This window comes from Mesorhizobium sp. M1066, assembly GCF_040318635.1.
In the GTDB taxonomy this organism is placed as follows: domain Bacteria; phylum Pseudomonadota; class Alphaproteobacteria; order Rhizobiales; family Rhizobiaceae; genus Mesorhizobium.
Genome location: NZ_JAMYMR010000032.1, coordinates 1 through 57671, shown reverse-complemented (window position 1 = coordinate 57671; position 57671 = coordinate 1). Strand labels below are relative to the sequence as shown.

Below are 57671 nucleotides of genomic sequence, written 5' to 3'. Positions count from 1 at the left end.
GCGGCTTGCGCTTGGCGAACTGCTCGAGCTTGACCAACTTCAGCATCTCGGCAACGCGCGACGCGATCTCGGGCTTCGGCATGCCGTCCTGCTTGAGGCCGAAGGCGATGTTGTTCTCGACCGTCATGTGCGGGAACAGCGCGTAGGACTGGAACATCATGTTGACCGGCCGCCGGTAGGGCGGGATGCCGCGCAGATCCTGGCCATCGAGCAGGATGCGGCCGGCTGTCGGCTCCTCGAAGCCGGCGAGCATCCTGAGCAGCGTCGATTTTCCACAACCAGAGGCGCCGAGCAGGGCGAAGAACTCGCGCTCGAAGATGGTCAGCGACAGATTGTTGACGGCGGTGAAGTCACCGAACTTCTTGGTGACGTTGTCGAACTGGATGTACGGCTTGGCATTCGGGTCGTTCCACGGTGCAAAATCCCTGCGGATGCTGCCAAGCGATTTCATGTCCCACTCCGTCCTGATTCTTGCTTCTTACCCCAGGTAGAAACGGTCCCGGCAGGTGGCTGCCGGGACCGTGTCGGATTGCTTACTGGCCAGTGACGATCTTGGTCCAGGTGCGCGTGATGACGCGCTGGGTCTTGGGATCGTATGGCGAGACGGTGTAGAGCTTCTTTATGGTCTCGGCATCGGGATAAACCGAAGGATCCTCCAACAGTGCCTTGTCGACGAATTGCTGCGAGGCCTTGTTGCCGTTTGCGTAGAGCACGTAGTTCGACGACTTGGCGATAACTTCCGGCTTCATCATGTAGTTGATGAACTCGAGCGCCTCCGCGACATGCGGCGCGTCGGCAGGGATCGCCATCTGGTCGAACCACATCTGCGCGCCCTCCTTCGGCACGGAATAGCCGATTTCGACGCCCTGCTTGGCCTCGACCGCGCGGTTGCGGGCCTGGAACACGTCACCCGACCAGCCGACCGCCAGGCAGATATCGCCGTTGGCAAGCGCGTTGATGTATTCGGAGGAGTGGAACTTCCTGATGTAAGGCCGGACCTTGAGCAAGGTCTCCTCGGCCTTGGCGATATCATCGGGTGACGTGCTGTTCGGGTCGAGGTCGAGATATTTCAACGCCGCCGGGATGATGTCTGCCGGCGAGTCCAGCACGTAGACGCCGCAGTCCTTCAATTTCGCCAGGCTGTCGGGATTGAAGAAGACATCCCAGCTGTCGATCTTGTCGGTGCCGAGTGCCGCCTGCACCTTCTTGATGTTGTAGCCGATGCCAACCGTGCCCCACATGTAGTTGACCGAGTATTCGTTGCCGGGGTCGTACTTGGCGGTGCGCTCGGTAACCGTATCCCACATGTTGGAAATGTTGGGCAGTTTCGACTTGTCGAGCTTCTGGAACACGCCGGCCTGGATCTGGCGCGCGAGGAAGTTGCCGCTGGGCACGACGACGTCGTAGCCGCTGCCGCCGGCAAGCAGCTTGGTTTCCAGGATTTCGTTGGAATCGAAGGTGTCATAGACGACCTTGATGCCGGTTTCCTTGGTGAAATCGTCGATGATCGAACTGTCGATGTAGTCCGACCAGTTGAAGACGTTGACGACACGATCCGCGGCGTGACCGCCGACGGTGACAAGTGTCAGGAATGCCGAGGTAGCCGAAAGCCAGAGCGCTTTGCGGATCATGCTATTCTCCTTTGATGAGTGTTCCTTCACCGGCTCGTCGCGATATCAGCGCGACCGGCATTTTCTTCAGACTATTGAGCTTTCCAAGGGGCGACAAGCGCGAACTGCCGAGACCATGCAGGCGGTTCGATGAGATGGCTCGATGCCCCTGAGGCGGGCTGGGAGGCATACCGTCATAGGCTTTCGCCGTGGCGCGGGCAGAGATACGACGATATGGTCCGGTCTCGATCGGACCGGCTGGGAGACTTGGCAAGATACGCCTGTCTTGTTGTTGCCGTATTCCCAGCCTGCCCGTGCTGCAGCGACGTTGTCAATGGCAAAGCTGCAGGCCGCTTCAATTAGGCGACGGCACCCCGGTGACCCCGGCGCGTTCGGGCCGTGCCTGGCGCTTGAATTCGAGCCCGATATGGACGAGCAGCGCCGTGACAACCACCGCACCGCCAATGATGGTGCGCCCCGACGGCACCTCGGAATGGATGAGCCAGACCCATATCGGACCGAGGATCGGTTCGAACGTGCCGAGCAGCGCCGCGATGGCCGCCGGTATCAGCCGCGCTCCGGTGGCGAAGAAGGCGAGGCCGAGGCCGAGATTGACCACGCCGAAGGCAAACAGAAAGCCCATGTCGCTGACCGACACGGCGAAGGTCGATGCCTGCGAGACGGCAAAGCCGGCCGCGAGCATGGTGCCGAGGCACGTCGCTGGCGTCATGCGCACGCCGGAAAACCGCCGGGTGATGACGGTGGCGACCGAGAACATGACCGCGATCAACAGCGCCAGCCCATCGCCTATGGGCGAGACGGCGCCATCCAGCGATTCCGACACCATGATGGCGACGCCGGCAATGACGGCGGCAATCGCCACCCAGGTCGCGGCACCAACCCTTTCGCGGAACAATGCCCAGGCAAACAGCGCCGCCAGAAGCGGCACGCCTGCCTGCATCAACAGGATGTTGGCGACGGTGGTGTAGGCCAGCGCCACGACGAAGGCGGTCGATGCGGTGGCAAAGCAGATCCCGACGGCAAGGCCGGGCAGACCCATGTCGCGGAACAGCTTCAGCGTGCCACGCCAGCCGTCGCGCCAGACCATGAAGCCGACCAGGAAGGCGGCTGCCCAGACGGAGCGCCAGAAAATGACCGTCCAGCTGTCACCGACAGTGATGAAGCGGGCGATGGTGCCGCCGAAACTCCACATCAGCGCCGACAGGAAGACCAAAAGCATGCCGACGCGTTCCTCGCGCGGCGAGACGGCTGGCGATGGGACGATCGGCGATGCGGTATCGATCATGAGCGCGACTGTCGGGCTTTTGTGGACGGAACGATGCGCAAGGGGCGACAAAAAGATGCTCTGTTCGCGTAACGCAAAGGCGCAGGCCGGAACTGAGCCAGCGGCCGGCGACAATTGTGGCACCTTGCCCATTTCAGAGGAACACGGCGTTACTGGAAATCGAAAGCACTCAGGCCCGTCACCATCTCGTCAAGGCCGAGCGGGCGCGTCACCGGCGGCTCGGCGCGCGCGAGGCAGCCGACGCGCTCGCAAAGCCGGCAGGCAGGCCCGACCGGCGTCGCCGCGACGGTGCCGGCCTTTGCGGTGATTGCCGCACCGGGCAATGCCGCTCCATAGACGATTTCGTCACGAAAGCCGATGTCGCAACCGAGCAGCAGCGCGGTGCGGCGCGGGCGTTCCGAGAATGCGCCTTGCGGCCCTTCCAGCGTGCGGGCGATGCACAGGAACTCGGCGCCGTCGGGCATTTCCACCGCCTCGACGAAGACCTGGCCGGGTTGGGTGAAGGCAACATGCACGGGCAGCTTGGGACAGCCGCCGCCAAAGCGGCTTTGTGGAAACCCCTGGCTGCCGGCCTTGCGGAAGCGGTTGCCTGCATTGTCGACCTCCAGCATGAAGAACGGCACGCCGGAGACACCCTGCCGCTGCAGCATGGTCAGCCGGTTGGCTGCCTGTTCGAAGGAGACCCCGAAGCGCGAACGCAGGACATCGATGTCGTAGCGGGCGCGCACGGCAGCCGCATGAAAGGCCTGATAGGGCATCATCAGCGCATGCGCCGCATAACGGCCAAGTTCGAAGCGGGCCAGGCGGCGCGCCTCGTCGGTGCTCAGCTTGAGCGCCTGGATCTCGCCGGCGACCGCGACCGTCATGCGGATCAGGCAGGCCTCCATCGCGACTTCGCGCAGCTGGTCGAAAGGCGACAGGCGTTCGGACAGGAACAGGCGCTGCGAGTGGCGGTCATAACGGCGGCGCCAGTTCGGCATGGTGGCGACCGGCAGCACCTTGACGACGATGCCATATTCGCGCTTCAGCCAGGCCTTCAGCGCGCCGAACAGATCGTCGCCGGGATCGAGCACCGAGGTGAACGCCGCGGCCTCCTCCTCGAGGGCAGCGAAATGGTTCGGCCGGCGCTCGAAAATCTCGTGCACCTCGTCGATCGGCAGGCGGGCGCCGGAAAGCGCCGTCGCCCGACCCTCGCGCGCCAAAAGCTCGTTGAGATCGGACAGGCGTTCGGCCTGCTCACGATAGGCGCGGAACAGTTTTATCACCGCCGCCGACGCGTTGGGCGCGGCCTCGGCAAGCTCGATCAGTTCCTGATCACCCGGCAACTCGCCGACCAGCAGAGGATCGGTGAACACTTCCTTCAAGGCAGCGACAGACCCCCTCGCCTCGCCCTGCAGCTCGTGTGGATCGACCTTGTAGACGGAGGCCAGTCTGAGGATCAGCTGCACCGTCAGCGGCCGCTGGTTGCGCTCGATCAGATTGAGATAGGACGGCGAAATGCCAAGACCCTCGGCCATCGCCGTCTGGGTCAGGTCCTTGGCGTTGCGGATGCGGCGGATGCGCGGCCCGGCGAAGATCTTCTGGTCAGCCACGGACTGTCCTTTACAGCATTTACACGAATTTTCTGGGCTCTGGCCCTTTTACAACAATGACAAATTTACAACGTGCCTCTGTCAAACACAACACAGGTTTTCCCTTATATCTCCTCAGTTTTCTAGATTTTTGTGGCTGATCTCGCACAGAAATGTAAATCCAGTCATACCCCACGACCCCCAAATGCTTGACGCCTTGACACAGTTCAGCAATTCCTCGGAGTGACCAATGACTGATTTTTACAACCTCGTCCCATCGGCCCCGGAAGGTCGTTTCGACGGTATCGAACGGCCCTATTCCGCGGCGGATGTGAAGCGTCTGCGCGGGTCGGTGCAGATCCGTCAGAGCCTCGCCGAAATGGGTGCCAACCGGCTGTGGAAGCTCATCCATGAGGAGGACTTCGTCAACGCGCTCGGCGCCATGTCCGGCAATCAGGCGATGCAGCAGGTGCGCGCCGGGCTGAAAGCGATCTACCTGTCGGGCTGGCAGGTTGCCGCCGACGCCAACACGGCTGGCGCGATGTATCCGGACCAGTCGCTCTATCCGGCCAATGCAGCGCCCGAACTCGTCAAGCGCATCAACCGGACGCTGCAGCGAGCGGACCAGATCGAAACGTCCGAAGGCAACGGGCTTTCGGTCGAGACATGGTTCGCGCCAATCGTCGCCGACGCGGAGGCGGGTTTCGGCGGACCGCTCAACGCTTTCGAGATCATGAAAGCCTTCGTCGAGGCGGGTGCCGCCGGCGTCCACTATGAAGATCAGCTGGCATCGGAAAAGAAATGCGGCCATCTCGGCGGCAAGGTGCTGATCCCGACCGCGGCGCACATCCGCAACCTCAACGCCGCACGTCTGGCGGCGGACGTGATGGGCACGCCGACCCTGGTCGTCGCGCGCACCGACGCGGAAGCCGCCAAGCTGCTCACTTCCGACATCGACGAGCGCGACCAGCCCTTCGTCGACTACGGCGCCGGGCGCACGGTGGAAGGTTTCTACCATGTCAGGAACGGCATCGAGCCCTGCATCGCCCGCGCCATCGCCTATGCGCCTTACGCGGATCTGATCTGGTGCGAGACCTCGAAACCCGACCTGGCACAGGCCAGGAGATTCGCCGAGGGCGTGCGCAAGCATCATCCCGACAAGCTGCTCGCATACAATTGCTCGCCCTCGTTCAACTGGAAGAAGAACCTCGACGACGCGACGATCGCCAGGTTCCAGAAGGAGCTCGGCGCCATGGGCTACAAGTTCCAGTTCATCACGCTCGCCGGCTTCCACCAGCTCAATTACGGCATGTTCGAACTGGCGCGCGGCTACAAGGCACGGCAGATGGCGGCCTATTCCGAGTTGCAGGAAGCGGAGTTCGCGGCCGAAGCCAATGGCTACACCGCGACCAAGCACCAGCGCGAGGTCGGCACCGGCTATTTCGACGCCGTGTCTATGGCGATCACCGGCGGCAAGTCGTCGACCACCGCCATGCATGAATCGACCGAGCACGCGCAGTTCAAACCAGCCGCGGAATAGCGGACCACAGAAATACAGAGGAAACGCCAACAGGGCTTGGAACACAAGGAGAAGACCAATGGCATCGATAAGCCGCGTCAAGGAACGCGCCGAGGAACAGTCGACGACGATGAGCGTCGACCAGCAAGCGACGATCCGCATGCTGGCCAACGACCTGCACCGCCTCAACCAGTCGGTGATGAAGGCGGTCGAGGCGGGCGTCTCGGTGGAGCTCGTGCGCTCGGCACGACATCACGGCGGCGACGGCAACTGGGGCGATCTGCTGATCCCGGTGATCGTCACGCAGCAGAGCCACGGCTGACCGAAATCCATGCAACCGACCCTTCACCTGCGCAGCCTCTGCGCAGGTGAATTTTCTTTTCATCAAGCTCACGTGTGGACAGTTGAGTACAGTAGCGTTGCTTGAAATTCACTGCTCCCGGCGATGATTTAGGGTACTTTTATTTCAACTTGACATAGGCTCCGATCTCACGCCAATTGCGCTCCGGATTCAACTCTGCATTGAAATAGGGGCGAGCTTCTTGGCCGACTTGTGTGCCCGGTGAACCGCGAAGGCGAGACTCCAAGACATCCGAATCTGGCGACCCGTGACTCGAGCGCCGAGGCGATCCGTGATCCGTCGCAGGTGCTTGTCGTCGGGAAATCGCCAATCAATCGCGTGGTGATTTCAAAGATCGTCGAGCGATCCGGGCTCAAGCCAATCTCGGAATCTCCCGACACGGCGGCAAGGATCTTGCGGTCCCTCATTCCCGGTGCGGTTGTCCTTGACGGCGGCGCCGACAACACGGACTGCGACAATCTGATGTCCAGCATCGCCGCGTTGCGCCGCGCCTCGGGCAAATCGCTGCCACCGGTAATCCTGCTGTCAACCAAGAATGGCACGACGGAAAGCCTGGGCCTGTCTGGTATCATCGACGTGGTGGTCGCCAAGCCGATCACGCCCGAACGGTTGCAACCGGTGATCGATCGCCTCATCGGCCGCTAGAGCAACCAGAAAAGTACTCGGAGTTTCCGTGCGGGAACCAGAAACCAAATAGCTGGATGCTGTGATCAACCTGCATTCACGATGCTTTCGATTAATCCGGGCAGTTGTCCGAGATCGGATATCTGGCGGAACCTCGATTCGGTTACCGGCGCCTCGACATGCTCCAGCACCCACGTCAGTTCGTGCGGCACATGGACACCCCAGCCGCCGGCCTCGATGGCCGGCACCACATCCGACTTCAGCGAGTTGCCGACCATCATGCTTTTCGCCGGACCATCGCCGTGGCGGTTGAAAAGCCTGCTATAGGTGGCTGCATTCTTGTCGCTGACGATCTCGACCGCGTCGAACAGGTCGCCAAGGCCTGAGCCAGCCAGCTTGCGCTCCTGGTCGAAGAGGTCGCCCTTGGTGATCAGCACTAGGCGGAATGCGCCGGCAAGCTGTTCGACCGTCTCGCGGGCGTGCGGCAAGGCCTCGATCGGATGGCTCAGCATCTCGCGGCCGGCATCGAGAATCTCCGCTATGACCGAGGCCGGCACACGGCCTTGCGTCACCTCGATCGCCGTCTCGATCATCGACAGGGTAAATCCCTTGATGCCGAAGCCATAGACGGCGAGGTTGCGCCTTTCGGCGTCCAGCAATCGTGCCGAGATATGCTCGGCTTCGCCATGCTCGACGAGCATGGCGGCAAAGCGCTTTTCCGTCAGCCGGAAGAACTGCTCGTTCTGCCACAGCGTGTCGTCGGCGTCGAAGCCGATCGTCGTCAGTCTGCCGTTGCGCCGCATTGAACGTCTCGATTGGTTTGGGGAATGGGAAACTAAGCCGATTGGCGTGATTTTCAACGCACCGGCCAATGCCCGACGCGGCTCCCCTTCCCTTCCATAGGAGGGCACGGCTATACTCCACAATCCGCAACCCAATCTGGTGAATGATGCCGCCTGCAAAAAAGGAAGTCCGTCCGTCGAGCCGCGGAGGACGCGCCCGCACGCCTGCCTTCGTGAAAAATCAACGGGGCGTCAAGAACTGGAAGGAAGTCAGCGCCTGGCTGGAGTGGCGCGGCATCGAGGATATCGAGTGCATCACGCCCGATCAGGCAGGCGTTGCGCGTGGCAAGATGATGCCATCGAAGAAATTCACCTCCAACACCTCGCTGGCACTACCTTCGGCTGTCTTCATGACGACGATCTCCGGCGGCTACCCCGAGGATGGCAATGGCTTCCATTACCCGGAAGACGACGGCGACCTCAAACTGATGCCGGACCTGTCGACGCTGACGGTGGTCCCCTGGGAAGAAGACCCGACGGCCGCGGTCATCTGCGATCTCGTCCACCAGGACGGACGCTCGGTCGAGTTCACGCCGCGCAACGTGTTGAAGCGTGTGGTGGCTGCCTATGACAAGCTCGGCCTGAAGCCAGTGGTGGCGCCCGAGATCGAGTTCTACCTGGTGCGCAAGAATCCCGATCCGGACTATCCGCTGACCCCGCCTGTCGGCCGGTCGGGACGCGCGATCGGCGGCGGCGCCGGCTATTCGATCGCGGGCGTCAACGAATTCGACGAACTGATCGACGACATCTACCATTTCTCCGAAAGCCAGGGCCTGGAGATCGATACGCTGATCCACGAGGAAGGTGCCGGGCAGTTGGAGATCAATCTGCGCCACGGCGACCCGATCGAACTGGCCGACCAGGTGTTCATGTTCAAGCGCACCATTCGCGAGGCGGCGCTGAAGCACGAGATCTACGCCACCTTCATGGCCAAGCCGATCCAGGGGCAACCCGGCTCCGCCATGCACATCCATCAGTCGATCATCGACAAGAAGACCGGACAGAACATCTTTTCGGCCGCTGACGGCTCGGAAACCTACGATTTTTTCCACTTTATCGGCGGCATGCAGAAGCATGTGCCGAACGCGCTGGTGATGTTCGCGCCCTACGTCAATTCCTACCGCCGGCTGACACAGGCGGCGTCGGCGCCGGTCAACAACAAATGGGGCTATGACAACCGCACCACGGCATTTCGCGTGCCACGTTCGGATCCGGCGGCTCGGCGCGTCGAAAACCGCATCCCGTCCTCCGATGCCAACCCCTATCTAGCGCTTGCGGCATCGCTTGCCTGTGGGCTGATCGGCATCACCAACAAGATCAAGGCCGAGCCTCCCGTGCTGACCACCGCCAATGCCGACGAGATCGACCTGCCGCGCGGCCTGCTCGAAGCCGTCGACCTGTTCGAGGGCGACGAGGAACTCTGCGCGCATCTGGGCAAGTCCTTCGCCGCCACCTATGCGGCGATCAAGCGGGCGGAGTTCGAGACCTTCATGGAAGTGATCAGCCCGTGGGAGCGGGAGTATTTGTTGCTGAATGTTTAGGGGAGTAGGGGAGTAGGGGAGTAGGGGAGTAGGGGAGTAGGGGAGTAGGAACGAATGGCCGAAAAAACAGGTTCCTACAAGGACTTGCTGGTTTGGCAGCAGGCGATGGACCTTGCAGTGGCTATTTACGGCGCAACGAAATCTTGGCCAAAGGAAGAACTTTATGGACTGACCAGCCAAGTGCGACGCGCTGCAAGCTCGGTGCCGCCAAACATAGCGGAGGGGTATGGCAGAGAAATTCGAGGCTCCTACCTGCAGTTTCTCCGTATAGCTCAAGGGTCATTGAAGGAACTGGAAACTCAGCTTCTGATTGCTGAACGCACCGGCATCGCGCCGAAAGCGACGACGGCCTCGTTGTTGGCGAACACCGAAAGTGTGGGAAAGCTTCTTCGACTTCTCATCCGTAGACTTGCAACCGAATAGCTCCCCTACTCCCCTACTCCCCTACTCCCCTACTCCCCTACTCCCCTACTCCCCTGCGAGCATCATGCCCTACCAATCCCCGATCTCCCCCGGCCGGTCCTGGTATGAGGACACGGCCGGCCCGCGGCCTGAATATCCAGCGCTTGATGGCGACCGGGCATGCGATGTCGTCATCGTCGGCGGCGGCTTTACCGGTCTGTCGGCGGCGGCGCATCTGGCCAAGGCAGGCACCAATGTCGTGCTGATCGACGCTTACCGCTTCGGCGATGGCGCCTCCGGTCGCAATGGCGGGCAGCTCGGCACCGGCCAGCGCGCCTGGGCCGAGGACCTGGAAGCCGAGTATGGCTTGGCCCGCGCCAAGGCGCTGTTTGATCTTGCCGAAGAGGCCAAGGCGCATCTCCTCGAATTCACTGCCGCCAACCAGATCGATATCGACTATATGCCGGGCCAGCTCTCGGTGGCGCACAAGCCGCGCTATGTCGACGACTACAAGGCGCATGCCGAGATCATGGCGAGCCGTTTTTCCTACCCGCATATCTCGTTCATGGATGCCAGGGAGACGGCGGAGCGGTTGGGCTCGACCGCCTATTTCGGCGGCACGCGCGACACCGGCACCGGCCACATCCATCCGATGAAGCTGGTGATCGGCACGGCGCGGGTGGCAGCGCTTGCAGGCGCGCAGCTGTTCGAGGGGACGCCGTCGACCGGCATCATGTCCAGTGGCGGCAAGGTCAAGGTTTCGACACCGAGGGGGACGGTGACGGCGCAGAAATGCCTGATAGCGGTCAACGCCTATGGCGGCGCGCTCGAGCCGGTTAGTGCGGCGCACATCATGCCGATCGGTTCCTTCATCGGTGCGACCGTGCCTTTGGGAGCGGATTCGAACGTTTTGCCGGGCGGCGAGGCGGTCGACGATTCCCGCTTCGTCGTGCGCTATTTCCGCAGATCGAAGGACGGACGGCTGCTGTTTGGCGGACGCGAGGTCTATGGCGTCAACGATCCGAAGGATATCCACATTCACATCCGCCGCCAGATCGCGGAACTCTATCCGGCGCTCGGGGATGTCGAGATCACGCATGGCTGGGGCGGCTATGTCGGCATCACGGTGCCGAGAAAGCCTTTCGTGCGCGAAGTGATGCCCAATGTGATCTCGGCCGGCGGCTATTCCGGCCACGGCGTCATGCTGTCGAACTACTTCGGTAAACTCTATGCTGAAACCGTTGCCGGCAACCGCGACCGGCTGAAGCTGATCGAGAATCTGAAAATCCCGCCGTTCCCCGGCGGTCGGCGCTTCCGCACGCCGCTGCTGTTCCTGGCGCTCAACTGGTTTGCGTTGCGGGACAGGATCTAGCCGACCGACCTGATGTAATATTGTAATATTCATTGTAACATTTGTTGCCCGTGCGACGCATTGCGCAATTTCCCGCAAAGGCGCAGAATCCCCTATAATGGCGTACTGATGCCACAATCGCAGGCGAAAGCTGCCGGTTCTGGGCGATTGTTCGGGGATTGTTGCGGGACTGCCCGCGTTGTTTTTTTGACCTATGCGGATCAGACGCCGGACTTCCGGCACCGACCGATAGAACGTCGGCCCCGCTTATGGAGGTGGCAAGAGTGAGAGAGCCCTTCAGTTTCGGTACGCCGGAACGTCGGCGCTTTGCCATGCAGTTCGGATACGACATGCGGCCGTCCTTCTGGCAGGAAGTCCGTTCGAACTCGCATCTGGTGATCGCCGCGATCGGCACTGCCGCGCTGCTTGGCGTCGCCGCCGTGGCGCTGTGGCTGGCATTGCCGGCCAGCGACAGACAAGCGGCAGCGAGCCCCGAGCAGACCATTCCAACGGTTCCGGTGAAGACGACGAAAATAACCCCGGTTGGGGCCGCGGTCGCCGCGGCAGCCGTGCCGCAGGCGCGCAAGTCCGACGCTATTCCGACAACCGTGGCGGCCGCGCAAGCCAACATCTCCGCACTCGCCGCCAACGATCCGCGCTGGACCGGTTCGCAGCCGAAGGACGCCGCCACTTCCGATTCGACTGCTCCCAGCCAGGCAGCGGACAAGCAAGCTGCGGCATTCGCACAGCCGGCAGCCGATACCGATGCCGCCACCGAACTTGCCAAGGTAGCCGCGCCCAGCGCAGCCGCGGGCAACCACCCCGACGGCGCACAAACCGCCGCCATCCCCGCGGTGCAGCCGCAAGAGCCAGCGGCAGAAGGCGATGACAGCCAAGCCAAGGCGAAGCCCAGGAAAGCCGCAGCCGCCGGAACAGGGCGCATCCTGAGGGCCGTGACCATGCGAAGCGGCCCGAAGAAAAATGCCGCCGCCATCGGTACGGTGCCAGCCAAAACCTCGGTGCAGGTGATGAGCTGCAAGAAATGGTGCCAGATCACCTACAACGGCAAGACCGGCTGGATCTACAAGAGTTACATCAAGACCGGCGCCTGACGCCCACCGCTCTGCGTGAGGCAGGCCTGTTGTTCTGATGCATGTCGTTCTCCCAAACCGGGGCCGCTTTCGAGCGACATACATCAGGCTTTCAGATGCAGCGGCCGCCATCGACCTCCAGCGCCACGCCGGTGATGAAGGCGGCCTCGTCCGAGGCCAGCCAGAGTGCGGCGTTGGCGATGTCGAGCGGCGTCGAAAGCCGGCCGAGTGGGATCGATGCGCGGAACTTCTCGCGGATCTCGGGCGTGTCGGCGCCCATGAATTTCTCCAGCATGCCGGTCTCGCCGGCAACCGGGCAGAGGCAGTTGACGCGGATGTTCTTCGGCGCCAGTTCCACCGCCATCGATTTGGTGGCGGTGATCGCCCAGCCTTTCGACGCATTGTACCAGGTGAGGCCGGGGCGCGGCCGCAGACCCGCGGTGGAGGCCGTGGTCAGGATGACGCCGCCGCCCTGCCGCTCCATGATCGGCACCACGGCAAGTGCCGCGTGATAGATCGCCTTCATGTTGACGGCGGTTATCAGGTCGAAGGTGTCCTCGTCGACATTGAGCATGTCGCCGTTGCGATGGGTGTAACCGGCATTGTTGACCATGATGTCGATGCGGCCGAAGGCGCTTTTCGCGGCATAGATCATCTCGTCGAATTCGGAGCGCAGCGAGACATCCGTCTGGGTCCAGATCGCAGCTTCACCGATTTCGCCGGCGACGCGCTCCGCACCCCTGGCGTTGAGATCGGCGACAACGACCCTGGCACCCTCCTGCGCAAAGCGCCTGGCGATGCCCTCGCCAAAACCCGACGCAGCACCGGTGATGATCGCAACCTTGTTTTCCAGACGCATGTTTTTTCCGCTCATTATTGGTGACGATCAACGGGCACGTCATTGGCGCTCATCCGCGCAAAGCCACGGCTTCTGACCGGATTGGCCGAAAGATGTGGGTCCATCGCCGATTTCTCCTTTGGCTTTCGCGTCGATCCCGCTCTATGCTGCAACTGCGAAGGCTTCCGGAGCCGCGCCTTCGACAAGCCTCCGGGTCATCGGACTGTCAAGGGGCAGGCGCATACACCCAGATGTGACACCATGGCACTGGAAAATTTAAATCGATTAGATTATATCAGCCGCGTCACAGCGACCGGCGTCAAAGCGGACAGACCATGACCAGCCAGATCATCCCCGTCGAGCCTTTCGACTTCATCATTTTCGGCGGCACCGGCGATCTGTCGGAACGCAAGCTTCTGCCGTCGCTCTATTATCGCCAGCGCGACCATCAGTTTTCGGAGCCGACACGCATCATCGGCACGTCGCGCTCGAAAATGAGCGATGAGGAATTCCAGGCCTTCGCCAAACAGGCGATCTCCGAGCACGTCAAACCGGCCGACATCGACGCCAAGGAACTGAAGACTTTTCTGGCGCGGCTGTCCTACGTCTCCGCCGATGCGACGAGCGGCGCCGGCTTCGACAAGCTTAAGAAGGCGATCGGCGACAGCGACCGCATCCGAGCCTTCTACCTGGCGGTGGCGCCGGCGCTGTTCGGCGACATCTCGCACAAGCTGAAAGAGCACAATCTGATCACGCCGAACTCGCGCATCGTGCTGGAAAAGCCGATCGGCCGCGATCTCGATTCGGCACGCAAGCTCAACGATCTGGTCGGCGACGACTTTCACGAAAGCCAGATCTTCCGCATCGACCATTATCTCGGCAAGGAGACGGTGCAGAACCTGATGGCGCTGCGCTTCGCCAACGCGCTCTACGAGCCGTTGTGGAATTCGGCCCATATCGACCATGTCCAGATCACCGTGGCCGAGACCGTCGGTCTGGAGGACCGCGTCACCTATTACGACAAGGCCGGCGCGCTGCGCGACATGGTGCAGAACCATATGCTGCAGCTGCTGTGTCTCGTCGCAATGGAAGCGCCGTCGTCGATGGATGCCGACGCCGTGCGCGACGAGAAGCTGAAGGTGCTGCGGGCGCTGAAGCGCATCAATGGCAACGAGGCGCCAAAGCACACCGTGCGCGGGCAGTATCGCGCCGGGGCTTCGGCCGGCGGACCGGTGAAAGGCTATGTCGAGGAGCTCGGCAAGGACAGCAACACCGAGACCTTCGTCGCCATCAAGGCCGAGATCGGCACCTGGCGCTGGGCGGGCGTTCCGTTCTACCTCAGGACCGGCAAGCGGCTGGCGACACGGGTTTCGGAAATCGTCATCGAATTCAAGCCGATCCCGCATTCGATCTTCGGCGACAGCGCCGGACCGATCTTCGCCAACCAGCTGGTCATCCGGCTGCAGCCCGACGAAGGCGTCAAGCAGTTCATCATGATCAAGGATCCGGGTCCGGGCGGCATGCGGCTGCGCCAGATCTCGCTCGACATGAGTTTCGCACAGTCCTTCGACGGCCGCGCGCCCGACGCCTACGAACGGCTGATCATGGACGTCATCCGTGGCAACCAGACCCTGTTCATGCGCCGTGACGAAGTCGAGGCGGCGTGGAAATGGATCGACCCGATCCAGAATGCCTGGGAAAGTGCCAGGCAGGAGGCGCAGGGCTACACGGCGGGCACCTGGGGCCCATCGGCCTCGATAGCACTGATCGAACGTGACGGGCGGACATGGCACGAGAGCAATTGAACAGCGCCGCCTATAGCTGGAACGGCTTCGCCGGGCGCCAGGAACTGGCGGCAGCCCTTGCCGGCCATGTTGCAGGCAGGCTGACCAAGGCGATCGCCGAGCGCGGCACGGGGTTGCTCGCCGTCTCCGGCGGCACCACGCCGGCAAAATTCTTCGCCGCCCTTTCGGCGATACCTATCGCCTGGGACAAGGTGATCGTGACGCTGGTCGACGAGCGTTTCGTGCCGGCCTCCTCGCCACGCTCCAATGCCGGGCTGGTAGCCGCCAATCTGTTGCAGAACGCGGCAAAGGCGGCTCGTTTCGTGCCGCTCTATCACGAAGCCACCAGCATCGAGGATGCGGCCTCGTCCGACGATGCAGCGCTCCGGTCCTTGCCCTGGCCGCTCGATGTCGTCGTTCTCGGCATGGGGCCGGACGGCCACACCGCCTCTTTCTTTCCCGATGCCGACGATCTGGCAACGCTGCTCGAGCCGTCTTCCGACAGGATCGTGCTGCCCGTTCATGCGGCAAGTGCGGGCGAGCCGCGGCTGACCCTGTCGCTGGCGCGCATCGTCGAAGCCGGCTTCATCGCGCTGCACATGGAGGGTGAGGACAAGCGTGTCGCCTTCGACGGCGCGGTTGCGCCCGGGCCGCGAAAGCCAATCCGTGCCGTGCTCGACGCAGCACATAAGCCCGTAGAGGTTTTCTGGGCCCCCTGAATCTCGATTTACTCTGGTCCCGGCAAACGGCGGGAGGATGTTTCCGGGACCTCGCCTGAAAGGACCGACCGCCATGACCGCCAGACGCGACATCGAAGCCATCACCGAACGCATCCGCCAGCGCTCAAAACCAGGCCGCGAGCGTTATCTCGGCCGCATCGCCGAGGCATCGAACCGCACCGCCAACCGGGCCGTTTTGTCGTGCGGCAATCTCGCCCATGGCTTTGCGGTGTGCAGCCCCTCGGAAAAGCTCGCGCTGGGCGCCGACAAGGTGCCGAACCTCGGCATCATCACCTCCTACAACGACATGCTGTCGGCGCATCAGCCGTTCGAGACCTTCCCGGCGCTGATCAAGGACGCAGCCCGCGAAGCCGGCGGCATTGCCCAGGTGGCCGGCGGCGTGCCGGCCATGTGCGACGGCGTCACCCAGGGCCAGCCCGGCATGGAGTTGTCGCTGTTTTCGCGCGATGTCATCGCCATGGCCGCCGCGATCGGCCTGTCGCACAACATGTTCGACGCCGCCGTCTATCTCGGCGTCTGCGACAAGATCGTGCCGGGGCTGGTCATCGCGGCACTCACCTTCGGCCATCTGCCGGCGGTGTTCATTCCGGCCGGACCGATGACGACCGGCCTGCCCAATGACGAAAAGGCCAAGGTCCGCCAGCTCTACGCCGAGGGCAAGGCCGGACGCGCCGAACTGCTGGAGGCCGAGTCCAAATCCTATCATGGGCCGGGGACCTGCACCTTCTACGGCACGGCGAATTCCAACCAGATGCTGATGGAGATCATGGGCCTGCACACGCCGGGCGCTTCCTTCGTCAACCCCGGCACGCCGCTGCGCGAGGCGTTGACCCGCGAGGCGACGAAGCGGGCGCTGGCGATCACCGCGCTCGGCAACGCCTATACGCCCGTCGGCCGGATGATCGACGAGCGCTCGATCGTCAACGGCGTCGTCGGCCTGCACGCCACCGGCGGCTCGACCAATCACACCATCCACCTGATCGCCATGGCGGCGGCGGCCGGCATAGCCATCACCTGGCAGGATATTTCCGACCTGTCGGAAGCGGTGCCGCTGCTGGCGCGGGTCTATCCGAACGGCCTCGCCGACGTGAACCATTTCCACGCCGCCGGCGGGCTCGGCTTCCTGATCCGCGAACTGCTCGACGAAGGCATCCTGCATGAGGATGTGCAGACGGTGTGGGGCGAAGGCCTGCGGCCCTATGCGGTCGAGGCAAAGCTCGGCGCCGACGGAGGCGTGGTGCGCGAGGCCTCGCCGAAGGCAAGCGGCGACGAAAAGGTGCTGGCGCCGTTCAACAAGGCATTCCAGGCGACCGGCGGCCTGAAAGTGCTGTCAGGCAATCTCGGCCACGCCGTCATCAAGACTTCCGCGGTGAAGCCGGAGCGGCGTATCATCGAGGCGCCGGCCAAGGTCTTCGACAGCCAGCAAGGGCTGAACGAGGCGTTCAAGGCCGGCACGCTGACCGGCGATTTCATCGCCGTCATCCGCTTCCAGGGGCCGAAGGCCAACGGCATGCCGGAGCTGCACAAGCTGACCACCGTGCTCGGCATCCTGCAGGATCGCGGCCAGCGCGTGGCGCTGGTCACCGACGGGCGCATGTCTGGCGCCTCCGGCAAGGTGCCGGCGGCTATCCATGTCACACCGGAAGCGGTCGAGGAGGGTCCTATCGCCAGGATCCATGAAGGCGACACCATCCGGCTCGACGCCGAAGCCGGCACACTCGAAGTGCTGGTGCCGGCCGGGGAGTTCGCTTTGCGCCGGACGGCGGATGCCAATCTCATCGGCAACGAGTTCGGCTTCGGCCGCGAGCTGTTTGCCGGCTTTCGACAACTGGTCGGCCGCGCCGATCATGGCGCCAGCGCCTTCGGCACCACATGACGGCAATTCTGCGTAGTTCATGAAAGAGAGCGGCACATGGCCGCCCTCTTGCGGTTGTGCATACGATTCTATTGCACGGTTAGCTCCGCTCGCTCGCCGGCCTTGACCGTCACGTTGCCTTCTTTGGAACTGTTGTCGGATTTCTCCGAGACGACGGCATAGTCGCCCGCCGGGATCGCTGCCTGATACTTCTGGTCGAATGCATAGCCAAGCGACTTGCGGTTGCCGTTGATGTCCTTCTTGGCCTCGAAAATCTCGATCTTCGAGGCTCCGGGCGCGGTGATCGCCAGCACGCCGGCATTCATTGCGACCTTCAGATTCTGAGATTCGCCCACCTTGACAGTGAACGGCTGCTCGACGACGGCGAGATCAACCGTCGCAATCAACACATAGTCTCCGGGTGGCAGATCGAATTTGCTGTCGGGCCCAAAGGCGTAGGTCACCTCGTCCCTGGTTCCGTCGATCTTCGTTTTCGCCTTCGTGACCTTGAAGCCGATGCCCGAACCGTCCGCCTTGTCGCCGCCGGCAGCATAGTAAGCATTGGCAACGACATGGCCGACACCGGCAATCATGTCCTTTTCCACGGTCTTGCCGGCAGCCAGCGGGATCGTCTCGGTAGCCACGCCCTGCCCGATCGTGACAGTCACTTTCTCGTCGCCGGCCGGCAACACGGCTTTCGTGGTTCCATAGAAGGTGGCGGGCAACTCAGCACCAGGATAGTCGATGACGACAGCCGCGCCATCGACGACATCCGCCCCCTCGCTCGGTCGCGGATGGATGATGAGCGTGCCGGCATTCAAGTTGAAGAGAGGCTTGTAGACCTGGCCTGCCTCGATCTTGACCTTCTGCTCGGTCTTCGCCTGGCCGTCACTGGCCACGACGATATAGTCGCCCGGTTCCAGATTGGCCTTGTAGGCACCGTATTCGGTGCTGACGTAGTCGCCGCGCGTACCGTCGGGTTTGGCCTTGTAGATTTCCCAGACGTTGCCGTCGGTGACGGGATCGCCGCCCTCGGCAAGCACTGCTATCGGCTGGAAATTGAAGTCCGGTTTGGCCGGCTCCGGCGCGGGCGCTGGCGCAGGTGCCGGAGCCGGTTCAGGAGCAGGCGCCGCCACTGTCTCGGCAAGCGCCTGCTGCAACGCCTTCTCGTCGGAGGCCTGGATGTATTTGCCGCCGGTGTTGTCGGCGAGGCAGGCGATCTGCTTGCCCTCGTCGGCGGTGAGGCCGAAACCGACGACATCGGCGGTGAAGTCGACGCCGGATGCCTCGAGCTCCTTGCCAAGCGCGCAGGGGTCGCCGCCGCATGTTTCGAGCCCGTCGGTGATGAGCACGACGGTCGCCTTGTCCTCGGTGTATTTCAGCGCCTCGGCCGCCTGTTTGACCGCCGCCGTCAGCGGTGTCTTGCCGAGGAATTTCAGGCTGTCGGCGGCGGCCGAAATGGCGCTGCCCGAACCTGCCTGCGGCGGCACGATCAGCTGGATGTCGTCGCAGCTGCCCTTTTCACGGTGGCCATAGGCCATGAAGCCGATCTCGTCGTCGGTGGGGACCGATTGAAGCACGGCTCGAAGCGATTCACGGGCGATTTCGAGCTTGGGCTTGCCGTCGATCTGCGCCCACATCGAGCCGGAGGCATCGAGAATGACGATGACCTTGTTTGCGGCGAAGCCGAACGTCGTCATCGACAAAAGGAGGATCGCCGCAGCGACGCCCCGTGCAAGTCCCGCCATTGAAATCTCCTCAAATCCGCCCCTGATCCGGGCGGCAAGCTATTTGACGCCGCGCCGGGACACAAGTCCGGGCGCCCGGTGCGTAGGGCTCCGAACCCAGCTTGACAAAGACCTGACGACAACCAGTTCGGCGGTGCCGGCAGTGCCGGCAGTTTTTGCGATAGGAATTTTTTCTTGACTCTATGCCCTCAGCTATGGTACATTTTCGCCCATGGTGCTGATTTGCGCCGGTGACCCGCCGCACAGGCGGGTTTTTCGTTTGATGCACCGTCAGCCTACGCGGCGAAGGCTCCGAAAGAACCGTTACCCGAATTCGCTGCCCTGGTCCGATGCGCCGGGCCGAGTGCCTAACTTTTCAACGGAAGCGAAGTTCAGTAGGTCGTGCGGCGCTCTTCCGAGGGCGGCCTGCCGAATTGCAGCCGGTAGCTTTGGGCGAAGTAGGAATGCGAGGTGAAGCCTGTCGCGATCGCCACGTCGAGGATCGGCATGTTGGTCTGGCGCAGCAATTCGCGCGCCCGCTCCAGCCGCAGCCGCATATAGTAACGGCCGGGCGTGACGCTGAGATGGCGCAGGAACAGGCGCTCGACCTGGCGTACCGAAAGGCCGGCGGATTTGGCCAGCTGCACCGCCGACAGCGGCTCGTCGAGGTGGTCGGCCATCAGTTCGACGATGCGCCTGAGCTTCTCCGACTTGCCGGTCAGGTCGCGTTCCGGCCCGACGCGCTGGCGGTCGCCGGCCGAGCGGATGCGTTCGTGCTGGAACTGGTTGGCGACGCCATTGGCGAGGTTCGAGCCGAAATCGCCGCGCACGATCTCCAGCATCAGGTCGATCGAAGTGGTGCCGCCGGCACAGGTGTAGCGCTTGCGATCGATCTCGAAGACGTTGCCGGTGCAGTTGATGTCGGGGAAGCGTTCGACGAAGCCGGCACGGTTTTCCCAATGGATGGTGCAGCGATAGCCTTCGAGCTGGCCGGCCTCGGCCAGCAGGTAGGAGCCGACCGACAGGGCACCCAGCGCATTGCCGCGCCGGCCCCAGCTGCGCAGTGCCGCCAGCACCTTGCTCTTGCCGGGGAATTCCGTCGTCAGCCCAACCGAGACGAACAGGATATCGACCGGCGGCAGGTCTGCGACGGCGTAGTCGATCTTGAGCGGCAGGCCATTGGAAGCCATCACCGGATCGCCATCGGCCGACACCGTCGTCCAACCGTAGAAGTCGCGGCCAAGCAACCGGTTCGCCGACCGGAACGTATCGATCGCGGCAGCCAGCGAGAACATGGAGAACTTGTCGACCAGCAGGAATGCGAACTGCCGGCCGCCTTGAACGGGGTCCGTGATGACCGGCCGTTGTGAGGGAACACTGGGGTTCGGCAAAGCTGCGGCTTTCTGGCGGGTCAGAAGGACGGCCGTTTCAATCCGGCCGCAAGGTAGGCCGAGGCTAACGTATTGGCCATCAGCATGGCAATGGTCATCGGCCCGACACCGCCAGGCACCGGCGTGATGGCGCCAGCGGCCTTGGCCGCTTCGGCATAGGCGACATCGCCGACGAGACGGGACTTGCCCTCGCCCTTCTCGGGTGCGGGAATGCGGTTGATGCCGACATCGATGACGGTGGCGCCTGGCTTCACCCAATCCCCCCTGATCATCTCCGGCCTGCCTACGGCCGCGACAAGGATATCGGCGGTGCGGGCCAAGGCCGGCAGATCCCTGGTGCGGCTGTGGGCGATGGTGACGGTGCAGTTGGCGGCAAGCAGGAGGTTGGCCATCGGCTTGCCGACGATGTTGGAGCGGCCGACGACGACCGCGTTGAGGCCGGACAAATCCTTGCCGCGCACCCGCTCGATCAGAAGCATCGAACCGGCCGGCGTGCAAGGCACGAAGGCTGTCTCGAGTTCACCGGTGCCGAGCTTGCCGACATTGATGAAATGGAAGCCGTCAACATCCTTTTCCGGCGCTATGGTCTGGATGATCTTGCCGGCATCGATATGGGCCGGCAGCGGAAGCTGCACGAGGATGCCATTGATGGCCGGATCGGCGTTCAGGTCGCCGATGATCTTCAGCAGTGCCGGTTCCGAGGTTTCGGCCGGCAGCGTGTGCTGAACGGAATGAAAGCCGCATTCCTTGGCGGTGCGCGACTTGGACGCGACATAGACCTGGCTGGCGGGATCCTCGCCGACGATGACCACGGCGAGACCGGGCTTGGCCTTGCCCTTGGCGACAAGCTCGGCCGTCAGGGACTTGACCGTCCCCACAACGTCCCCGGCAACGCTCTTGCCATCAATCACTACAGCCATGGACTACCCTCAACACCAGAATGCCCAAGCGCGTCGCGTGCGGAAGCGACGCGCTTTTCGATCTTTCACCGCGTGGCATTTTCACGAAAATTCCAACATGCAATCCCGCCAAAGCGCCGTCCCATGCCGTTTACGCGAAACCGGCATGTTTTTGTACGGCACCTGGAAGAATTTTGTGGCTCAGAAGTAGCGGCGGCGCGCGCGGCTCTCGGTCAGTTCGCGAACCGCTTCACGGAATTCGCGCAGGCTGGCACGGATTTCCTCGATTGGCGCTTGCTGCTCGGCATCCTCCACGACCCGCGGCGGCTCCGCCGATCGCTGATGAGGCTGAGGCGCCTGCTGCTGCGGGAGGGGCGGCTGTGGATAAGATTCGGAAGCAGGCTGAGCCGGATCGGGCTGCTGCCCGGCATTGGTGGCCGGCATGGATTGCGGATAGGGATAGGCCGGCGGCTGCGCGTAGCCCAATGGCTGCGCGTAGGGATAGAGCTGCGGCCCGGAATATGGCCGCTGCGGCACCATGGGAGGCGGCAGTGGCGGCTGCGCCGCCTGCTGCGGATGGCCGCCGGGCTGGAAAGGCGGCGACGGGTATGCTGTCGCGGCCGCCTGCCGAGGCTCGAAGGCCGGCGGCGACTGGGGATAAGCGCGGTATTGCGGATCGTGCATTGGTTTCGCGTTTTCGGCAGAGGCCCATTCAACGGTATCGAACGGCTCCTCCCGGGATGGCCTGCGGGAGACGGACTTGTGCAGCCTCGACAGCAAGGCACCGATCCGGCCGGGACCTTCGGCCGGCGAGACCTCGGCTTGCTGGACAGGCGGTGGCGCGGCCGGCGGTGGTGATGCAGGCGGGGGTGTCGATGGCTGCGGCGCTGGTGTTTGTGGCGGCGCCGGCGGCGGCGCTGCCCGATATGCCTTGTCTTCGTAAGGCGTCCGGCGTTCGTCCGTGCCATGGTCGCGGCGCGAGCGCGAATTGGCGGTGTCACGCAGGCTCTCATAGGCGCCACGCATGGCTCCGAGGCCAATGCCGGAGGCAAAACCCAGCAACAGGCCGCCGAGCGCGACCACGACTCGCGACGGCCCGTTTGCCTCGAGCGGCGCGAAGGCCTTCGAGATCACGTTGATGTTGGCTGTGTTGATGTCCTTCTGCTCGCCGGTTTCCTTGGCGCGCAGCAGATACTGTTCGTAGACGGAACGCTTGGCGGTCGCCTCGCGCTCCAGTTCGCGCATCGACACGAGGTCGCTGTTGACGTCGCCGCTGCGGACCTTCAGCTGCGCCAGGCGAGAGGCAAGGTCCTGTTCGAGCTGGACGGCGCGCTTGAGGTCGACCTGCAGCGACGAGCCGATGCGACGCAGCTCCGCGGCGATGCGGTCGCGTGCGCCGGCAATCTGGGCATTGAGCGCCTGGAGTTCGGGGTGACGCGGGCCGAACCGGATGGCAGCGCGGTCAGCCTCCTGCTTGAGCGATGCATATTGCGACCGCAGATCGCTCATCGTGTTGGAGTTGATCTCCTCCGGCAAGGTGCCGGTGAGAACCGAATTGACGTCGACCGACCGCGCCGAAGCGGCCCGGGCGTTGAGTTCCAGCGTGCGGGCGCGCGCGACCGACAGCTGCTCGTTGAGTTTCAGCATCTCGTCGTCGCTGATGAGATGGCCCTGCGCGTCGACGAGATCATGGGTAGCCCTGAAATCCTCGACCTTGCGCTCGGCCGCCTCGACCCCCTTGCGCAGCTCGTCAAGCCGGGCCGTCAGTTCGTCGGTGGCGCGGCCTGCGGTGTCCGACTGGATCTGGCCGAAAGTCTGCAGGAAGACATCCGTCATCGTGTTGGCGATGAGGGCCGATTTCTCGCCATTCTGCGTGGTGGCGCTGACGGTGATGACGAAGGTCTTGCCGCCGCGTTCGACCGAAAGGCTCTCGGCCAGATTGCCGACAGCAAGCGCGCGGCGGCGGGCGTCGTCGACACCGCCCGGCCCGTCATTGCGGGACAGGACGGAGCGGATGAGCGACATGACGCTGAGGCCGCCGCCGCCTTGCCCATTGAATTCGGGGTCGTTGACCAGATTGAGCTTGTCGACGACCTTGTTGAGAACGGTGCCTGATGTCAGCACCCGGACCTGGTTCTCGACGATGGCCAGCGTGGCATCGGAAGCGACGACCGACTGGGTAAGGTCGCGGTCGGTGAGCTTCAGGTCGCGCGGGTCGACGATCAGTTCGGTGGTGGCCTCATATTTCTTCGGCGTCGACAGCGCTATGGTGATGCCGAGCGCAGCGCCCAGTAGTGTCGTCGTCACGATCAGCAGCTTCGACTTGCCGACACCACGTACGACCTGCATCGGATCGATCAGCGGCTTCCACTGCTGACTGTCCGTGCCGTCGTTTCGGGATAACGACGCGTCGCCTGCAGCGTAAGGTTCCGATGCATGATCGGCGCGACGGGCGCCAGCGGTTTCGGCGGCACCAGGCTGTGTCCGTGGCGTGGTTTGCGCGCGATACGATGACGAAGCTTGCTCATGATCCCCGTCGATAGCGGCCGGATCCGACAGTTTCGTGTTCCGGGCCTCGCGCTGCGAACGGGCGAGACGATGACGGGTGGCGGCATCCTCGCGCCATGACAGGTCTGCCCGGTCGCCTATCGAGACCAGGGACGCGTCGGGTTCGTCGCCGCGCACAGCCTGGCCAAGCGCCAGCAATGAGCGCTCGCGCTTCCAGTCTTCGCGGTTTTCCCTGTCGACCATCGTCTGGAACTTTACCTTTGGCGACCTGCAAACGGCGATTGGCCATTCGTTAAGCCACGCTAAACAGGCATGGAAAACAAAAGGTTAATTTTCCCGCGCCGAAGCGTCGGTTTCTCGCTTCGGTTGCATCTATTTTCGACACAGGCTCAGGCTCCAGAACGGCACGTTAAGTTTTCCAGCCTAGGCTCTCCTTGAGACATGACGCAGGCCAGTGACATACCGCAAAGGCGGCCCCTCGCCCGGATCGGCAGCTTTTTGGCCGAACGACGGGGGCTGCTTCGCGACTATTTCTCGGCGATCAGCGGCGCCGGCGGGCGACTGGTGTTTTCGCTGGCCTATTTCATCGCACTGGCCAACACGCTCTCCATTTCCGAATTCGGCATGTTCGCCACCGCATCGGCGGCCGGTGTCATGCTGTCGCGCATCCTCGCCTTCGGGTTCATCTCGGCGCTCTACCGCACCGCCACCATCCGACCCAATCTAATCGGCACCTTCTCCGCCGGCTTCCTGCTGCTCGGCGTGCTGTCGCTGCCGCTGCTGGCCGCGGCCTCGTTCGGCGTCTATCTGCTTTTCTTCGCCGACACCGTGCCGCTGTCGGTGTTTGCGGCAATCGTCTTTGCCGAGGCGCTGTTGTGGCGGCCGGTGGAGGTGGCGCTGATCGTCAACAACGGTCTGGGCAAGTTCGGCCGCGCCGCGCTGCTGGCCATCCTGGCGACGGCGCTGCGGGCGCTTGGCGCGGTGCTGTTCATGTTCTCAGCACAACACAGCGTCTGGATATGGTCTTGGTTCTATATCGGCGCCAATGCCGCCTCGCTGCTGATTGCCTTCGGCTTCTTCTACCCGCGCCAGAGGCTGCGGCTGCGCGTCGCGCTGTATCTTCGGCGATTGGCCGATTCCATCTATGTGGCCGGGGCCGAAGTGCTGTTCTACCTGCAGATGGAATTCGACAAGCTGCTGGTCCTGGCGATCGGCGGCCCGCATCTGGCTGGCATCTACGCCATCATCATGCGGCTGGTAGACCTGACCGCCATTCCGATCCGCACCTTCTCGATGATGCTGGTGCAGCGCATGATGCGCGCGCCGGAACTTTTGTCACGGCTGGCGGTCAAGAGCGGCATCGAAGGCGGTGTGTTCGCGGTGTCGACGCTGGCGCTGCTGGCGCTTGGCATCGTGCTGCACTTCTTCCCCAACGCACTCGGCAAGAATGTCGCCGAGGCTGCGCCGCTGGTGGTGCTGGCGATCTGCGTGCCGGGGCTGCGCAATCTGGTCGAATACCAGGCCGAGCTTCTGTTCGCCCGCGGCCAGACGCTGGTGCGTGCGCTCAATCTCGGCCTGCTTGCCGGATTGAAGGCGCTGTTGCTGACCTATGTGCTGACGACCATCCTCGACACGCCGAACCTCGTGCTGTCGCTGAATGTCGTCTTCCTGCTTTTGTATCTCGCCTCGACGCTGCTCACCTATTCGGCGATGCGCAAGCCGGCGAAGGCGATTTAGCACTAAGAGCGGACTAGCCCGATCAGACGGCGGATGCGGCCGATATCGGTGCCGATGAAGGATTGCATGCCGATCGCCACCTGCTCCGGCGCCATGGCGGCAACGAAGCGGCGGAACTCGTCATCCGAAAGCGCTTCGCCGGTCCAGTGGACGTGGCAGAACTCTTCGGAACCGTGGAAGTGGCCGGCTCCGTCCAGCAGATCGTCGACATAGCGGCCGTAGATCATGCATTCGGAGAATTTGCGCGCCGAGCCGACGACCTCGACCCAGTCGCGGCCATGGACCTTCTCGATCTCGGCGCACATGGCCAGCACGGTGTCGCGCCGCCAGGCGATCAGCGTCGAGATATAGTCATGGATCGACGTCCGGGACGGGTCGATGCCGAGTGCCGATCCCGCATTGCGCGACCAGATGCGATGCTCCTCATGACCTTCGTCCGCCAGCACACCGTCGCGGCGGAACAGGCGCACCTTGCCGTCGCGCCAGAAGGCGCCGCAGTCGAAAGGTTTGAGGAAAGCGACGTCTGAATCGCAGAAGATGAGCACGTCTTGAGATGCATGCGCCGATATGGCGATGCGGCGCAATTGCTGCACATGCCAGCCGCGCAGTGGCTGAGTCTTCAGGCTGAGCCAGACGCGCCGGCGAAACAGGCTGAGCGGATCGTCGAAGGCGTGCAGCCAGCGCGGCAGCAATTCACGCTCGTCGACGACCGTGCGGCGGCCGGTTTCCAATTGGCGAAACAGACTGACGTCGCGATGTTCGACCAGGATGTAATGGTGCGCCGCGCCCGAAACGTGGCGATCAAGTGTCTCGCACAGCAGGCGGCAGCGCTCGAAATCGGGCGCATAGCTTGCCGTCACGATGGCCGCCGTCGGTGTCTGCCGCAGCGGGCTCGGCTCGACGGCGGCACCTGGCACGAACCTGCTGTTCACTTGATATCCCTCGCAGCTTCGAGTGTACGCGAGAATTTCTGCCTGACGACGCGCAGCAGGAACAGAGGATTGCCGACCACATAACGGCGCCACAGGCGGCTCGGTTCGACAGCCAACCGGAACAGCCATTCGAGCCGCAGCCGGCGCATCCACAAGGGCGCGCGGGGAACCGCGCCGCTCAGGAAATCAAGCAACGCGCCGACGGCGATCGGCAGCGTGCAATGGCGCGCGTCGATATGGCGTTCGATCCACAATTCCTGGCGTGGCACGCCCATGGCGACGAGCAGCACGTCGGGCCGAAGCGCGGCAATCCGGTCGACAATTTCCTGCTCCTGCGAAGCGGGGAAATAACCGTCATGGATCACCACGAACCGGTGCTGCACCGCCAATGCGGCCAGCTTGACCGACGCCGCTTCGGCATTGACGCGCGTCGCGCCGAGCAGGCCGACGGTGAGCGGCGTCGTCGAGGCCTGCAGGAAGGCGGGGACGAAATCGGTACCGTTGAGATTGTCGGGAAATGGCGCTCCGTAGAGGAGTCTCGCCGCCAGATCGATACCGATGCCGTCGGGCAGGATGAGGAAATCATCGAGTGCCTTGGCGAACACCGGGTCGGTATAGGCGATGTTGGCGTTGTGGGCGTTGAGGAAACTGACCTTGGTGAAGCGCCGCTCGGCAATCAACCGGTTCAGCAGGGCGATGGCATCGTTCCAGCGGACCGCAACCACCGGGATGCCAAGGATCGTCTTCAGCGTGTCGAGCCCGAACGCAGCGCGGGCGGAATGCATGTTCACGCAAACGCCTCCTGCCTGACGGGTGCGAGCTTTTCGAGGCCGAGCCGGATGGCAGCGTCGAGCGCCTTGACCTGCGAGCCCCGGAACGCGCTGCCGTCAACGTCGCGGATGTCGGCCGCCGCAGCCTCGAGTGCCCTGGCGAAGGCGACGGGATCGTCGGTGACGACGCAGTTGGCCGGACGGTGGTCGATGCCGCGCAGCGAATGGCTGGTGGCGACCGAAGGCAGGCCCAGTTCGAAGGTTTCGATTGTCTTCAACTGGACGCCGCTGCCTGCGGTGCTGATCAGCGGAATGACGGCAGCAACGCGCACGAACGCCTGCGCGTCGGGCACGCGGCCGACAAATTCAACACCCGGATGCTTCGACGTGACGCCCGAAGGCATGTGGCCGGCGATGCGGATGCGAAAGTCGGGCCGCAGATGCGGCACGACCTTGCCCAGGAACCAGTCGAGGCCGATGCGGTTCGGCTGCCAGGTCCAGGTGCCGATCAGGGCGGCGTCGCAGTCGATGCGGCGCGGGCCTTTCAGGGTTGTCGCGTGGGCACCGGTCACCAGTGGCAGCACCGCCGAGCGGTCGTGCGAGGCGACACCGAGGGCGGCGCGGTCTTCCTCGGCCAGGGTGAAGACGAAGCGCGCCCGGCGGCAGAGACGCTCTTCGACGGTCTTGAGCAGCCTCGCCTCGCGACGAAACAGCAGGCGCTGGAAGAGGCTGCCGGCGGCTGCGGCATTCTCCCGCGCCGAAAGATGCTCGACATTGTGGGCAATGAAGATCGAAGGCCGGTCGGTGAACAGTTTTTCGAAGGCGCCGGCGAACTGCACGGAATTCAAGACATAGCCATCAACTGGTCCAGCGCGCTCGATGGCAGCGAGAACATCGCTGTCGGATACGGCGCGCAGCTTGACCGACGCGAAGGTGAGACCCGAAAGCAGCGCCTTGCCGACCCAGGCCAGCTTTTGGCGCGCGGAGGCGTTGTCCGTGCGCACGTCGATCGCACCCAGCACCACGGTGTTTTCGGGGTCGGCCGCGGGCTTCCCCGGCCAGGTGAAGCCGATGACGGTTACGCGCGCGCCAGCGCGCCGCAAGGCAGCGATGATCGCAGCGTTGGCGATCTCGTAGCCCGAGGCGAGAGCGCCGTCAGGCACGATCGATGTGGCGAACAGCAGATGCATCTCACCTATCCTGTGGTGTAGCCGGTAGCAAAGTGCGGTGAACCCTTGATTAAGCCAGCACATTCGACGGCCGAAAGTCCCTGTCTGGCGGGCTTCTCCGTGCAAGGTGATTAACGAAACCTTATCACCGTGGTGCTACCAGAGCCCAACTCACCATGTGGCTGGACACGGATGATCCCTTTGCCATCGGACGGTTCGGTATCGATCGCTGGACGCACGCCGCGGCTTGACGTCGAGGCCGTCGAAGCCGTCATCACCTTGCCTACCTTCAAGCGTCCCCAGCAGGTGCTGGAAACGCTGGCGTCGCTGCGCGCGCAGCAAACCGGCAGACGCTTTGCCGTGATCGTCATGGAGAACGAAGCCGAGGCGCGGGCCGGCGCCAAGGCGGCGCTGCCGCTGTTCGAGCGCGGTGAGATGCCGGGCCTCGTCATCATCGCGCATGAGCGCGGCAATTGCAGCGCCTACAATGCCGGCTGGCAGACGGCGATCCTGCAATTCCCGAACTTCAGGCATCTGCTGGTCATCGACGATGACGAGATCGCCGATCCGCAGTGGCTGGAACGGATGTGCCACGCTGCCGAAACGCTCGGCGCCGATATCGTCGGCGGCCCGCAGGTGCCCGTGTTTGCCGACCCCGCCCATGCGAGATGGGCCGAGCATCCGGTGTTCGCGCCGCCTTACCAGGAAACCGGACGCGTGCCGGCGCTCTATTCGTCCGGCAATCTTCTGGTCGGGCGCAACGTGCTGATCGCCATGGGTCCGCCCTTTCTCGATCTCAGTTTCAACTTCATGGGCGGCGGCGATTCCGACTTTCTCAGCCGGTCGGCGCAAAATGGCTTTGTGCTGGGCTGGTGCGCCGAGGCCAAGGTGCAAGAAACCGTTCCGGCCCGGCGTGTCGAGGCCGACTGGATCCGTGCCCGCAGCTTGCGCAACGGCGTCATCTCGACATTGGTCGAAAAGAAGAAACGCGCCGGCACGCCAATGGCCGGCGCCAAGGTGTTGCTGAAGAGCCTGGCGCTGCTTGCCGCCTCGCCGTTTCGCGGCCTGATGCGGCTGGCGCGAACCGGATCGCCTGATATCGCCATCTACCCCGTCCATGTGGCGCTGGGCCGCGTGCTGGCCGAATTCGGATATGCCAATGAGCAATACCGCCAGCCTGAGAAAAACTGAGCGCGCGCCGCTCAGCGACGCGTTCACGCGCGAAGGCGTGGCCACCGCCATTGCCGCGCTGCTGTTCACCGTCATCATGGTGTCCTTCAGGCCGTTCCAGCCGGGCGGCGCCGAACTCACCGGTCAAGGCGGCGACATCGTCAACCAGCTTGGCTTCGGTTCGCTCGGCGCCATGTCGATCTTCTCGCTGATGGCCTTTGCCGATCCGCGCGTGGTGCGCTCGCTGCTCAGCCCGTCCTGGGTGCTGATGCTGGGCTTCTTTTTCCTCTCGGTGATCCTGTCGACCGATCCGCCTTCGGCGATGCGCGCCGCCTCGTTCACCCTGATCGGCATCCTGACGATGGCGACGATCCTGGTGCTGCCGCGCGACGCCGAGGCCTTCTCGAAGGTCATCATCTTCACCGCCGTCGTGGTCATGGGCCTTTCCTATCTCGGCCTCATCGTCTTTCCGCACGAGGCGATGCACACCGCCGACTCGCAGGAGCCCGAGCATGCCGGCCTGTGGCGCGGCGTGTTCACCCACAAGAACATCGCCGGGCCGATCATGGCCTGCCTCAGTTTCGCAGGCCTCTATCTCTACCGGCGCGGACAGCGCTACTGGGGCGCCGGGATCTTCCTCGCAGCAATGATCTTCATGCTGCACACCGGCTCCAAGACGACCGCCGGCCTGGTGCCGTTCTCGATCCTGATCGTGATGTTCCCTAGCCTGATAGGCATGCGGCTCGGCACGCCGATCCTGTTTGCGCTGGCGATCGTCGCCACGGCGGTCGGCACGCTGGGCATCGTCTTCCTGCCGCCTGTAAAACATCTGGCGGCGATCTATTTCCCCGGCATGACCTATACCGGCCGCACGACGCTGTGGGAGTTCGCCGGCAGCATGCTGGCGAAGAAGCCATGGACCGGCTACGGCTATGAGAGCTTCTGGGGCACGCCGCTGCTGCTCAACCAGGACCAGCCCTTCGACCGGCCGTGGGACATCAGGACCATCGTGCACGGCCATGACGGCTATCTCGACATCGCCGTGCTGATGGGCATTCCCGCACTGTGCGTGGCGGTCTACACTTTCCTCATCGCGCCGCTGCGCGACTACATGCGAATTCCGTTGCGCCGGGAAAACATCTTTCTCGGCGACTTCTTCATGATGGTGGTGCTGTTCACGGCGCTGAACGCCTTCCTCGAAAGCTTCTTCTTCCATCGCGGCGACCCGGTCTGGCTGTTCTTCGTTCTCGGCGTGCTTGGGTTGAGGCAAGTGTCGCTGCGGCCGATGGCGGTGCGTGATCCCGATCGCGGTGAGCGATCTTCCCGTTCCCCCTGACGGGGGCTTCCCCGAGGAAGCGTCAGCGGCTATGTGAAACCTTCCTTCGGAGGGCTTTCGATGACGATCAGGCTTGTTCTCGCCGGCTGCGGCAATATGGGCTACGCCATGCTCTCGGGCTGGCTGAAATCCGGCAAGCTTGCGCCATCAGCGGTCTTCGTGGTCGAGCCCAATGCCGATCTGCGCAATCGCGCCGCAGCGTTGGGCTGCGGCACATCAGCCGATGCCGGCGATATTCCAGCCGACGCCGTGCCCGATCTCGTCGTCATCGCGGTGAAGCCGCAGGTGATCCGCGAGGTCACCGCCGCCTATAAGCGCTTCGGCGATAGCCGCACCACCTTCGTCAGCATCGCCGCCGGCACGCCTGCCGCCACCTTTGAAGAAATCCTGGGCAGCCGCGCGCCGATCGTGCGCTGCATGCCCAACACGCCGGCGGCGATCGGCAAGGGCATGATGGTGGTGTTCTCCAACAAGCTCGTGTCCGACGATACCAAGCGTTTCGTCGCCGACCTTTTGTCGGCGAGCGGCGAAGTGGCCACCATCGACGACGAGGGCCTGATGGATGCGGTGACCGCCGTGTCGGGATCGGGGCCGGCCTATATCTTCCATTTCATCGAAGCGCTGACCGTCGCCGCCGAGAAGGCCGGTCTGCCGACGGCGACCGCCAAGTTGCTCGCCATGCAGACCGTCTACGGCGCCGCCTCGCTCGCCGCCGAAAGCGGCGAGGAACCGGGCGTGCTGCGCCGGCAGGTCACCAGCCCCAACGGCACGACGGCCGCGGCGCTGGCCGTGCTGATGGGCGAGGACCGGCTGACCAATCTGCTCACGCAAGCGGTGGAAGCGGCGCGGCTGCGGTCGGTCGAACTGGGGAAATAATCCTCAGCTTGCCCCGTACAGCATCTCGTCCTGAAGCTGGCGCAAGGCGAACAGCCTTGTCGTCTGGTCGGGCGCCGCATTGTCCGACGTCAGCAACTCACCTTTCCTGACCGGTTTCAGCACCTTGCCGCCCTCGAGCAGGCCGACCGGCACGGCGCGCCGGGCGCGGGCTTCGCCGACGGTCATGGTCCAGGAGCGGTAACAGGTCTCGCCGATCGCATCGAAGGTCTCGCCGGCGGCAAGGTCGCGCTTGGCGATGGCGCAGACTTCGGCGACCGGCCGCGGCAGCGGCACCATGTCGGGCTTGCCGAAAAGCACGATGCGGGCGGCGGTCAGGGGCACCTCCAGCGACGTCAGATGATAGGGTCGGAACAGGCTGTAATAGGGGCCGTGGCCGATATGCAGATCGTCCATGCGCTCGATGATGCGCGGATGCGTCGCCTCGACGATGACAAAGACGCCAGGCGCGACGCCCTTGCCGACCGTGTAGTCGACGACGCCTTTCTTCAACAGCAGACCGCCATCCTCGCGCGGGATCAGCACCTTGGCGAGATCGTCGCGGTCGGCCCTCGGGCCGTGCATGCCGGGCACATCGGGCACCAGCCCGGTGGCGTTGGCGATGGCGCACATCTCGACCATGGTCTTGGAACCGTCGATGAACTCGACCAGCATGCGCGGGTTCATGTTGCGGCGGATCGCTTCGGCGCGATAGTCGTCCGGCACGGCATCGTGGTTGAGCGGGTTGTTCTTGCCCTTGCCTGCCGAGACGATGGTCAGCCCGAGCGCCGACGCGAATTCGATCAGTTCCATGCAACTCGACGGCTCGTCGCCCGCACCCACCGAATAGACGACGCCAAGCCGGTCGGCCTGCTGCTTCAGATAGCAGCCGATGGTGACGTCGGCCTCGACGTTCATCATCACAAGATGCTTGCCGTGCTCCATCGCCATGAGGTCGAAGTCGGCGGCGACACCCGGCTTGCCGGTGGCGTCGATGACGACGTCGATCAGCGGGTTGGTGACCAGCATCTCGTTGGATGTGATGGCGATCTTGCCGCTCTCGATGGCGCCGGTGACTTTCGACGCGGTATCGGCTTCGACCGCCATGGCTTCATCGCCATAGGCGATGCGGATGGCATCGCGCGCGGTATGCGGGCGGCGGGTCGAGACCGCGCAGATCGAAATGCCTGGCATCAGCATGCCTTGCGTGACCAGATCGGTGCCCATTTCGCCCGAGCCGATGACACCAATGCGCACCGGGCGGCCTTCGGCGGCACGCCTGGCGAGATCACGGGCAAGGCCGGTCAGGGCGATGTTGGTCATGCAGGAATGTCCACAGCTTCGTGATTTGGGATCGGATAGCAGGGAACGGGTTCTATTTGCCAACGAAACCCGGTCGCGACCTGCAATTTCCACGAAATCGTCTCGGAAGGGACGTCCTTCGGGGCTCGATTGGCCGAAGCGCAACCAATTGACATCGAAGCGAACAACCCCAATAAAACATTCGTTTGTCAACAAAGGCAAATGTTCACCGACGCGACAGTCGGGAAGCATTCGCCTCTGGCGCAAATTGGGGAGTGTCTTTGCGCCACGGCGTCAAAGGCTGGATGGAGCATCATTGCGAGGCGTCGAGCGAAGGCTCGCGGCTCCAGGGGAGGAAAAATGGATACTGTTCTCGCGGGCCTCAAAGGGGCCATCGATACGCTTGGCCCGACGATCCTGCTGCCGATCGTCATTTTCATCATCGCCGTGGTTCTGGGCGCCAAGGTCAGCAAGGCTTTTCGCGCCGCCGTCACCATCGGCGTCGCCTTCATCGGCATCAATCTGGTGCTTGGCCTGATGTTCACGTCGATTGGCGATGTCGCCAAGGCCATCGTCACCAACACCGGCATCCATCGCGACATCATCGATGTCGGCTGGCCCTCCGCGGCCGCGATCGCCTTCGGCTCGTCGGTCGGCCTCTGGGTCATTCCGGTCGGCATCCTGGTCAATATCGTGCTGTTGCTGACACGCATGACGCGCACGCTCAATGTCGACGTCTGGAATTTCTGGCACTTTGCCTTTGTCGGCTCGCTGGTGGTCGCCGCAACCGACAATCTGGCCTATGGCATCGCGGTCGCAGCACTTGTCGCAGCACTCTCGCTGCTGTTCGCCGACTGGTCCGCGCGCGCGGTACAGCAGTTCTACGGCGTGCCCGGCATTTCGGTGCCGCATCTCGCCTCGGCACAGATCCTGCCGATCGCCATTGTGCTCAACTGGATCATGGACCGCATTCCCGGGATCAACCGCATCAACATCAACACGGACACGATCGAGCGCAGGTTCGGCGTGTTCGGCGAACCTGTCGTGATGGGCCTCATCATCGGCCTCGTGCTTGGTGCGATCGCCTTCTATAATGCGGGTGATCTCAGCGTGGTGCTGGCAAAGGTTCTGGGCACCGGCATGACGCTGGCCGCGGTGATGCTGCTGCTGCCGCGCATGGTCAAGATCCTGATGGAGGGGCTGATCCCCGTCTCCGACGCCGCACAGGCGTTCGTGCGCAAGCGCACCGGTGACCGAGAGCTTCTCGTTGGTCTCGATTCGGCGATCCTGATCGGCCATCCGGCCGCGATCTCGTCGTCGCTGATCCTGGTGCCGATCGCGATCATCCTGTCCATCATCCTGCCAGGCAACCGCGTCATCCTGTTCGCCGACCTCGCGGTCATCCCCTTCATCGTCGCCATGACCGCGCCGCTGGTCAAAGGCAACGTGTTCCGCATGGTGGTGATCGGCACGGTGACGCTGGCCATCGGCTTCTACGTCGCCAACGCGCTGGCGCCGCTGTTCACAAGCGCTGCTGTCGCATCGGGCTTCAAGCTGCCGGCGGACGCGCTGCAGATCACCTCGGTGGTCGACGGCTTCCTGTGGGTGCCTTACGTGGTCATCGAGGCGATCCAGGGGATGGGGCTTGTCGGCATCATCGTGATCGCGGTGGTCATCGCGGCATTGTTTGTCCTCTACCGCCGCAATCCGCTCGGTTGGGAGCGGGCCGCGGGCGCCGAGGACGAGCCGGTCGAAGAGACGGCCTGACCTGATAGCGTCCACCCTTTAAACCGATCGTGCGCCCTTCCCGGGGCGCACGATTTCATCGACGGAGCAAAGAATGTCCGACGGCCTCATGCAGCTTCTGGACCCCGACGCGATCGTGCTCGGATCCGATGCCTCGACCAATGAGGAGATCATCCGCATCCTGGCGGGCCGGCTGGAGACACTTGGCTATGTCAAAAGCTCCTATGCCGACGCGGTTGTGCGCCGCGAATTGACCATCCCGACCGGACTGCCGCTGGAACGCTCCGACAATGTCGCGGTGCCGCACACCGATCCGGAGCATGTGCTGAAGCCTGGCATCGCGATGGGCACATTGAAGCAACCAGTGACCTTCGCCAACATGGAGGATCCCGACGAGATGCTGCCGGTCGGCTTCGTCTTCCTGCTTGCCATCAACGACAAGGACAAGCAGATTGAGGCGCTGCAGGCCGTCATGGCCACCATCCAGAACCCGCAAGCCTTGGATGATTTGAGGTCGGCCAGAACCCTCGAAGACGTGCGAGCCGTACTCGGCTGAAACAAGGAGAAGCAGAGATGTCCAGACAGAAAACCATTCTCTTTGCCTGCGGCACGGGCATCGCCACCTCGACCGCGGTCAATGTCGCCGTCACCGAGGAAATGAAGAAACGCGGCCTCACCTTCAACGCCCAGCAGGCAAAGGCCACCGAAGTGCCCGGACTGGCCGACAATGTCGACTTCATCGTCGCAACCACCCCGATCTCCGCTTCGGTGACCAAGCCGGTCATCAAGGGCCTTGCCTTCCTCACCGGCATCGGCAAGGACAAGGTGCTGGACGAGATCGAGGCGCAATTGCGCAAATGACGGCACCGATGCTACGCGCAGGCTGACGCGGCTTCACACCACCCTGACATAGCTCGTCATTCCCGATTTCTGGTGCTCGATGATATGGCAGTGCAGCAGCCAATCGCCGGGATTGTCGGCGACGAAGCCGAGCTGAACCTTCTCGTTGGGCTGGATGAGATAGGTGTCGGAAATCACGGGCTGAACCTGGCGCGTCGAGGATGACAGCACCTTGAAGCTCATGCCGTGCAGATGCATCGGATGGGATTGCGGCGTCAGGTTCTCCATGTCGATGACGTAGCTTTGGCCAAGCTTCAGTTCGGCCAGAGGCGCGGTCGGATCCTTGGTGTCGCCGGGCCACGGCACTTTGTTGATGGCCCAGAAACTGTAGCCAAGCGAACCGCAGATGCCATCGCTCGGGACGTTTTCCGCCGTGGCGCTCAGTGCCAGGGAAATATGCCTGGCGCTGGCGAGGTCCACTTCCGCCACGGGATTGAGCTCCAGTGGAGCAACATCGCGAATGTCCCGTTTGAGGGATTTTCCTGTCGCGTGCAGGGTTGCCAGGATTTTTGGCTTGGTGCCCCTGACGTCCCTCAAGCTGACGATCGCACCTTCCTCGTCGGGCATGCGGATGGCCAGTTCCATGCGCTGTCCCGGTCCAAGCAGCAAGGCATCGGGCGAAAAACGTTCAGGCACCGGATTGCCGTCGAGCGCCATGACACTCGCCTCCGCACCGTCGATGCGAAAAGCGTAGATACGCGTCACGTCGGTGATGGCGACCCTGAGCCGCACCAGCCCTCCGGCCGGCGCGTCATATTGCGGCTGGTCGAGCCAGTTGGCGGTGCGCACCGTGCCGTAAGTGCCGGTTCTCGCGGCATCGCGCGGCCGGAACTGGTCGATGAACTGACCGTCGTCGCCGAGGCGCCAGTCGCGCAGGTTGAGGACGATTTCGGCATCGAATTTCGGATCGTTGGGATTCTCGACCACGATCACGCCGGTCAGGCCGTGGCCCATCTGCTCCAGCGTGTTGCAATGCGGGTGGTACCAGAAGGTGCCGGCGTCGGGCGGCGTGAAGGCGTAGTCGAAATGATCGCCGGTGTAGACGTAGGGCTGGACCAGGAACGGCACGCCGTCCATCTTGTTTGGAACGCGAATACCGTGCCAGTGGATCGTCGTCGGATCATCGATCGCGTTGACAAGGCGTGCAGCGAAGGGCTCGCCTTTTTTCATTCTGAGCACGGGCGGCATTCCGACGTTGCCATAGGTCAGCACATCCCTGGTCTGGCCGACATCCATCAGCTTCGCCTGGATCTTTGCCGTCAGCAAAACCACCGGCTCAGGCGTGGCAGCGGCCCAGCCGCCAAGCCGACCCATGGCTGAAAGCCCTACTCCGCCTGCGCCGGCAATCGCTGCCGTTTTCAAAAGCCCGCGGCGTGTGAGTAAGGTCATTCGGCGCTCCAACTGCAAAGGCGACTGCCCGCGAAGGTGTAACCGCCACGCCATGGATCACAAGCCGGCAACCAGCGCAAATTCTGTTGAACGCTTGCCGCCGCTATTCAGCCGCCTCGGCATAGTGTGCCGGCACGTAGTTGAGGATGGGGCCGAGCCAGCGCTCTACCTCGGCCAAGGGCATTGCCTTGCGGCGTGCATAATCCTCGACCTGGTCGCGTTCGACCTTGGCGACGCCGAAATAATAGCTTTCGGGATGCGCCAGATAGATGCCGGAGACCGACGAGCCCGGCCACATCGCATAGCTTTGGGTCAGGCTCACGCCTGCATTGCGCTCACCGTCGAGCAGCCGGAACAAAGTCGCCTTCTCGGTGTGATCCGGCTGCGCCGGATAGCCGGGCGCCGGACGGATGCCGCGATAAAGTTCGCCGATCAGCTCGTCCGGCGCCAGCGCCTCGTCTGACGCATAGCCCCAGAATTCCTTGCGCACCTTCTCATGCATGCGCTCGGCAAAGGCTTCGGCGAAGCGGTCCGCCAGCGCCTTGACCATGATCGAGGAATAATCGTCGTTGGCGCGTTCGAAGCGTTCGGCGATCGCCACCTCCTCGATGCCGGCGGTGACGATGAAGCCGCCGATGTAATCGGGCTTGCCGCACTCCGCTGGCGCGACGAAATCGGACAGGGCGACATTGGCCTTGCCGTCGCGCTTGGTCAGTTGCTGGCGCAAGGTGAAGAAGGTCGCCAGTTCCTGCGAGCGTGCCTCGTCCGTGAACAGCCTGATGTCGTCGCCGATGGCATTGGCCGGCCAGAAACCGATGACGCCGCGCGGCGCGAACCATTTCTCGGCGATGATCTTCTTCAGCATCGCCTGCGCATCCTCGAACAGCTGGCGGGCGGCGGCGCCTTGCGCCTCGTCTTCGAGGATTTTTGGATAACGACCCTTCAGCTCCCAGGTCTGGAAGAACGGCGTCCAATCGATGTAGCGCGCGAGCTCGGTAAGGTCCCAGTTCTCGAAGACCTTGACGCCGGTGAAGGACGGCTTCGGTGGTTGATAGGCGGACCAGTCGATCCGGTGCGCATTGGCCCTCGCCATGGCCAGCGGCAGCCGCTGCTTGTCGGCTTCGGAGCGGGCATGCGCGTCGGCGACCTTCTTATATTCGGCGCGCACCGTATCGACATAGCCGCCCTTGGTCTCGTTCGACAGCAAGGACGAGACCACGCCGACCGCCCGGCTGGCGTCGGTGACATAGACTGTCTGGCCCTTGCTGTATCGCGGGTGGATCTTCACCGCCGTGTGCACGCGGCTGGTCGTCGCGCCGCCGATCAGCAGCGGAATGTCGAAGCCTTCACGCTCCATTTCGGCGGCCATATGCACCATCTCGTCCAGCGACGGCGTGATCAGGCCGGACAGGCCGATGATGTCGACTTGTCTCTCGCGCGCCGTCTGCAGGATCTTTGCCGCCGGCACCATGACGCCGAGATCGATGATCTCGTAATTGTTGCAGGCGAGCACGACACCGACGATGTTCTTGCCGATGTCGTGGACATCGCCCTTCACCGTTGCCATCAGGATCTTGCCCGCTGTCTGGCGCTCGCCATTGTCGATGCCATTGGCGACGTTGGCCAGCTTCTCGGCCTCCATATGCGGCAATAATCCTGCGACAGCTTGTTTCATGACCCGCGCGGACTTCACCACTTGCGGCAGGAACATTTTTCCCGCGCCGAACAGGTCGCCGACGACGTTCATGCCGGCCATCAGTGGGCCTTCGATGACATGCAGCGGACGCTCGGCGGCCAGCCTGGCTTCCTCGGTGTCGGCATCGATGAATTCGGTGATGCCGTTGACGAGTGCGTGGCTGATCCGCTGCGCAACTGGCAATTCGCGCCACGCGAGGTCGCGCTCCTTGGCTTCCTGGCCCGCCGTGCCCTTGAAGCGTTCGGCGATCTCCAGCATGCGTTCGGTGGCGGTGCCGCCAGCCTTGGGCAGGCGATTGAGCACGACATCCTCGCAGGCCTCGCGCAGCGCCGGCTCGATCGTGTCGTAGACGGCAAGCTGGCCGGCATTGACGATGCCCATGTCCATGCCGCGCTGGATGGCATGGTAGAGGAACACCGCATGCATGGCCTCGCGCACCGGCTCGTTGCCGCGAAACGAGAACGACAGGTTCGAGACGCCGCCGGAAATGTGGCCATGCGGCAAGGTCGCGGTGATCTCGCCAGCGGCTTCGATGAAGTCGACGCCGTAATTGTCGTGCTCCTCGATGCCAGTAGCGACCGCGAAGACGTTGGGGTCGAAGACAATGTCCTCGGGCGGGAAGCCGGCCTGCTCGGTCAGCAGCTTGTAGGCGCGGCTGCAGATCTCGACCTTGCGCGCCTTGGTGTCGGCTTGGCCGTCCTCGTCGAAGGCCATGACGACCACCGCCGCGCCATAGGCACGCACCAGCCTGGCATGATGCAGGAATGCCGCCTCGCCTTCCTTCATCGAGATGGAGTTGACCAGCGGCTTGCCCTGCACGCATTTCAGCCCGGCCTCGATGATCTCCCATTTCGAACTGTCGATCATGATGGGAACGCGGGCTATATCCGGCTCGGCGGCGATCAGGTTGAGGTATTCGATCATGGCCTTCTTCGAATCGATCAGACCCTCGTCCATGTTGATGTCGATGATCTGCGCGCCATTGGCGACCTGGTCACGGGCGACGTCGAGCGCGGCGACATAGTCGCCCGCCGTGATCAGTTTTCGGAACTTGGCCGATCCGGTGACGTTGGTGCGCTCGCCGACATTGACGAAAGGGATCTCGTCGGTGAGTGTAAACGGCTCGAGCCCCGACAGGCGCATCTTGGGCTCGATGTCCGGAACGGCGCGCGGCGGATACTTCCGCACCGCCTCGGCAATGGCGCGGATGTGCTCCGGCGTCGAACCGCAGCAGCCGCCGACGACGTTGACCAGTCCCTCGCGGGCGAAATCCTCGATCTGCGCGGCCATGAATTCCGGGCTCTCATCATACCTGCCGAATTCATTGGGCAGGCCGGCATTCGGATAGGCGCAGGTGAAGGTGTTGGCGACGCCTGATATTTCGGCCAGATGGTCACGCATGGCATTGGCGCCGAGCGCGCAGTTGAGGCCGATGGTGAAGGGGCTGGCATGGCGCACCGAATGCCAGAAGGCGGTCGGTGTCTGGCCCGATAGCGTGCGGCCGGACAGATCGGTGATGGTGCCCGAAATCATCACCGGCAGGCGCACGCCCTTCTCGATGAAGATCTCTTCCGCTGCGAAGATCGCCGCCTTGGCATTCAGCGTGTCGAAGATGGTCTCTATCAGGATGATGTCGGCGCCGCCATCGATCAGGCCGCGCAGCTGCTCGCCATAGGCGAGGCGCAGATCGTCGAAGGTCACGGCGCGATAGCCGGGATTGTTGACGTCGGGCGACATCGAAGCGGTGCGGTTGGTCGGCCCGAGTGCACCGGCGACAAAGCGGCGCTTGCCGTCCTGCTGCTCGGCCCGAACAGCGGCGCGCCGCACCAGCCGCGCGCCATCGCGGTTCAGCGCGTAGACGGCATCCTCCAAGCCGTAATCGGCCTGGGCGATCGAGGTCGAGGAGAAGGTGTTGGTTTCGAGGATATCGGCGCCCGCGATGGCATATTGATAGTGGATCTCCTCGATCGCCTGCGGCTGCGTCAGGACCAGGAGGTCATTGTTGCCTTGCTGGTGGCAGGCGCAGCCGGCGAAGGCCTCGCCGCGAAACTGGTCCTCGTCGAAGCCGAGGCCCTGGATCTGTGTGCCCATGGCGCCGTCGAGGATGAGGATGCGCTCGCGTGCCGCCGCTGTCAGCGCCGCAAGCACCTCCGACCCGTCTGGCTTGGCCGCGACGGGGCCGAACAAATCGTCCAGCGATGCAGAATTCTGCGACATTTTTTATCCCTTTGGCGACAAGCCTTTTCATCTCACATAAGGATATCTTTATGTCAATATACGGGAGGTGCGCGTGATTGTCACCCACCTGTCTCGAAGGCGGGGTCTGCGGCGCCGGTTTTCCGACGGACCTACGCTCTGTCGAAGCTTGCCAGGAAGCGGGCGAAGACCGGATTGAAGCGATCCGGCGAATCCCAGAACGGCGCGTGGCCGGATTTGTCGAGCAGATGGGCCTTGCCTTCCCATAGATTGGAGAATTTCACAGCGGAGACGAAATCGGTGTTGACGAATGGCTCGTCGATGCCGTTCAGAACGGCGATCGGCGGCGTCTTGCCGGCCACGATCTCGCGCTGGTTCCGGCCGGTGCCGGCCGCGAACTTTTCGAACATCAGGCGCCGCGCCCGTCCATCGGTGCGCGCCACCGTGTCGATGAGAAACGGCTCGAACGGCTCGCCGCAAGTGCTGCGTGCATAGGCCTCGACATCGGCGCCAGTGAAGGTTTCCTGCCCGGCGAGGTGCATATGAGGGCTCGGCTTGAATCCGTTGCCGACCTCCTCGGGCGAGACGGGCGGCGTGCCGGTGATCATCAAGCCAAGCAGGCCGGGAAAGCGGTCGATCATCTCAAGCCCGATATGGCCGCCGAGCGACCAGCCGAAGACGATGGCCTTGTCGATGCCGAGCAGCCCGAGCACTTCGGTCATGGCATCGGCATAGCCTTCCATGCTGTAGGAACGCTCCGGCTCGATCGCATCGCCGGACGCTCCGTGGCCGGGCAGGTCGGGAGCGATGAGATGGTAGCGCTCGCCCAACGAGCTGTCCAACTGGTTGCGGAAAACGGCGCTGGAAGATGAATTGCCGTGGATCAGCATGACAGCGGTGCCTTCGCCACTGGTCTGGCGAACAGCGATCTTGCCGTGGCTGGTTTCAAGGGTCTTCTGCGAGATCGTCATTGTCCGCTCCGTCGGGAATTGCCCTGTTTTAATGCATTTGCGCAGCAAAGCGCCACGGCTTCCATACCTTTGCGGGAACTATCTTCCCGGCCAGGTTGCGTTGAAAAATCCTTTTCAAATAAGAACAATTATGCGTAGATTGTCAATTATCCAACTCCCGATGAACGGGAGGAAAACAGGGAACAGCACGATGAAGCCCAAATCCGCCGCAAGTCGAATCCGCCATATGCTGATGAGCACGACGCTGATCGGCATGTTTGCCGCATCAGCCGCCCCCGCCTTTGCCGAAATCGTCAAGATCGGCCTGCTTGCGCCGCTCACCGGCCCTGCCGCGGCGGACGGCCAGGAATTCCAGCGCGGCGTGCAGATGGCCATCGACGAAGCCAACGCAGCCGGCGGCGTTGCCGGGGATACGTTCGAACTGGTGGTCGGCGACGTCAAGGATCAGTCCGCCGGCAACGTCACCAGCGCGGTCGAGCGCCTGCTTGGTGATCCAGGCGTGCACTTCATGCTGACCGGCTATGCCAGCCTGACCAATTTCGAGATCGACAACATGGCCGAAGCGGAAATGCCCTACATGCTGGCGGCCACCTCGCAGCAGACCAGGGACATCATTGCGCCGAGCCCCGACAAATATATGTGCTGCTGGTCGCTGACGCCTTCCTTCGACGCCTACAACACCGACGTAACCCTGTTCGTCGAGAAGCTCGCGGCCGACGGCAAGATCACCTTGCCGACCAAGAAGGTCGCCATCATCTCGTCCGACAACGCCTATTCGAAGACCATCTCCGAAGGCATGAAGAAGACCTTCAAGGAGAAGGGCTGGACCATTACCGTCGACGAGATCGTGCCCTTCGGCGAAGTGACCGACTGGCGTTCGATCCTCGCCAAGGTGCGCGAGAACGTTCCCGACGTCGTCATCAACACCGACTATCTGCCGGGCAATTCGGCGTCCTTCCTCAACCAGTTCCTCGAGCAGCCGACCAAGAGCCTCGTCTTCCTGCAATATGCGCCGAGCGTTCCGGAATTCGTCGAGCTGACCGGCAAGAAATCGGATGGTGTCATCTACAACCTGCTCGGCGGCGCGCTGACGACGCCGAAGAACCCGCGCGCCGACGAGGTGGCAGCCAAGTTCAAGGCAAAATACGGCGTCGAGAGCGGCACCTACGGCGTCGGCCTCTACGAAATGACCAATGTCTATTTCGACGCGGTCAAGAAGGTCGGCGGCGCATCCGACCATGCGGCGATCATGAAGGCGCTGTCGGAGACCGACAAGCAGGTCGCGGAAGGGCGGCTGAAATTCGATCCCGCCACCCACCTTGCCACGCAGGGCGACGACTATATCCCGATCACCTTCTTCCAGATCTGGGATGGCCAGCGCACGCTGATCTCGCCGGAGAAATACGCCACCGGCGCCTTCAAGCTCCAGCCCTGGATGAAGTAGGGAATGGCCCTGCTTGAACTGGACGACGTGTCGAAGGCCTTCGGTTCGCTGAAGGCCGTCGACGGCGTGTCGTTCAAGGTCGAGGCCGGCGAGATCTTCGGTATCGCCGGCCCGAACGGCAGCGGCAAGAGCACGCTGTTCAACATCATCACCGGCATCCCGTTCGGCCCCGACCGGGGCAACATCCGCTTTGACGGAAATGCTATCAACGGCAAATCGGGACACGCCATCGCGCGCCTCGGCCTTGCCCGCACGTTCCAGCGCGAGACCAGCTTCGACGGGCTGACCGTGTTCGAGAACGCGCTGATCGGCGCCAGTTACGGCAAGCAGGAAAAGACAGCGGCCACGGCCCGCAATGCGGCCGCCGAGGCGCTGGAGTTCGTCGGCCTGGGATCCCAGTCGTTCGGCAGGCTTGCCGGCGAATTGTCCGTGTTCGAGCGCAAATGCCTGATGCTTGCCACCGCGATCGCCATGCAACCGCGCATGCTTTTGCTCGACGAGCCGGCATCGAGCCTGACCAAACCCGAGATCGAGACGTCTATCGGCCTGATCCGCCGCACCGCCGAACGCGGCATCACCATCCTTCTGATCGAGCACGTGCTGACCTTCCTGATGAGCCTTTCGCAGCATCTGCTGGTGCTCAACAATGGCCGCGTGCTGGCCGCCGGCGACCCGGCCGGCGTGATTGCAGATCCGCGCGTCATCGAGGCCTATCTCGGCACGAGGAGGTCGGCGGCGTGAACCCCATCCTCAGCGTCGAAGGCATCACCGCAGGCTATGGCCGCGTCACCGTGCTGCACGATATCTCGCTGGAGGCCGGCCGTTTCGGCAATGTCGGCCTGTTCGGCCCCAACGGCCATGGCAAGACGACGTTGCTGCGTGCGATCTCCGGGCTTCTGCAGCCGAAGAGCGGCCGCATCCTGTTCGATGGGCAGGACATTGTCGGCCACAGCGCGCGCGCCATCGTCGGCGCCGGCCTGATCCATGTGCCGCAAGGCAATCGACTGTTTCCCGACCTCTCCATCGCCGACTGCATGGCGCTTGGCGCCTATTCGCCGCGTGCCCGGCCACATGAGGCCGAGAACCGCGAGAAGGTGATCAAGCTGTTCCCGAAACTGGCGGAACGCTGGCGCCAGCGCGTGCGCACATTGTCGGGCGGCGAGCGCCAGATGGTGTCGATCGGCACCGCGCTGATGAGCCATCCGCGCCTGCTGATCCTCGACGAGCCGACGCTTGGACTGGCGCCCAAGATCAAGGACGAGCTCTGCGCCTCCGTCATGGACATTTCGCGCGGCGGCGTGCCGCTGATCGTCGTCGAGCAGGATATCGAATTCCTGCTGGAGCTGACGCAGCAACTCTACCTCGTCAACCATGGCGCCGTTGCGACCGAGATCAAGCCGGGCGAAAGCCTCGACCACGGCGAGATCATGTCGATGTATTTTGGCCATTAGGAAAATCCGAAGATGAGCGCATTGGCGGAAATCCTGTTCGGCGGCCTGTTCCAGGGCTCGCTCTACGCCATGATGGCGGTCGGGCTGGCGCTCGTCTGGACGACGATCGGCGTGTTCAATTTCAGCCATGGCGTGTTCATGATGCTGGGCGCCTACATCGCCTGGCAGCTGGTCGAACTCGGCCTGCCGGCGGCGGTCGCCTTTCCGATCGCCGTCGTCGTCATGGCCGGCGTCGGCTGGATCCTGCAGGCGAGCGTCGTGCGGCCGCTGATCGGCCGACCCAACATCGTGCTGGTCGTCGTCATCACCACGCTGGCGGCCGGGTCGCTGATCGAGAACGGCGCCTTGACCATCTGGGGACCGCGCTCGAAGCAGATCCCTGCCCTGATCGCCGGCAACACCACCGTCGGCGGCGTCGGCGTCTCCCTGCACCAGATCGCCATCATCGTCATCACGCCGCTGATCCTGGCCGCACTTTGGATGTTCCTCAACCGCACGCGGCTCGGGCTGGCGCTGCGCGCCGTGGCGCAAAACGAAGATGCCAGCCACCTTGTCGGGCTGAACGTCACCGCGCTCTATGGGCTGGCCTTCGCCATCGCCGCGTCGCTGGCCGGGCTCGCCGGCATCTTCATGGGCGGCTACCGCTTCATGTCGCCGGTGATGGGCAGCGACCCGCTGCTCAAGGCGCTGATCGTCGTCGTTTTCGGCGGCATATCGAGCATATCGGGCCCGATCTTCGCCGCCTATCTGATCGGCTTCTTCGAGGCCGCCTGCAGCTATTACTTCGGCTTGTACTGGACGCCGGCACTGCTGTTCGGCGTGCTCATCCTGACCCTGATGGTGCGCCCCGAGGGCATCTTTGCCAGCCGCTCCCGAGGCCTAGCATGACCGACACGACATCGCTGATCGCGCCTGGCCCCGCCGAGGCGGCAACCCCGATCGCTCCAGGCCGCACGCCGTGGAAGCAGGAGGCCATCGGCTTCGTGCTCGGCTTCGCGCTGCTGGCGCTGCTGCCGCTGATCTTCGGTGACACCTATGCCCGCCACATCCTGATCATGGCCTTCATCTATGCGATCGTCGCCTCGAACTGGGACCTCAGCCTCGGCTATGGCGGCGTCTTCAATTTCGGCCATCTGGCGCTGTTCGGCATCGGCGTCTATGCCTACAGCCTGCTGACCAAGCTGGCCGAATTCGACCCGTGGATCGCGCTGTTTGCCAGCGGTGTCATCGCAACCCTGGCGGCGATCCTGGTGACCATCCCGATCCTGCGGCTGAAGGGCATCTACATCATCCTGGTCACTTTCGGCTTCGCGCAGCTGGTCATGCAGGTGATCATCAGCCAGTCCGCCATCACCGGTGGCACGCAAGGGCTGGTGCGCATTCCCGGACTTTACGTGTTCGACCACAATATGGTCCGTGACGGCAAGTCAGCCTATTTCTACATCGCGCTGGCGCTGCTGGTGGCGAGCACGCTGTTCCTGCGCGTGTTCGTGCGCTCGCGCACCGGGGCCAGCATCGTCGCCTTGCGCGACAATGAGGAATACGCCATCAGCCGCGGCGTCTCGATCGTGCGCCAGCGCATGCTGACGCTTGCCGCGAGCGCCTTCTTCACCGGCATCGCCGGCGCCTTTTACGCCGCCTACCAGCGCAATGCCTCGATCGACGTGTTCGGCATGAGTCTCGCGACCATCATCCTGTCGATGGTGCTGCTTGGCGGCACCAGCACCATTTACGGCGCCATCATCGCTTCCTTCGTGCTGACGATCTTCGCCGAATGGATGGCCGATTTCGGTGCGTGGCGGCCGATGATCACGGCGGTGCTGATCATCGGCGTGATGCTGGCCTACCCGAGCGGCCTGGTCGGCATGATCAAGGCTTCATGGGGCGCCGTCGCCGGACGCCTGAAACGCCCGGCCTGACCGTTTCGGAATAGCGGCTCCGCGTTAGAGCATTTCACCGTTTCAGAGAAACGGCGAGCTGCTCTAACTCTTTGTTTTGGAGCAATTCTGGGTTTTGGAGCAATTCTGGACGGAAAACCGCTTCACACTTTTCCTAGAATTGCTCTAACGGATGCCGCACCAGTCGATGACCGAAGCAGCGATCACCTTCGCGGTCTCGACCACCGATTCGACCTCGACATATTCGTCGGAACCGTGAAACCCGTCGCCTGACGGGCCGAAGATGACACCGTCGACGCCGGCGCCGGCATAGTGCGCGGCATCGCACACAGCGACGAAGCCGCGCGCCTGCGGCGCCTTGCCGACCATGGCCTTGCGCTTCATCAGCGATGTCACCAGCGGATGGTTGACCGGCGTGTTCATCGGCGGGAAATACAGCCCGCCGAGCTCCCACTGGATAGCAGGCGGATTGTCGCGCAGCCACGCATCGGTCTGGGCGAAATGGTGGACGAACGTCTCGAAATCGCGGCGGTAGTCGGCCGAGTTCTCATCGGGCAGGAATTTCATGTCGAGATCGAGCACCGCGACGTCGGGAATGATGGCCGGGTTGGTCATGACGGTCGGCAGGCCGTGTTCGCCAAGGCCGGTGCCGCCATGCATGACGCCGATGTTGATCGTGTTCATGCCGATAGGCAGCAATGGATGCGATTTCGCCCGCGTCCGGTCCAGCTCGTACTGGCGCACGGCGGCGATGAAGCGAGCGGCGATCTCGATGGCGTTGACGCCCGGCTCGAGCCGGTCCTTGTCGTGGCGCTGCGGGTAAATCTCGTTGTAGCGCAGCGCCGAATGGGCGTTGCGGCCGCGGATCGTCACCCGCGCCCATTCGAGCCCGCCTTCGACGGGCAGGACATCGCCCCAGGTCGGCTCGGCGACCAGCACCGCCTTGGCGAGCTTGCCCTTCTTCACCGCGTCCATGGCGCCGAAGCCGCCGGCTTCCTCGTCGACGACCGAGTGGATGGCGAGCCGGCCCTGCAACGTGATGCCCGCCTTGCGGATCGCGCGCGCGGCGGCGATGCAAGCGGCGACGCCGCCCTTCATGTCGACGGCGCCGCGGCCATAGAGGCGGCCATTGGTGATCTCGCCGCCGAACGGATCGACCGACCAGTCCTTCATCGCGCCGACCGGCACGACGTCGATATGGCCGCACAGGATCAGGCTGCGGTCCTCGTCTCCCGCCCATTCGCCGACCAGATTGGGCCGGCCGGGCAAGGCATCCCATTGCTCGGTCTTGAACCCGTCCTGCTTGAGGATCGGTTCGAGCAGCGCCTGGACATCCGCCTCGCGGTTGATCGCCGGGTTGGGCTCGAATTTGGGATTGACCGAAGGGATGCGAACCATGTCGCGGGTCAGGCCGATCAACCAGTCGCGATCGGTCTCGATCTCAGCCTGCACGGCATCGATGATGGCTTGGTTGTCGGGCATCGTCGTTTCCTTCTCTGCATCGCCGCGTTTTGCATCGCTGCACTGGGCGCAACGACACTATTTCCTTGTGGTTTTGGATTTGGCGGCGTCGTCGGCCGATGACGACAGGGCGGTATCGAGCGTGACCGCATTGGCGCTGCGGATCCTTTCGATGTCCTCGATGCGCTTGCGCACCCCGGCGCCGTGGCCCTCCAGCGCGTGGGCAAACACGGTTTCCATCTGGGCAACGGCCGTCGCCAGCGTGTCGAACGGCGAGTTGGCGTCGATCGCGGCGACCAGGGTCAGGTCCGCTATGTCAGATATCGGCGACAGCCAGACATCGGTGAACAGCAGGATGGAGACGCCGCGCTCCTTGGCCTGCTGGGCAAAGCTCACCACGTCCGACTGGTAACGCCGGTAGTCGAACACGACGAGGAGGTCGCGCTTGCCAAGGTCGATCAACAGGTCGAAATCGGCGGGGCTCAACGAACCGATGTCGCGCACGCCGGAGCGGAACTGCAGGAGGTAGCCGGCCAGCATGGAGGCGATATGCCGGCTGAACCGGCCGCCCAGCAGCACGACCTGGCCCTTGCTCTCCAGCAGCATGTTGACGGCGCGCGTGTAGGCCTGCACCGGCACTGCCGTGCGCGTGCGCTCCAGGCTGTCGGAAACTGAATGGAAATAGGCAAGTGCGGTGCCTTCGCTGGAGCCGCCCGGACGCTTGGCCTCCATCATCAAAAGCGGCGAATGCAGCCTGGATTCGATTTCGGTGAGCAGGCGTGCCTGGAAGTCGGCAAAGCCGACATAGCCAAGCTTGGTCATCAGCCGCGTCACGCTCGGGTCGCTGACGCCGGCGCGCCGTGCCAGCCGGGTCGCGGTGCCCAGCCCCGACATCGGATAATCGGCGAGCAGGACCTGGACGATCTTCTCTTCCGCAGAGGTGAACGCCACGGTCGTATTGGCCAGTTCTTCGCGGATCGACATTGTCATCGCCTATCGTCGACGGAAAGACAATTACCTTACAATTTCGCACATGTTTGTCAAATTTGGAAATTTTCTTACAGAGCCATCCGGGAGGGTTCGGCATGGCCTGCAATCCCGTGACGGCCAAGCCATCGCGTGCAACACATCCACGCCAAATCGAACGAGGGCTTGCGTCTATTTGAAGCTGGCGATGGGCAGGAACTTGACCGCGGAGCCGGTGAAGCGTCGGTGATCGGAGGTCTGTCCTCGCGGCTGGAATCCGTCGAGATAGATGTGCTCCGGCGCTGTGCGGATGAGATTGGCGGCAATGACGGGCGCCGTCGCGGGGCTGGCTCCGCCGACGATGCCACGACCCGTCTCAATCAGCCGGCCGGACAACGCTGCCGGCACGATGACCGCAGTAGCTTCGGGATCGAGATTTGGCTGGACACGGTCGGCCTTCGGGCTGGTCCTGACGCGATCTTCGGGCTTCATTGGGGAACTGCAACCCGCTGGCCGGCCAAACCATCAAGGCCGTCATCGGCGTGGTTCAAGGCCAGCAAGGCAGCGACCGCATCGCCGGATTTGTCTGCGTCAGGCTGGCGCGTCGGCCTTGTCGGGCTTTCCGGCCGCCATGTCGGCAAGGGGATGTTAAGCGCCACCAGGTCCGGCGCGCCGCTCGCGGGGCCGGCATCCGACTTGCCCGAGGGAATTTCAGCAGCGGTTGCTGCTGGATTGGCCAGTTCGGCCCGCGCCGTGGAAGCGTTGGCTGTTGCAAGTGGCGCGATTTGCGGGGTCGGAATGCTGGCCGTTGACCCGGTGCGCGGGGCGAAGGCCGGCAGCGGCACTGAGCCCGGCGCCATCGCCATCACGATCGCTTCAGGCGTCTTTCCCTCCGCTCCGATCGGCGATTCTTCGGCCCGACCGACGGAAGCCGTCTGGATGTCGGCGCGCTGGGCATCCTGCGGCGGCACGATTGCGATGCCGGCGGGCCTGGGTTCAACAGACTTGGCCGGCTTGCGTGGCGCCGGCACCGCTTCGGCGACATCATCGGTCTCGTCCGCACCGCGCCCACCCAAAAGCGTCGCCAGCAGGCCGCGCGCCGGCCTGCGTTGGCCGCCGTCGGCACTTGCCAGGTCGATGTTGGGCGCGCCGGTGCCCTTGCGCGACTTGTAGGCGGCAAATGCCTGCCCATAACCGGGCAGCGGTTTGCCGTCGCTCGGCACATGCAGCGTATTGCCGTTCGGGAATACCCTTGCGAGTTCCTGGCGGCTGATGCCAGGCCAATGCCGCACATTGCCGACATCCATATGTATGAAAGGCGAACCGGAGGTCGGGTAAAAGCCGACGCCGCCGCCCTGCATCTTGAGACCGATGTCGCGCAGTTTCTTCAGCGGCACATCCGGCAGGAAGAAGTCCATCGCGCGGCCGACCATGTGTTGGCTTTCTCGAGCCACGCCCTTCGAGCGGCTGCGCAGCATGGCGTTCGTCGCTGGCGACCGATAGGCGCTGACCACGTGGATATAGGCTGTCGAGCCGCTGGCACGATAGGCCTGCCAGACAAGATCGAGCAGGCGCGGATCCATCTTCGTCGGTTCGTTGCGACGCCAGTCGCGCAGCATCAAATTGATCTTCTTCAATCCCGCCGGATCATAGCGCCCATTGCGCTTGAACACGATTTCGGCCTTCTCGCCCGTATGGAGATGTTGAATCTTCAAAGCACGCGTCTCCGCGAACGCGCCGGTAACGAACAGACATAAGAACGCTGCCATGATGGCTGGCAGTGTCCAAAGACGGGAAGCACCGGGGGCGTTTTGCACGTTTTCGCTCACGTTCATGCCTTGCACGTTCTTTTGTTTCGGGCGGTTTTAGGTTCCGCCCAGATCAGGAGCCTTTCGGCCCTCTTCCTGACAAGCATGGACTTGACCGACGCAGACGGGCATCCATGCCATAATACGTCATGTCGATGAACAGCATCTTGGTTAATGAATCGTGTCTTGACGGGAATGCGCTTCGGCTGGAGTTGCCTGTGGCAGCCATTTTCTGGAGCAATGCACCGCTGATGAGGTCCCCCAGCACGACGGCCGCGCCGTTCCCATGTAGCCTCGCCCTTGCAAATGCAGAGGACGAATATGCGGCAACAAGGATGTTGGAAACTGGTGCTGCGAGAGAGGATTGAACTCTCGACCTCTCCCTTACCAAGGGAGTGCTCTACCACTGAGCTACCGCAGCCGCTGATGGCGGGGCTTCTGCCATATCGAACCGGCAAGCGCAAGGCCAAGCGCAACGCTTCTGTGAAAGCCTTTGCCGGATAGCTTTTAATGACATGGGGGCGCCACAATGTTGGCTATTCCTGAATGGCGGGCTGGCTGCTCACGGGCCGGAGCGGGACAATGGATGACAAGGCAATTCCAGTGAAAAAGGATAGTCCACCGAATAACAGCGCAACAATCCGCAAGGATCGGCTGGCAAAGCAATTGCGCGCCAATCTGCAGAAGCGCAAGGCGCAGTCACGCTCGCGGCGCACCGGAGATGCAGATCAACGGCCGGACGGGCTCGCTGCATCGAAGGAAATACAAAAAGATTAACTCAAATCGGCCACTCTTGGCCCGGGGTGGGCGAAATCCTATTTCTTGAACCAGTGTAATTCTTGAACCAGATTGGCCAATGGTCTAGACGGGCTGCTACTCAAACGATTGAACCGGCCCTTTTTGGCCGAGAGGGACGTTCTTCCATGGATCGCATCAGAATTGTCGGGGGCAACAAGCTCTCAGGAAGCATTCCGATCTCGGGCGCGAAAAACGCGGCGCTCCCCCTGATGATCGCGTCGCTTTTGACCGACGACACGCTGACGCTGGAAAACGTGCCGCATCTGGCCGATGTCGAGCAGCTGATCCGCATTCTGGGCAATCACGGCGTCGATTATTCGGTCAATGGCCGCCGCGAGAAGCAGAATGAGGGCTATTCGCGCACCATCAACTTCTCCGCCCGCAACATCGTCGACACCACAGCGCCCTACGAGCTGGTATCGAAGATGCGCGCCTCGTTCTGGGTGATCGGCCCGCTACTGGCCCGCATGGGCGAAGCCAAAGTGTCGCTGCCGGGCGGTTGCGCCATCGGTACGCGGCCGGTCGATCTGTTCCTCGAAGGCCTGCAGGCGCTGGGCGCCGATATCGACGTCGACACCGGCTATGTCATCGCCAAGACAAGGAATGGCCGCCTTGTCGGCAACCGCTACATCTTCCCGAAGGTCTCGGTCGGCGCCACCCATGTGCTGATGATGGCCGCGGCGCTCGCCAAGGGCGAGACGGTGCTGGAAAACGCGGCTTGCGAGCCTGAAATCGTCAACCTCGCCGAGTGCCTCAATGCCATGGGCGCGAAGATTTCCGGCGCCGGCACCCCGACAATCACCATCGACGGTGTCGAATCATTGTCGGGCGCGCGCGTGCGCGTCATTCCCGATCGCATCGAGACCGGCACCTATGCCATGGCCGTTGCCATGACCGGCGGCGACGTCGTGCTCGAAGGTGCGCGTCCGGATCTGCTGCAGACCGCGCTGGACGTGATCGCGCAGACGGGTGCGGAGATCACGCCGACCAATTCCGGCATCCGGGTGAGGCGCAACGGCGCCGGCATTTCGCCGGTCGACGTGACGACGGCGCCGTTCCCGGCCTTCCCGACCGATTTGCAGGCGCAGTTCATGGGCCTGATGACGATGGCCAAGGGCAAGTCGCGGATCACCGAGACGATCTTCGAGAACCGTTTCATGCATGTGCAGGAACTGGCGCGGCTCGGCGCTCACATCACGCTTTCGGGCCAGACGGCGATCGTCGACGGCGTGCCGAAGCTGAAGGGCGCGCCGGTCATGGCGACCGATCTTCGCGCCTCTGTCTCGCTGGTCATCGCCGGCCTGGCGGCCGAAGGCGAGACGACGGTCAACCGGGTCTATCATCTCGACCGTGGCTTCGAGCGGCTGGAAGAAAAGCTATCCAACTGCGGCGCGGTGATCGAGCGGATTTCCGCATAGGCCAATCGCAAGGCCTCGCGGTGCGGTTGCGCGGACGGGAAAGACCGCCTAACAGAAGGTTCAGTTATCAACCTTCAGGTGCGAAATCCGCATGACTGCCCTTAAGCTTATCGCGCTCGACGATCAGGATCTGAGCATCGTTTCGGCCCATGTCCAGGACGCCGTGATGAAGGTCTCAGACCTCGAATTCCTGCCCGCGGCCAAGCGGTTCCTGCTGACCATGAACCGTTTCGTCTGGGAGGCAAAGTCCGGCCTGTTTCGCCAGCACAATGAGCGGCGGCAGACGGTGCTGCATTTCGACCGGGTGCTTGGCGCCAAGACCAACGGCATCGCCCGCGACAAGCCCAATGAGGTCCTGTCGCTGCTGGCGATCAGCTTCATCGAGATCAGCAAGCCGGCCGGCATCGTCGAGCTGATCTTTGCCGGCGGCGGCACGATCATGCTCGACGTCGAGTGTATCGAGGCGCGCCTTGCCGATATTGGCGGGGCGTGGGAAGCCACCTCGCGCCCCATCCACAAGGCCTGAGCGTCCGATGGCCATCACGCTTCGTCAGTCCGACGCCGATTTCGAGCAGCGTTTCGCCGCCTTCCTGTTGACCAAGCGGGAAGTGTCCGCCGACGTCGATGCCGCGGTGCGCGCCATCATCGCGCGCGTGCGCGCCGAGGGCGACGCGGCGCTGATCGATTACACCAGGAAATTCGACCATGCCGACCTGAAAAGCCTCGGTATTGCGATTTCGAAGGACGATATCGCCCAGGCCTACAAGGCCGCCGACCCAAAGACGATCGAGGCGCTGGAATTCGCGCGCGACCGCATCCGCTCCCATCACGAACGGCAGCGGCCGAAGGATGACCGCTATACGGATGCCGCCGGCGTCGAGCTCGGCTGGCGCTGGACGGCGGTCGAGGCCGTCGGGCTCTATGTGCCGGGCGGCACGGCGAGCTATCCGAGCTCGGTGTTGATGAACGCCGTGCCGGCCAGAGTGGCCGGCGTCGAGCGCATCGCCATGGTCGTGCCGGCGCCGGGTGGCATCATCAATCCGCTGGTGCTGGTGGCTGCCGATATCGCTGGCGTGTCGGAAATCTACCGCGTCGGCGGCGCGCAGGCGATCGCAGCCCTTGCCTACGGCACCCGGACTATAAAGCCGGTCGCCAAGATCGTCGGCCCGGGCAATGCCTATGTCGCGGCGGCCAAGCGCCAGGTATTCGGCACCGTCGGCATCGACATGATCGCCGGTCCCTCGGAAGTGCTCGTCGTGGCCGACGGCAGCAATGATCCGGACTGGATCGCTGCCGACCTGCTCGCCCAGGCCGAGCACGACACATCGGCGCAGTCGATCCTGGTCACCGACGATCCGGCCTTCGGCATCGCTGTCGAACAAGCCGTCGAGCGCCAGCTGCAGAGCCTGCCACGCGCCGAGACGGCGGCGGCGAGCTGGCGTGATTTTGGTGCGGTGATCCAGGTGTCGACCATCGACGCCGCGCTGCCGCTGGTCGACCGCATCGCCGCCGAACATGTCGAACTGGCAATCGACGATGCGGAGGGTTTCCTGTCGCGGATGCGCAATGCGGGTGCCGTGTTTCTGGGCCGCCACACGCCGGAAGCCATCGGCGACTATGTCGGCGGCTCCAACCATGTGCTGCCGACGGCGCGCTCGGCGCGCTTCTCGTCCGGCCTGTCCGTGCTCGATTTCGTCAAGCGCACCTCGATCCTCAAGCTTGGGCCGGAGCAGTTGCGGGTCCTGGCGCCGGCGGCGATTGCGCTCGCCAAGGCGGAAGGCCTTGACGCGCACGGACGCTCCGTCGCCATACGGTTGAACATGTAGGCCGCGATGTCGGACTCCGATCAAACCCGCGCCAGGCTGATCGATGTCGAACTCGATGAATCGATCGGCCGTTCGACACCCGATGTCGAGCATGAGCGCGCGGTGGCGATCTTCGACCTGATCGAGGAAAACAGTTTTCAGCCGGTCAATGACAGCGGCCCTGGGCCCTATCGGCTAAAACTGTCGCTGGCCGAGCAGCGCCTGGTGTTTGCCGTGGCCCGCGAGGATGGTGCTGCCGTCGTCACCCATATCCTGTCGCTGACGCCGCTGAGGCGCATCGTCAAGGATTACTATATGATCTGCGAAAGCTACTACGACGCCATCCGTTCCTCGACGCCGAGCCACATCGAGGCGATCGACATGGGCCGCCGCGGCCTGCACAATGAAGGTTCGCAGACGCTGATGGACCGGCTATCCGGCAAGATCGACATAGACTTCGATACGGCGCGCCGGCTGTTCACGCTGGTCTGCGTACTGCACTGGCGGGGCTAGCCCTGGCACCCGGCGCCCTACCCCGTTCGATCCTGTTCCTGTGCGGCATGAATGCCGTGCGCTCGCCAATGGCAGAGCAGCTGGCGCGCCGCATGCTGCCCGCGGCCATCTTTGTCGCTTCGGCCGGCGTTCGCGCCGGCGAGCGCGATCCATTCGTCGATGCGGTGCTGGCCGAGGAAGGCCTGTCGCTGGGCGAGCGCCATCCACGGACCATGGACGATCTCGAGGACGACTATTTCGACCTCATCGTCACGCTTGCGCCGGAAGCGCACCACGCCGCACTTGAGCTTACCCGCTCGCTCGCCGTCGAGGTCGAATACTGGCCGACGCCGGACCCGACCGACGCCAGCGGCACGCGCGAACAGATCATGGCGGCCTACCGGGACGTGCGCGAGCGCCTGAAAGCGCGGATCGGGCGTCGATTCACACCTCCGGAGGCCGCCGATTAAGCGTGTTCACAAGCGGACGATTATCATATAGGTTCCGCCGAAATTCCGGCTAGAGTCGGATGATTTCAGGTCTGTTCGACCTGAAATCTGAATCCGCCTCTAAACCAAGAAGTAGAGCATGATGTCGTCCGAAAACCGCTTCACACTTTTCGGCATCATGCTCTAAGCGCTGGAACTACCATCCAAGCAAAGGTATCGAATGCCGAAGGAAGAAGTCCTCGAGTTTCCGGGTGTCGTGACGGAATTGTTGCCGAACGCGATGTTCCGGGTAAAGCTCGAAAACGAACACGAAATCATCGCCCATACGGCCGGCCGCATGCGCAAGAACCGCATCCGCGTGCTGACCGGCGACAAGGTTCTGGTCGAGATGACGCCATACGACCTGACCAAGGGCCGCATCACCTATCGTTTCAAGTAAGCAAAGCCCGGCCGGTCCGCGATGAGCATTTTGCAGAAGCTGGTGCTTGCCTCGGGTTCGCCGCGCCGGATCGAACTCTTGCAGCAGGCCGGCATCGAGCCGGACCGGGTGCTGCCGGCCGATGTCGACGAAACGCCGCTGCGTGCAGAGCATCCGCGCTCGCTGGCCAAGCGGCTGTCGAAGGAAAAGGCCGAGAAGGCGTTCGCCTCGCTGAAAACCGAAGCCGACTACGCGCCGGGCTTCGTCCTGGCCGCGGATACGGTCGTGGCCGTCGGGCGGCGCATCCTGCCCAAGGCAGAAACCCTCGACGACGCCGCCAACTGCCTCGGGCTGTTGTCAGGCCGTTCGCACCGGGTCTATTCCGGCATCTGCCTGATCACCCCGGGCGGCAAGCTGCGTCAGCGGCTGGTCGAGACGCGGGTGCGCTTCAAGCGGCTGCCGCGCGAGGAGATCGACGCCTATGTCGCGTCGGGCGAATGGCGCGGCAAAGCGGGCGGTTACGCCGTCCAGGGCCTCGCTGGTGCCTTCGTCGTCAAGCTGGTCGGCTCCTACACCAATATCGTCGGGCTGCCGCTCTATGAGACCGTGGCGCTGTTGAGCGGCGAGGGCTTCAAGGTGCATGGCAGCTGGCTGGCGGGACCCCGGCTGTGAATTCCGACTCCAAGGTCACACCCTTGCGCCCGAAGCGCCCCTGCCCCGAATGCGGCAAGCCCTCGGCGCGCGACACCTTTCCGTTCTGCTCGACGCGCTGCAAGGACATCGACCTCAACCGATGGCTGAAGGGCGCCTATGTCATCAAGGCCCGCGACGACGAGGAAGAAATGGACCCCGACGCTCCGAAATAAAGCCGGTTCCCCTTGACGTGAGATTGGTCGAAGCCTGCCAACTTCGTCATCCCTGGGCGAAGCAGGAGCGAAGCTCCGTGGCGAAGACCCTGGGATCCATGCCGCGACCTCAGCCTTGGAGTACAGCGGAGCAGAATTCCGCACCGTGGTGACGCGTTGAAGTCGCGGCATGGCAACTGTGTTCATGCGAAAGCTTTTTTATCACGGATGATGGCGTTTAGGACGACGAGGAGCTTCCTTGCGACGGCGA

50 protein-coding genes, 1 tRNA gene and 1 pseudogene (1 of these 52 running past the window's edge) are annotated in these 57671 nt (G+C 63.3%); 31 read left to right on the top strand and 21 right to left on the bottom strand.

Translation table 11 applies throughout. The features are described from left to right. The 4 genes from NKH52_RS27830 to NKH52_RS27815 all read right to left on the bottom strand — a co-directional run. A protein-coding gene (locus NKH52_RS27830) for an ABC transporter ATP-binding protein (protein WP_013530249.1) crosses the window boundary here: on the bottom strand, positions 1–451 show its 5' end (the start). Its footprint begins 689 nt before the window's first position; only the first 451 of its 1140 coding nucleotides appear in the window; its start codon is at positions 449–451; its stop codon lies beyond the left edge, outside the window. An 82-nt stretch (positions 452–533) separates the two neighbouring features. Beyond that, positions 534–1631, bottom strand: a complete 1098-nt coding sequence (locus NKH52_RS27825; protein ID WP_352679279.1) for a polyamine ABC transporter substrate-binding protein — start codon at positions 1629–1631, stop codon at positions 534–536. Positions 1632–1965: 334 nt separating this feature from the next. Then, on the bottom strand, positions 1966–2916 hold the full coding sequence (locus tag NKH52_RS27820) for a DMT family transporter (protein WP_352679282.1): 951 nt from the start codon (positions 2914–2916) through the stop codon (positions 1966–1968). A 149-nt stretch (positions 2917–3065) separates the two neighbouring features. Continuing rightward, positions 3066–4508 (bottom strand): helix-turn-helix domain-containing protein, encoded by a 1443-nt coding sequence (locus tag NKH52_RS27815; RefSeq protein ID WP_352735546.1) that lies wholly within the window; start codon positions 4506–4508, stop codon positions 3066–3068. Positions 4509–4737: 229 nt separating this feature from the next. Here NKH52_RS27815 and aceA point away from each other — a divergent pair, with 229 nt between their 5' ends. From aceA to NKH52_RS27800, 3 genes are all read left to right on the top strand, one after another. Further along, entirely contained in the window at positions 4738–6027 is a 1290-nt protein-coding gene (gene aceA / locus NKH52_RS27810) for an isocitrate lyase (RefSeq protein WP_352735547.1), read from the top strand. A 58-nt stretch (positions 6028–6085) separates the two neighbouring features. After that, positions 6086–6328 (top strand): SMc00767 family acetate metabolism repressor, encoded by a 243-nt coding sequence (locus tag NKH52_RS27805; RefSeq protein ID WP_006202762.1) that lies wholly within the window; start codon positions 6086–6088, stop codon positions 6326–6328. A 231-nt stretch (positions 6329–6559) separates the two neighbouring features. After that, a complete protein-coding gene (locus NKH52_RS27800; RefSeq protein WP_352735548.1) occupies positions 6560–7012 on the top strand; it encodes a response regulator in 453 nt (150 codons plus the stop codon). A 65-nt stretch (positions 7013–7077) separates the two neighbouring features. Here NKH52_RS27800 and NKH52_RS27795 read toward each other — a convergent pair whose 3' ends face one another. After that, complete coding sequence (locus NKH52_RS27795) at positions 7078–7794, bottom strand: HAD family hydrolase (RefSeq protein WP_352735549.1); 717 nt, start codon at positions 7792–7794, stop codon at positions 7078–7080. A 143-nt stretch (positions 7795–7937) separates the two neighbouring features. Between NKH52_RS27795 and NKH52_RS27790 the strand changes: the two genes are divergently transcribed. The 4 genes from NKH52_RS27790 to NKH52_RS27775 all read left to right on the top strand — a co-directional run bounded on the left by NKH52_RS27790 (position 7938) and on the right by NKH52_RS27775 (position 12239). Then, entirely contained in the window at positions 7938–9374 is a 1437-nt protein-coding gene (locus NKH52_RS27790; protein WP_352735550.1) for a glutamine synthetase family protein, read from the top strand. Between the two features lie 54 nt (positions 9375–9428). Continuing rightward, entirely contained in the window at positions 9429–9797 is a 369-nt protein-coding gene (locus tag NKH52_RS27785; protein ID WP_352735551.1) for a four helix bundle protein, read from the top strand. Between the two features lie 64 nt (positions 9798–9861). Then, positions 9862–11148 carry an NAD(P)/FAD-dependent oxidoreductase gene (locus tag NKH52_RS27780; RefSeq protein ID WP_352735552.1) on the top strand — a complete coding sequence of 429 codons (1287 nt, stop codon included), beginning with the start codon at positions 9862–9864 and terminating at the stop codon, positions 11146–11148. 263 nt (positions 11149–11411) lie between these two features. After that, positions 11412–12239: an SH3 domain-containing protein gene (locus NKH52_RS27775; protein ID WP_352735553.1), complete on the top strand. Its 828-nt coding sequence runs from the start codon at positions 11412–11414 to the stop codon at positions 12237–12239. A 91-nt stretch (positions 12240–12330) separates the two neighbouring features. Here the strand turns inward: NKH52_RS27775 and NKH52_RS27770 are convergent, their stop codons facing one another. Beyond that, positions 12331–13077 (bottom strand): SDR family oxidoreductase, encoded by a 747-nt coding sequence (locus NKH52_RS27770; protein ID WP_352441046.1) that lies wholly within the window; start codon positions 13075–13077, stop codon positions 12331–12333. Between the two features lie 314 nt (positions 13078–13391). Here NKH52_RS27770 and zwf point away from each other — a divergent pair, with 314 nt between their 5' ends. The 3 genes from zwf to edd all read left to right on the top strand — a co-directional run bounded on the left by zwf (position 13392) and on the right by edd (position 17456). Beyond that, complete coding sequence (zwf, locus tag NKH52_RS27765; RefSeq protein ID WP_352735554.1) at positions 13392–14861, top strand: glucose-6-phosphate dehydrogenase; 1470 nt, start codon at positions 13392–13394, stop codon at positions 14859–14861. Continuing rightward, positions 14843–15559 (top strand): 6-phosphogluconolactonase, encoded by a 717-nt coding sequence (gene pgl / locus NKH52_RS27760; RefSeq protein WP_352735555.1) that lies wholly within the window; start codon positions 14843–14845, stop codon positions 15557–15559. Before zwf ends, pgl begins: the two co-directional genes overlap by 19 nt. A 73-nt stretch (positions 15560–15632) precedes the next feature. Next, entirely contained in the window at positions 15633–17456 is a 1824-nt protein-coding gene (gene edd / locus NKH52_RS27755; RefSeq protein WP_352735556.1) for a phosphogluconate dehydratase, read from the top strand. Positions 17457–17524: 68 nt separating this feature from the next. Here edd and NKH52_RS27750 read toward each other — a convergent pair whose 3' ends face one another. The 4 genes from NKH52_RS27750 to NKH52_RS27735 all read right to left on the bottom strand — a co-directional run bounded on the left by NKH52_RS27750 (position 17525) and on the right by NKH52_RS27735 (position 24203). Further along, complete coding sequence (locus tag NKH52_RS27750; RefSeq protein ID WP_352735557.1) at positions 17525–19183, bottom strand: vWA domain-containing protein; 1659 nt, start codon at positions 19181–19183, stop codon at positions 17525–17527. Between the two features lie 371 nt (positions 19184–19554). Beyond that, entirely contained in the window at positions 19555–20553 is a 999-nt protein-coding gene (locus tag NKH52_RS27745; RefSeq protein WP_352735558.1) for a GlxA family transcriptional regulator, read from the bottom strand. 20 nt (positions 20554–20573) lie between these two features. Beyond that, positions 20574–21473, bottom strand: a complete 900-nt coding sequence (gene folD, locus NKH52_RS27740; protein ID WP_352735559.1) for a bifunctional methylenetetrahydrofolate dehydrogenase/methenyltetrahydrofolate cyclohydrolase FolD — start codon at positions 21471–21473, stop codon at positions 20574–20576. Between the two features lie 180 nt (positions 21474–21653). Further along, positions 21654–24203: a GumC family protein gene (locus tag NKH52_RS27735; protein WP_352735560.1), complete on the bottom strand. Its 2550-nt coding sequence runs from the start codon at positions 24201–24203 to the stop codon at positions 21654–21656. A gap of 198 nt (positions 24204–24401) precedes the next feature. On the opposite strand from NKH52_RS27735, the gene NKH52_RS27730 reads away from it, so the two are divergent. Further along, positions 24402–25697: a lipopolysaccharide biosynthesis protein gene (locus NKH52_RS27730; protein WP_352735561.1), complete on the top strand. Its 1296-nt coding sequence runs from the start codon at positions 24402–24404 to the stop codon at positions 25695–25697. Between the two features lie 2 nt (positions 25698–25699). Here NKH52_RS27730 and NKH52_RS27725 read toward each other — a convergent pair whose 3' ends face one another. From NKH52_RS27725 to NKH52_RS27715, 3 genes are read right to left on the bottom strand one after another with little or no spacing between them, the layout of a single operon-like run. After that, entirely contained in the window at positions 25700–26629 is a 930-nt protein-coding gene (locus tag NKH52_RS27725) for a DUF6492 family protein (protein ID WP_352735562.1), read from the bottom strand. Beyond that, positions 26626–27420 carry a WecB/TagA/CpsF family glycosyltransferase gene (locus tag NKH52_RS27720; RefSeq protein ID WP_352735563.1) on the bottom strand — a complete coding sequence of 265 codons (795 nt, stop codon included), beginning with the start codon at positions 27418–27420 and terminating at the stop codon, positions 26626–26628. The genes NKH52_RS27725 and NKH52_RS27720 overlap by 4 nt, the downstream gene beginning before the upstream one ends. Further along, a complete protein-coding gene (locus tag NKH52_RS27715) occupies positions 27417–28589 on the bottom strand; it encodes a glycosyltransferase family 4 protein (RefSeq protein WP_352735564.1) in 1173 nt (390 codons plus the stop codon). Before NKH52_RS27715 ends, NKH52_RS27720 begins: the two co-directional genes overlap by 4 nt. Positions 28590–28760: 171 nt before the next feature. Between NKH52_RS27715 and NKH52_RS27710 the strand changes: the two genes are divergently transcribed. Genes NKH52_RS27710 through proC form a run of 3 tightly spaced genes read left to right on the top strand, consistent with a single transcriptional unit; the run spans position 28761 to position 31950 of the window. Then, a complete protein-coding gene (locus NKH52_RS27710; RefSeq protein WP_352735565.1) occupies positions 28761–29759 on the top strand; it encodes a glycosyltransferase family 2 protein in 999 nt (332 codons plus the stop codon). Further along, entirely contained in the window at positions 29728–31074 is a 1347-nt protein-coding gene (locus NKH52_RS27705) for an O-antigen ligase family protein (protein ID WP_352735566.1), read from the top strand. Before NKH52_RS27710 ends, NKH52_RS27705 begins: the two co-directional genes overlap by 32 nt. A 60-nt stretch (positions 31075–31134) precedes the next feature. After that, on the top strand, positions 31135–31950 hold the full coding sequence (gene proC, locus NKH52_RS27700; RefSeq protein WP_352735567.1) for a pyrroline-5-carboxylate reductase: 816 nt from the start codon (positions 31135–31137) through the stop codon (positions 31948–31950). A 3-nt stretch (positions 31951–31953) separates the two neighbouring features. Here the strand turns inward: proC and NKH52_RS27695 are convergent, their stop codons facing one another. Further along, on the bottom strand, positions 31954–33270 hold the full coding sequence (locus tag NKH52_RS27695) for an NAD(P)H-dependent oxidoreductase (protein ID WP_352735568.1): 1317 nt from the start codon (positions 33268–33270) through the stop codon (positions 31954–31956). Between the two features lie 339 nt (positions 33271–33609). Between NKH52_RS27695 and NKH52_RS27690 the strand changes: the two genes are divergently transcribed. The 3 genes from NKH52_RS27690 to NKH52_RS27680 all read left to right on the top strand — a co-directional run bounded on the left by NKH52_RS27690 (position 33610) and on the right by NKH52_RS27680 (position 35856). Further along, a complete protein-coding gene (locus NKH52_RS27690) occupies positions 33610–35016 on the top strand; it encodes a PTS galactitol transporter subunit IIC (RefSeq protein WP_352735569.1) in 1407 nt (468 codons plus the stop codon). Positions 35017–35089: 73 nt separating this feature from the next. After that, positions 35090–35551, top strand: coding sequence for a PTS sugar transporter subunit IIA (locus NKH52_RS27685; protein WP_063170054.1), 462 nt, complete (start codon positions 35090–35092; stop codon positions 35549–35551). Positions 35552–35568: 17 nt separating this feature from the next. Beyond that, entirely contained in the window at positions 35569–35856 is a 288-nt protein-coding gene (locus tag NKH52_RS27680) for a PTS sugar transporter subunit IIB (RefSeq protein WP_023809203.1), read from the top strand. A 33-nt stretch (positions 35857–35889) separates the two neighbouring features. Here NKH52_RS27680 and NKH52_RS27675 read toward each other — a convergent pair whose 3' ends face one another. The 3 genes from NKH52_RS27675 to NKH52_RS27665 all read right to left on the bottom strand — a co-directional run bounded on the left by NKH52_RS27675 (position 35890) and on the right by NKH52_RS27665 (position 42147). Next, on the bottom strand, positions 35890–37284 hold the full coding sequence (locus NKH52_RS27675; RefSeq protein WP_352735570.1) for a multicopper oxidase family protein: 1395 nt from the start codon (positions 37282–37284) through the stop codon (positions 35890–35892). Positions 37285–37387: 103 nt separating this feature from the next. Continuing rightward, a complete protein-coding gene (gene metH / locus NKH52_RS27670; protein ID WP_352735571.1) occupies positions 37388–41197 on the bottom strand; it encodes a methionine synthase in 3810 nt (1269 codons plus the stop codon). A 131-nt stretch (positions 41198–41328) separates the two neighbouring features. After that, on the bottom strand, positions 41329–42147 hold the full coding sequence (locus NKH52_RS27665; RefSeq protein ID WP_352735572.1) for an alpha/beta fold hydrolase: 819 nt from the start codon (positions 42145–42147) through the stop codon (positions 41329–41331). A gap of 190 nt (positions 42148–42337) precedes the next feature. On the opposite strand from NKH52_RS27665, the gene NKH52_RS27660 reads away from it, so the two are divergent. Genes NKH52_RS27660 through NKH52_RS27640 form a run of 5 tightly spaced genes read left to right on the top strand, consistent with a single transcriptional unit; the run spans position 42338 to position 46961 of the window. Continuing rightward, positions 42338–43591: an ABC transporter substrate-binding protein gene (locus tag NKH52_RS27660; RefSeq protein ID WP_352735573.1), complete on the top strand. Its 1254-nt coding sequence runs from the start codon at positions 42338–42340 to the stop codon at positions 43589–43591. Between the two features lie 3 nt (positions 43592–43594). Beyond that, on the top strand, positions 43595–44332 hold the full coding sequence (locus tag NKH52_RS27655; protein ID WP_352735574.1) for an ABC transporter ATP-binding protein: 738 nt from the start codon (positions 43595–43597) through the stop codon (positions 44330–44332). Further along, positions 44329–45042 (top strand): ABC transporter ATP-binding protein, encoded by a 714-nt coding sequence (locus NKH52_RS27650; protein ID WP_352735575.1) that lies wholly within the window; start codon positions 44329–44331, stop codon positions 45040–45042. The genes NKH52_RS27655 and NKH52_RS27650 overlap by 4 nt, the downstream gene beginning before the upstream one ends. Before the next feature lie 12 nt (positions 45043–45054). Next, on the top strand, positions 45055–45930 hold the full coding sequence (locus NKH52_RS27645) for a branched-chain amino acid ABC transporter permease (RefSeq protein ID WP_352735576.1): 876 nt from the start codon (positions 45055–45057) through the stop codon (positions 45928–45930). Next, positions 45927–46961: a branched-chain amino acid ABC transporter permease gene (locus tag NKH52_RS27640; RefSeq protein ID WP_352735577.1), complete on the top strand. Its 1035-nt coding sequence runs from the start codon at positions 45927–45929 to the stop codon at positions 46959–46961. Before NKH52_RS27645 ends, NKH52_RS27640 begins: the two co-directional genes overlap by 4 nt. A gap of 144 nt (positions 46962–47105) precedes the next feature. Here NKH52_RS27640 and NKH52_RS27635 read toward each other — a convergent pair whose 3' ends face one another. The 4 genes and pseudogenes from NKH52_RS27635 to NKH52_RS27615 form a co-directional block, all read right to left on the bottom strand. Then, entirely contained in the window at positions 47106–48422 is a 1317-nt protein-coding gene (locus tag NKH52_RS27635) for a M20 family metallopeptidase (RefSeq protein ID WP_352735578.1), read from the bottom strand. Positions 48423–48479: 57 nt separating this feature from the next. Beyond that, positions 48480–49385, bottom strand: coding sequence for a MurR/RpiR family transcriptional regulator (locus NKH52_RS27630; RefSeq protein ID WP_127296624.1), 906 nt, complete (start codon positions 49383–49385; stop codon positions 48480–48482). Between the two features lie 174 nt (positions 49386–49559). Continuing rightward, positions 49560–51202: pseudogene (locus tag NKH52_RS27620) on the bottom strand (peptidoglycan L,D-endopeptidase MepK). Between the two features lie 319 nt (positions 51203–51521). Further along, a tRNA-Thr gene (locus NKH52_RS27615) sits at positions 51522–51596 on the bottom strand. 161 nt (positions 51597–51757) lie between these two features. Here NKH52_RS27615 and NKH52_RS27610 point away from each other — a divergent pair. The 9 genes from NKH52_RS27610 (at position 51758) to yacG (ending at position 57421) form a co-directional block, all read left to right on the top strand. Further along, positions 51758–51952, top strand: a complete 195-nt coding sequence (locus NKH52_RS27610) for a hypothetical protein (RefSeq protein ID WP_352735581.1) — start codon at positions 51758–51760, stop codon at positions 51950–51952. Between the two features lie 146 nt (positions 51953–52098). After that, the gene (murA, locus tag NKH52_RS27605) at positions 52099–53391 is read left to right on the top strand and encodes a UDP-N-acetylglucosamine 1-carboxyvinyltransferase (protein ID WP_127268679.1); all 1293 of its coding nucleotides are present in this window, start codon (positions 52099–52101) and stop codon (positions 53389–53391) included. Between the two features lie 91 nt (positions 53392–53482). After that, positions 53483–53917 (top strand): DUF2948 family protein, encoded by a 435-nt coding sequence (locus NKH52_RS27600; protein WP_352735582.1) that lies wholly within the window; start codon positions 53483–53485, stop codon positions 53915–53917. Positions 53918–53924: 7 nt separating this feature from the next. Next, a complete protein-coding gene (gene hisD, locus NKH52_RS27595; protein ID WP_352735583.1) occupies positions 53925–55217 on the top strand; it encodes a histidinol dehydrogenase in 1293 nt (430 codons plus the stop codon). Between the two features lie 6 nt (positions 55218–55223). Next, a complete protein-coding gene (locus tag NKH52_RS27590) occupies positions 55224–55709 on the top strand; it encodes a UPF0262 family protein (protein WP_109670558.1) in 486 nt (161 codons plus the stop codon). Continuing rightward, a complete protein-coding gene (locus tag NKH52_RS27585; RefSeq protein ID WP_352735586.1) occupies positions 55697–56158 on the top strand; it encodes an arsenate-mycothiol transferase ArsC in 462 nt (153 codons plus the stop codon). The genes NKH52_RS27590 and NKH52_RS27585 overlap by 13 nt, the downstream gene beginning before the upstream one ends. A 199-nt stretch (positions 56159–56357) precedes the next feature. After that, complete coding sequence (gene infA / locus NKH52_RS27580; protein WP_006200926.1) at positions 56358–56576, top strand: translation initiation factor IF-1; 219 nt, start codon at positions 56358–56360, stop codon at positions 56574–56576. Positions 56577–56597: 21 nt separating this feature from the next. After that, positions 56598–57227: a Maf-like protein gene (locus NKH52_RS27575; protein ID WP_352735584.1), complete on the top strand. Its 630-nt coding sequence runs from the start codon at positions 56598–56600 to the stop codon at positions 57225–57227. Then, complete coding sequence (yacG, locus tag NKH52_RS27570; protein ID WP_352735585.1) at positions 57224–57421, top strand: DNA gyrase inhibitor YacG; 198 nt, start codon at positions 57224–57226, stop codon at positions 57419–57421. Before NKH52_RS27575 ends, yacG begins: the two co-directional genes overlap by 4 nt. The last annotated feature ends 250 nt before the right edge of the window (positions 57422–57671 follow it).

Coding starts and splice junctions, on each gene's coding strand:
- NKH52_RS27825 (WP_352679279.1), bottom strand. CDS start 1,631: ATGATCCGCAAAGCGCTCTGGCTTTCGGCTACCTCGGCATTCCTGACA.
- NKH52_RS27735 (WP_352735560.1), bottom strand. CDS start 24,203: ATGGTCGACAGGGAAAACCGCGAAGACTGGAAGCGCGAGCGCTCATTG.
- proC (WP_352735567.1), top strand. CDS start 31,135: ATGACGATCAGGCTTGTTCTCGCCGGCTGCGGCAATATGGGCTACGCC.
- NKH52_RS27600 (WP_352735582.1), top strand. CDS start 53,483: ATGACTGCCCTTAAGCTTATCGCGCTCGACGATCAGGATCTGAGCATC.
- pgl (WP_352735555.1), top strand. CDS start 14,843: ATGGCACGAGAGCAATTGAACAGCGCCGCCTATAGCTGGAACGGCTTC.
- NKH52_RS27695 (WP_352735568.1), bottom strand. CDS start 33,270: ATGACCAACATCGCCCTGACCGGCCTTGCCCGTGATCTCGCCAGGCGT.
- NKH52_RS27805 (WP_006202762.1), top strand. CDS start 6,086: ATGGCATCGATAAGCCGCGTCAAGGAACGCGCCGAGGAACAGTCGACG.
- hisD (WP_352735583.1), top strand. CDS start 53,925: ATGGCCATCACGCTTCGTCAGTCCGACGCCGATTTCGAGCAGCGTTTC.
- NKH52_RS27730 (WP_352735561.1), top strand. CDS start 24,402: ATGACGCAGGCCAGTGACATACCGCAAAGGCGGCCCCTCGCCCGGATC.
- NKH52_RS27785 (WP_352735551.1), top strand. CDS start 9,429: ATGGCCGAAAAAACAGGTTCCTACAAGGACTTGCTGGTTTGGCAGCAG.
- metH (WP_352735571.1), bottom strand. CDS start 41,197: ATGTCGCAGAATTCTGCATCGCTGGACGATTTGTTCGGCCCCGTCGCG.
- NKH52_RS27705 (WP_352735566.1), top strand. CDS start 29,728: ATGAGCAATACCGCCAGCCTGAGAAAAACTGAGCGCGCGCCGCTCAGC.
- NKH52_RS27790 (WP_352735550.1), top strand. CDS start 7,938: ATGATGCCGCCTGCAAAAAAGGAAGTCCGTCCGTCGAGCCGCGGAGGA.
- NKH52_RS27610 (WP_352735581.1), top strand. CDS start 51,758: ATGGATGACAAGGCAATTCCAGTGAAAAAGGATAGTCCACCGAATAAC.
- NKH52_RS27750 (WP_352735557.1), bottom strand. CDS start 19,183: ATGGCGGGACTTGCACGGGGCGTCGCTGCGGCGATCCTCCTTTTGTCG.
- NKH52_RS27655 (WP_352735574.1), top strand. CDS start 43,595: ATGGCCCTGCTTGAACTGGACGACGTGTCGAAGGCCTTCGGTTCGCTG.
- NKH52_RS27680 (WP_023809203.1), top strand. CDS start 35,569: ATGTCCAGACAGAAAACCATTCTCTTTGCCTGCGGCACGGGCATCGCC.
- NKH52_RS27715 (WP_352735564.1), bottom strand. CDS start 28,589: ATGCATCTGCTGTTCGCCACATCGATCGTGCCTGACGGCGCTCTCGCC.
- zwf (WP_352735554.1), top strand. CDS start 13,392: ATGACCAGCCAGATCATCCCCGTCGAGCCTTTCGACTTCATCATTTTC.
- edd (WP_352735556.1), top strand. CDS start 15,633: ATGACCGCCAGACGCGACATCGAAGCCATCACCGAACGCATCCGCCAG.
- NKH52_RS27820 (WP_352679282.1), bottom strand. CDS start 2,916: ATGATCGATACCGCATCGCCGATCGTCCCATCGCCAGCCGTCTCGCCG.
- NKH52_RS27660 (WP_352735573.1), top strand. CDS start 42,338: ATGAAGCCCAAATCCGCCGCAAGTCGAATCCGCCATATGCTGATGAGC.
- NKH52_RS27780 (WP_352735552.1), top strand. CDS start 9,862: ATGCCCTACCAATCCCCGATCTCCCCCGGCCGGTCCTGGTATGAGGAC.
- NKH52_RS27640 (WP_352735577.1), top strand. CDS start 45,927: ATGACCGACACGACATCGCTGATCGCGCCTGGCCCCGCCGAGGCGGCA.
- folD (WP_352735559.1), bottom strand. CDS start 21,473: ATGGCTGTAGTGATTGATGGCAAGAGCGTTGCCGGGGACGTTGTGGGG.
- NKH52_RS27635 (WP_352735578.1), bottom strand. CDS start 48,422: ATGCCCGACAACCAAGCCATCATCGATGCCGTGCAGGCTGAGATCGAG.
- NKH52_RS27645 (WP_352735576.1), top strand. CDS start 45,055: ATGAGCGCATTGGCGGAAATCCTGTTCGGCGGCCTGTTCCAGGGCTCG.
- NKH52_RS27575 (WP_352735584.1), top strand. CDS start 56,598: ATGAGCATTTTGCAGAAGCTGGTGCTTGCCTCGGGTTCGCCGCGCCGG.
- NKH52_RS27795 (WP_352735549.1), bottom strand. CDS start 7,794: ATGCGGCGCAACGGCAGACTGACGACGATCGGCTTCGACGCCGACGAC.
- aceA (WP_352735547.1), top strand. CDS start 4,738: ATGACTGATTTTTACAACCTCGTCCCATCGGCCCCGGAAGGTCGTTTC.
- NKH52_RS27590 (WP_109670558.1), top strand. CDS start 55,224: ATGTCGGACTCCGATCAAACCCGCGCCAGGCTGATCGATGTCGAACTC.
- infA (WP_006200926.1), top strand. CDS start 56,358: ATGCCGAAGGAAGAAGTCCTCGAGTTTCCGGGTGTCGTGACGGAATTG.
- NKH52_RS27690 (WP_352735569.1), top strand. CDS start 33,610: ATGGATACTGTTCTCGCGGGCCTCAAAGGGGCCATCGATACGCTTGGC.
- NKH52_RS27665 (WP_352735572.1), bottom strand. CDS start 42,147: ATGACGATCTCGCAGAAGACCCTTGAAACCAGCCACGGCAAGATCGCT.
- NKH52_RS27675 (WP_352735570.1), bottom strand. CDS start 37,284: ATGACCTTACTCACACGCCGCGGGCTTTTGAAAACGGCAGCGATTGCC.
- NKH52_RS27710 (WP_352735565.1), top strand. CDS start 28,761: ATGATCCCTTTGCCATCGGACGGTTCGGTATCGATCGCTGGACGCACG.
- NKH52_RS27630 (WP_127296624.1), bottom strand. CDS start 49,385: ATGTCGATCCGCGAAGAACTGGCCAATACGACCGTGGCGTTCACCTCT.
- NKH52_RS27770 (WP_352441046.1), bottom strand. CDS start 13,077: ATGCGTCTGGAAAACAAGGTTGCGATCATCACCGGTGCTGCGTCGGGT.
- NKH52_RS27685 (WP_063170054.1), top strand. CDS start 35,090: ATGTCCGACGGCCTCATGCAGCTTCTGGACCCCGACGCGATCGTGCTC.
- murA (WP_127268679.1), top strand. CDS start 52,099: ATGGATCGCATCAGAATTGTCGGGGGCAACAAGCTCTCAGGAAGCATT.